At 71.2% G+C, this 57,671-nt stretch carries 50 protein-coding genes (2 of these 50 cut by a window edge); 31 read left to right on the forward strand and 19 right to left on the reverse strand.

The window, feature by feature from the left end; translation table 11 throughout:
* Positions 1-483, reverse strand: partial view of an ABC transporter ATP-binding protein gene (locus tag H9622_RS13715; protein WP_191766986.1) — the 5' portion only. Its footprint begins 300 nt before the window's first position; the window shows 483 of its 783 coding nt (coding positions 1-483); it begins with the start codon at positions 481-483; the stop codon falls past the left edge of the window.
* A gap of 138 nt (positions 484-621) precedes the next feature.
* Between H9622_RS13715 and H9622_RS13720 the strand changes: the two genes are divergently transcribed.
* Positions 622-1,311, forward strand: a complete 690-nt coding sequence (locus H9622_RS13720; protein ID WP_191766987.1) for a hemerythrin domain-containing protein — start codon at positions 622-624, stop codon at positions 1,309-1,311.
* 92 nt (positions 1,312-1,403) lie between these two features.
* Here the strand turns inward: H9622_RS13720 and H9622_RS13725 are convergent, their stop codons facing one another.
* Positions 1,404-2,042: a response regulator gene (locus tag H9622_RS13725; RefSeq protein ID WP_191766988.1), complete on the reverse strand. Its 639-nt coding sequence runs from the start codon at positions 2,040-2,042 to the stop codon at positions 1,404-1,406.
* A 115-nt stretch (positions 2,043-2,157) separates the two neighbouring features.
* Positions 2,158-3,324, reverse strand: coding sequence for a sensor histidine kinase (locus H9622_RS13730; RefSeq protein WP_191766989.1), 1,167 nt, complete (start codon positions 3,322-3,324; stop codon positions 2,158-2,160).
* Positions 3,325-3,605: 281 nt separating this feature from the next.
* Between H9622_RS13730 and H9622_RS13735 the strand changes: the two genes are divergently transcribed.
* The 9 genes from H9622_RS13735 (at position 3,606) to H9622_RS13775 (ending at position 14,001) form a co-directional block, all read left to right on the forward strand.
* Positions 3,606-4,454: a nitrilase-related carbon-nitrogen hydrolase gene (locus H9622_RS13735; RefSeq protein WP_191766990.1), complete on the forward strand. Its 849-nt coding sequence runs from the start codon at positions 3,606-3,608 to the stop codon at positions 4,452-4,454.
* Between the two features lie 123 nt (positions 4,455-4,577).
* A complete protein-coding gene (hydA, locus tag H9622_RS13740; RefSeq protein ID WP_191766991.1) occupies positions 4,578-6,011 on the forward strand; it encodes a dihydropyrimidinase in 1,434 nt (477 codons plus the stop codon).
* A gap of 50 nt (positions 6,012-6,061) precedes the next feature.
* Positions 6,062-7,078, forward strand: coding sequence for a TIGR03842 family LLM class F420-dependent oxidoreductase (locus H9622_RS13745; protein WP_191766992.1), 1,017 nt, complete (start codon positions 6,062-6,064; stop codon positions 7,076-7,078).
* On the forward strand, positions 7,075-8,025 hold the full coding sequence (locus H9622_RS13750; protein ID WP_225222112.1) for an ABC transporter permease: 951 nt from the start codon (positions 7,075-7,077) through the stop codon (positions 8,023-8,025). Before H9622_RS13745 ends, H9622_RS13750 begins: the two co-directional genes overlap by 4 nt.
* Positions 8,025-8,906 (forward strand): ABC transporter ATP-binding protein, encoded by an 882-nt coding sequence (locus H9622_RS13755; protein ID WP_191766993.1) that lies wholly within the window; start codon positions 8,025-8,027, stop codon positions 8,904-8,906. Before H9622_RS13750 ends, H9622_RS13755 begins: the two co-directional genes overlap by 1 nt.
* A complete protein-coding gene (locus H9622_RS13760) occupies positions 8,903-9,715 on the forward strand; it encodes an ABC transporter permease (protein WP_191766994.1) in 813 nt (270 codons plus the stop codon). The genes H9622_RS13755 and H9622_RS13760 overlap by 4 nt, the downstream gene beginning before the upstream one ends.
* Positions 9,716-9,801: 86 nt before the next feature.
* The gene (locus H9622_RS13765; RefSeq protein WP_191766995.1) at positions 9,802-10,956 is read left to right on the forward strand and encodes an ABC transporter substrate-binding protein; all 1,155 of its coding nucleotides are present in this window, start codon (positions 9,802-9,804) and stop codon (positions 10,954-10,956) included.
* Between the two features lie 123 nt (positions 10,957-11,079).
* A complete protein-coding gene (locus H9622_RS13770; protein WP_191766996.1) occupies positions 11,080-12,414 on the forward strand; it encodes an aspartate aminotransferase family protein in 1,335 nt (444 codons plus the stop codon).
* A 54-nt stretch (positions 12,415-12,468) separates the two neighbouring features.
* Positions 12,469-14,001, forward strand: a complete 1,533-nt coding sequence (locus H9622_RS13775) for a CoA-acylating methylmalonate-semialdehyde dehydrogenase (RefSeq protein ID WP_191766997.1) — start codon at positions 12,469-12,471, stop codon at positions 13,999-14,001.
* Between the two features lie 49 nt (positions 14,002-14,050).
* On the opposite strand, the gene H9622_RS13780 is transcribed toward H9622_RS13775, so the two are convergent.
* Entirely contained in the window at positions 14,051-15,016 is a 966-nt protein-coding gene (locus H9622_RS13780; protein WP_225222113.1) for a diacylglycerol/lipid kinase family protein, read from the reverse strand.
* Positions 15,017-15,078: 62 nt separating this feature from the next.
* Positions 15,079-15,564 (reverse strand): Lrp/AsnC family transcriptional regulator, encoded by a 486-nt coding sequence (locus H9622_RS13785; RefSeq protein WP_191766998.1) that lies wholly within the window; start codon positions 15,562-15,564, stop codon positions 15,079-15,081.
* A gap of 118 nt (positions 15,565-15,682) precedes the next feature.
* On the opposite strand from H9622_RS13785, the gene H9622_RS13790 reads away from it, so the two are divergent.
* The 3 genes from H9622_RS13790 (at position 15,683) to H9622_RS13800 (ending at position 19,110) form a co-directional block, all read left to right on the forward strand.
* Positions 15,683-17,098: a DUF6421 family protein gene (locus H9622_RS13790; RefSeq protein ID WP_191766999.1), complete on the forward strand. Its 1,416-nt coding sequence runs from the start codon at positions 15,683-15,685 to the stop codon at positions 17,096-17,098.
* Between the two features lie 80 nt (positions 17,099-17,178).
* On the forward strand, positions 17,179-17,880 hold the full coding sequence (locus H9622_RS13795) for an SDR family NAD(P)-dependent oxidoreductase (RefSeq protein WP_318247126.1): 702 nt from the start codon (positions 17,179-17,181) through the stop codon (positions 17,878-17,880).
* Between the two features lie 159 nt (positions 17,881-18,039).
* Complete coding sequence (locus tag H9622_RS13800; RefSeq protein ID WP_191767000.1) at positions 18,040-19,110, forward strand: threonine aldolase family protein; 1,071 nt, start codon at positions 18,040-18,042, stop codon at positions 19,108-19,110.
* A 74-nt stretch (positions 19,111-19,184) separates the two neighbouring features.
* Here the strand turns inward: H9622_RS13800 and H9622_RS13805 are convergent, their stop codons facing one another.
* The 3 genes from H9622_RS13805 to H9622_RS13815 form a co-directional block, all read right to left on the reverse strand.
* Complete coding sequence (locus H9622_RS13805) at positions 19,185-20,822, reverse strand: DivIVA domain-containing protein (protein WP_225222114.1); 1,638 nt, start codon at positions 20,820-20,822, stop codon at positions 19,185-19,187.
* Between the two features lie 281 nt (positions 20,823-21,103).
* On the reverse strand, positions 21,104-22,972 hold the full coding sequence (locus H9622_RS13810; protein ID WP_191767079.1) for a M3 family metallopeptidase: 1,869 nt from the start codon (positions 22,970-22,972) through the stop codon (positions 21,104-21,106).
* 76 nt (positions 22,973-23,048) lie between these two features.
* Positions 23,049-23,717, reverse strand: a complete 669-nt coding sequence (locus H9622_RS13815) for a DUF4916 domain-containing protein (protein ID WP_191767001.1) — start codon at positions 23,715-23,717, stop codon at positions 23,049-23,051.
* Positions 23,718-23,810: 93 nt separating this feature from the next.
* Here H9622_RS13815 and H9622_RS13820 point away from each other — a divergent pair, with 93 nt between their 5' ends.
* The 13 genes from H9622_RS13820 (at position 23,811) to H9622_RS13880 (ending at position 41,665) form a co-directional block, all read left to right on the forward strand.
* Positions 23,811-24,485: an alpha/beta hydrolase gene (locus H9622_RS13820; RefSeq protein WP_191767002.1), complete on the forward strand. Its 675-nt coding sequence runs from the start codon at positions 23,811-23,813 to the stop codon at positions 24,483-24,485.
* A gap of 289 nt (positions 24,486-24,774) precedes the next feature.
* On the forward strand, positions 24,775-26,526 hold the full coding sequence (locus H9622_RS13825; RefSeq protein WP_191767003.1) for an ABC-F family ATP-binding cassette domain-containing protein: 1,752 nt from the start codon (positions 24,775-24,777) through the stop codon (positions 26,524-26,526).
* Positions 26,527-26,599: 73 nt separating this feature from the next.
* Complete coding sequence (locus tag H9622_RS13830; RefSeq protein ID WP_191767004.1) at positions 26,600-26,782, forward strand: PspC domain-containing protein; 183 nt, start codon at positions 26,600-26,602, stop codon at positions 26,780-26,782.
* Between the two features lie 66 nt (positions 26,783-26,848).
* The gene (locus H9622_RS13835; RefSeq protein WP_191767005.1) at positions 26,849-31,651 is read left to right on the forward strand and encodes an Lhr family ATP-dependent helicase; all 4,803 of its coding nucleotides are present in this window, start codon (positions 26,849-26,851) and stop codon (positions 31,649-31,651) included.
* The gene (locus H9622_RS13840) at positions 31,644-32,447 is read left to right on the forward strand and encodes a DNA-formamidopyrimidine glycosylase family protein (RefSeq protein ID WP_191767006.1); all 804 of its coding nucleotides are present in this window, start codon (positions 31,644-31,646) and stop codon (positions 32,445-32,447) included. The genes H9622_RS13835 and H9622_RS13840 overlap by 8 nt, the downstream gene beginning before the upstream one ends.
* Positions 32,448-32,714: 267 nt before the next feature.
* Positions 32,715-33,887: an ABC transporter ATP-binding protein gene (locus tag H9622_RS13845; protein ID WP_191767007.1), complete on the forward strand. Its 1,173-nt coding sequence runs from the start codon at positions 32,715-32,717 to the stop codon at positions 33,885-33,887.
* A gap of 75 nt (positions 33,888-33,962) precedes the next feature.
* Positions 33,963-35,132 (forward strand): polyamine ABC transporter substrate-binding protein, encoded by a 1,170-nt coding sequence (locus H9622_RS13850; RefSeq protein ID WP_191767008.1) that lies wholly within the window; start codon positions 33,963-33,965, stop codon positions 35,130-35,132.
* On the forward strand, positions 35,125-36,066 hold the full coding sequence (locus tag H9622_RS13855; protein WP_191767009.1) for an ABC transporter permease: 942 nt from the start codon (positions 35,125-35,127) through the stop codon (positions 36,064-36,066). Before H9622_RS13850 ends, H9622_RS13855 begins: the two co-directional genes overlap by 8 nt.
* Complete coding sequence (locus H9622_RS13860) at positions 36,063-36,974, forward strand: ABC transporter permease (protein WP_225222115.1); 912 nt, start codon at positions 36,063-36,065, stop codon at positions 36,972-36,974. Before H9622_RS13855 ends, H9622_RS13860 begins: the two co-directional genes overlap by 4 nt.
* A 5-nt stretch (positions 36,975-36,979) precedes the next feature.
* On the forward strand, positions 36,980-38,635 hold the full coding sequence (locus H9622_RS13865; RefSeq protein WP_191767010.1) for an amidohydrolase: 1,656 nt from the start codon (positions 36,980-36,982) through the stop codon (positions 38,633-38,635).
* 180 nt (positions 38,636-38,815) lie between these two features.
* On the forward strand, positions 38,816-40,252 hold the full coding sequence (locus H9622_RS13870; protein WP_191767011.1) for an NAD(P)/FAD-dependent oxidoreductase: 1,437 nt from the start codon (positions 38,816-38,818) through the stop codon (positions 40,250-40,252).
* Positions 40,249-40,590 carry a cupin domain-containing protein gene (locus tag H9622_RS13875; RefSeq protein WP_191767012.1) on the forward strand — a complete coding sequence of 114 codons (342 nt, stop codon included), beginning with the start codon at positions 40,249-40,251 and terminating at the stop codon, positions 40,588-40,590. The genes H9622_RS13870 and H9622_RS13875 overlap by 4 nt, the downstream gene beginning before the upstream one ends.
* Before the next feature lie 31 nt (positions 40,591-40,621).
* On the forward strand, positions 40,622-41,665 hold the full coding sequence (locus H9622_RS13880; protein ID WP_191767013.1) for a zinc-dependent alcohol dehydrogenase family protein: 1,044 nt from the start codon (positions 40,622-40,624) through the stop codon (positions 41,663-41,665).
* Positions 41,666-41,689: 24 nt separating this feature from the next.
* On the opposite strand, the gene H9622_RS13885 is transcribed toward H9622_RS13880, so the two are convergent.
* Positions 41,690-43,267, reverse strand: coding sequence for a PucR family transcriptional regulator (locus H9622_RS13885; RefSeq protein ID WP_318247128.1), 1,578 nt, complete (start codon positions 43,265-43,267; stop codon positions 41,690-41,692).
* 176 nt (positions 43,268-43,443) lie between these two features.
* Here H9622_RS13885 and H9622_RS13890 point away from each other — a divergent pair, with 176 nt between their 5' ends.
* Positions 43,444-44,850, forward strand: a complete 1,407-nt coding sequence (locus H9622_RS13890) for an aspartate aminotransferase family protein (RefSeq protein WP_191767015.1) — start codon at positions 43,444-43,446, stop codon at positions 44,848-44,850.
* Positions 44,851-44,868: 18 nt separating this feature from the next.
* Here H9622_RS13890 and H9622_RS13895 read toward each other — a convergent pair whose 3' ends face one another.
* Entirely contained in the window at positions 44,869-45,687 is an 819-nt protein-coding gene (locus H9622_RS13895; protein WP_191767016.1) for an MOSC domain-containing protein, read from the reverse strand.
* 437 nt (positions 45,688-46,124) lie between these two features.
* On the opposite strand from H9622_RS13895, the gene H9622_RS13900 reads away from it, so the two are divergent.
* Together H9622_RS13900 and H9622_RS13905 are read left to right on the forward strand one after the other, a co-directional pair.
* Complete coding sequence (locus H9622_RS13900) at positions 46,125-46,532, forward strand: transferase (protein WP_191767017.1); 408 nt, start codon at positions 46,125-46,127, stop codon at positions 46,530-46,532.
* A gap of 122 nt (positions 46,533-46,654) precedes the next feature.
* Positions 46,655-47,260, forward strand: a complete 606-nt coding sequence (locus H9622_RS13905) for a thermonuclease family protein (RefSeq protein WP_191767018.1) — start codon at positions 46,655-46,657, stop codon at positions 47,258-47,260.
* 13 nt (positions 47,261-47,273) lie between these two features.
* On the opposite strand, the gene H9622_RS13910 is transcribed toward H9622_RS13905, so the two are convergent.
* Complete coding sequence (locus H9622_RS13910; RefSeq protein ID WP_191767019.1) at positions 47,274-47,672, reverse strand: DUF1304 domain-containing protein; 399 nt, start codon at positions 47,670-47,672, stop codon at positions 47,274-47,276.
* Between the two features lie 34 nt (positions 47,673-47,706).
* Between H9622_RS13910 and H9622_RS13915 the strand changes: the two genes are divergently transcribed.
* Positions 47,707-48,480, forward strand: a complete 774-nt coding sequence (locus H9622_RS13915) for a LysR substrate-binding domain-containing protein (protein ID WP_191767020.1) — start codon at positions 47,707-47,709, stop codon at positions 48,478-48,480.
* 220 nt (positions 48,481-48,700) lie between these two features.
* Here H9622_RS13915 and H9622_RS13920 read toward each other — a convergent pair whose 3' ends face one another.
* The 4 genes from H9622_RS13920 to H9622_RS13935 are packed head-to-tail and all read right to left on the reverse strand — an operon-like array spanning position 48,701 to position 54,092.
* The gene (locus tag H9622_RS13920) at positions 48,701-51,148 is read right to left on the reverse strand and encodes a CHAT domain-containing protein (protein ID WP_191767021.1); all 2,448 of its coding nucleotides are present in this window, start codon (positions 51,146-51,148) and stop codon (positions 48,701-48,703) included.
* A gap of 37 nt (positions 51,149-51,185) precedes the next feature.
* On the reverse strand, positions 51,186-52,901 hold the full coding sequence (locus tag H9622_RS13925; RefSeq protein ID WP_191767022.1) for a S8 family peptidase: 1,716 nt from the start codon (positions 52,899-52,901) through the stop codon (positions 51,186-51,188).
* Positions 52,902-52,954: 53 nt separating this feature from the next.
* Complete coding sequence (locus tag H9622_RS13930; RefSeq protein WP_191767023.1) at positions 52,955-53,422, reverse strand: hypothetical protein; 468 nt, start codon at positions 53,420-53,422, stop codon at positions 52,955-52,957.
* Positions 53,412-54,092: an RNA polymerase sigma factor gene (locus H9622_RS13935; protein WP_225222116.1), complete on the reverse strand. Its 681-nt coding sequence runs from the start codon at positions 54,090-54,092 to the stop codon at positions 53,412-53,414. Before H9622_RS13935 ends, H9622_RS13930 begins: the two co-directional genes overlap by 11 nt.
* Before the next feature lie 112 nt (positions 54,093-54,204).
* On the opposite strand from H9622_RS13935, the gene H9622_RS13940 reads away from it, so the two are divergent.
* The gene (locus tag H9622_RS13940) at positions 54,205-54,960 is read left to right on the forward strand and encodes a glutamine amidotransferase-related protein (RefSeq protein ID WP_191767024.1); all 756 of its coding nucleotides are present in this window, start codon (positions 54,205-54,207) and stop codon (positions 54,958-54,960) included.
* On the opposite strand, the gene H9622_RS13945 is transcribed toward H9622_RS13940, so the two are convergent.
* The 4 genes from H9622_RS13945 to H9622_RS13960 all read right to left on the reverse strand — a co-directional run.
* Positions 54,961-55,761, reverse strand: coding sequence for a tryptophan-rich sensory protein (locus H9622_RS13945; RefSeq protein ID WP_191767025.1), 801 nt, complete (start codon positions 55,759-55,761; stop codon positions 54,961-54,963).
* Between the two features lie 70 nt (positions 55,762-55,831).
* Positions 55,832-56,332 (reverse strand): glutaminase, encoded by a 501-nt coding sequence (locus tag H9622_RS13950; RefSeq protein WP_191767026.1) that lies wholly within the window; start codon positions 56,330-56,332, stop codon positions 55,832-55,834.
* Positions 56,329-57,531 carry a cation:proton antiporter gene (locus H9622_RS13955; protein WP_191767027.1) on the reverse strand — a complete coding sequence of 401 codons (1,203 nt, stop codon included), beginning with the start codon at positions 57,529-57,531 and terminating at the stop codon, positions 56,329-56,331. The genes H9622_RS13950 and H9622_RS13955 overlap by 4 nt, the downstream gene beginning before the upstream one ends.
* 66 nt (positions 57,532-57,597) lie before the next feature.
* Positions 57,598-57,671 carry the final stretch of a GTP pyrophosphokinase gene (locus H9622_RS13960; RefSeq protein WP_191767028.1) on the reverse strand. The gene runs 658 nt beyond the window's last position, so 74 of the gene's 732 nt are visible here — the last part of the coding sequence; its start codon lies beyond the right edge, outside the window — the gene reads right to left on this strand; its stop codon occupies positions 57,598-57,600.

Consider the following 57,671-nt stretch of genomic DNA (forward strand, 5'->3'; position numbering starts at 1 on the left):
GACGCGCTGCTGCTGGCCGCCCGAGAGCTCGTGCGGACGGTGCCGCAGCCGCGGGGTGAGGCCGAGCGCCTCGATCAGGCCGTCGATGCGGGCCTTCTCGAGAGCCGTCGGGCGGCGTCCGTCGAGGTCGAACGGCAGCAGGATGTTGCCGAGCGCGTCGAGCGTCGGCACGAGGTTGAACGCCTGGAACACGAAGCCGACGCGACGGCGGCGCAGGATCGTGAGCTCGAGGTCGGAGAGGCCGGTGATGTCGGTGTCGCCGATCCAGGCGCGGCCCGAGCTCGGGGCATCCAGGCCCGCCATGATGTGCATGAGCGTCGACTTGCCCGAGCCGGACGGACCCATGATCGCGGTGAACTCGCCGCGCCGGATGCCCACCGACACCTCATCGAGCGCGCGGACGGTGCTCTCGCCGCGGCCGTAGGTCTTCGTGAGCTGCTGGACTCGCGCCGCGAGCCCCAAGTCGGTCGATGTGATCTCCATGCCTTCGACGCTACGAACGGCGGATGCGGCGGCGCGTCGGCCTGGCGAGGCATCCGCATACATCTGCAGGATGATCTCTTCCGCGCGGCGGAGCGCGGGTCTAGGGTCGCGGCAGGCCACCGATGACGAGGAGACCCGATGCCCGCCACGCCCCTGCCCCCGAGCGGCGACCTGCCCCCCGGCCCGAAGACGTGCGACGCCGGCGGCATGATCGAGATCCATCGGCTCTTCCGGCGCACGTTCGGCGAGAGCCCCGGACTGGTGCGCGGCGTCGCTCCGGGCGACACGGCGCACGGGGCGGCCGTCGCGACGCAGCTCGAAGCGCTGTCGATCGCCCTGCACGCGCATCACGAGGGCGAGGACGAGCGCCTGTGGACCGCGCTCGACGAGCGGGCGCCGTCGTGCGCGACACACGTCGCGCGCATGAAGGAGCAGCACGCCGAGATGCTCGTGCACCTCACCGCACTCGACCGGGCGCTGCCTGCCTGGCGCGCCTCAGCGTCGGAGGCGGATGCCGCCCCCGTGCTCGCGGCGCTCGACGGCGTCAACGCCGCCCTCGCGGTGCACCTCCCCGACGAGGAGGCGAACATCGTGCCCGTGATGGAGCGCACGATCACCGAGGAGGAGGTCGAGTGGTTCGCCGAGCACGGGCGCAAGTCCGTGCCGAAGGGGCAGACCTGGCAGCAGCTCGGCGAGATCCTCGCGTCGCAGCCCGACGGCGGCGACGCGTGGCTGCGCACGCACATGCCGGCGCCCGGCCGGCTCGCGTGGCGCCTGATCGGCAGGCGTCGGTACGCCAGGCACCGCGCCGCCCTCGAGGGGCGCTGACGCTGCGGCGCCGGGGTGGGCGGCGCGGGGCGGGACAGCGGTCCTGAGAACGGTACGACGCCCACCGGCTGCGGGCAACCCGGGCGCGGCCGCTACGCCAGGCCGTGCTCGAAGGCGAACACGACCAGCTGCACGCGGTCGCGCAGACCGAGCTTGGTCAGGATGCGGCTGATGTGCGTCTTCACCGTCGCCTCCGACAGGAACTCCCGCGCCGCGATCTCGGCATTCGACAGGCCACGGGCGGCGAGCGCGAAGATCTCGCGCTCGCGCTCGGTGAGCCCGCCGTAGGCGGGCGGGACCGGCCGGGGCGCGGCATCCGCGAAGTGAGCGAACAGGTCGCGCGTGGCGGATGCCGCGATCACGGCCGATCCCGCATGCACGGTGCGGATGGCGGCGAGCAGGAACTCGGGGTCGGCGTCCTTCAGCAGGAACCCGCTGGCACCCTGGCGGATGGCGCGGGCCGCGGCCTCGTCGAGGTCGAACGTCGTGAGCATGACGATGCGCGGCGGCTCGGGATCGGCGAGCAGCTCGGCCGTGGCGGTCAGGCCGTCCATGACCGGCATGCGGATGTCCATCAGCACCACGTCGGGCCGGGTGGAGCGGATCACGTCGAGCGCCTCACGTCCGTCGGACGCCTCGGCGACGACCTCGAGGTCGGGCTGCGAATCGACCAGCATGCGGATGCCGGCGCGGAACAGCGCCTGGTCGTCGACGAGTGCGACGCGGATCATCGGGCCTCCCCCGATCGTGCGCAGAATCGGAGATCATGGGCGCCACGCCCGGCCGCGGCATCCGTCACCGGTGTGTCGTCGACGATCTCCGCCGTTACGTCGCACCGACCCCGGCTCACGCCGCCGCCCCGATCGGCAGCGAGGCGCGCACGACGAATCTCGCACCCTCGGATGCGGCGGTGAGGCTGCCGCCGACGAGCTGAGCACGCTCGCGCATGCCGATCACTCCGTGGCCCGCGGCGGGCGGCGCCGCCGACTCCCCGACGCCGTTGGCGACCTCGAGCTCGACTCGCGCGGGGTGCCAGGCGAGCCGCACGTCCACGGTGCCGCCGTCGCCGTGGCGCAGCGCGTTGGTGAGCGCCTCCTGCAGGATCCGGTACACCGCGAGCTGCACGCCGGCGGGTGGTTCGCCGCTCGGCGCCGGGTCCACGTCGACGCGCAGGTCGACGCCGGCCCCGCGCACCTGGGCATACAGCGCCTCGAGGTCGGCGAGCGTCGGCTGCGGCCCGTCGGCCTGACTGTGGCGCAGCTGCGTCAGGAGCAGCCGCACGTCGGCCAGGGCCGTGCGAGCGGTGGCCGAGATCGTGCCGAGGGTCGCTGTCGCGACGGAGGGATCGGATGCCCCGGCATACCGCGCCCCGTCGGCCTGGGCGATCACCACCGCGAGCGAGTGGGCGACGACGTCGTGCATGTCGCGGGCGATGCGCACGCGCTCCTGCTCCACGATGGCCTCGGCCTCGGCCCGCTCCTGGGCCCGGCGGTTCTCGCGGGCGCGCAGCGATGTGCGCACGAGGGCGCCCGCCGTCCACGACAGCAGCAGCGCGAACCCGGCGGCGACGAGCACCGCCAGCGCGATGGGGATCGTGCTCCAGGACACGCCGCTGCCCGACCCGAAGTACGGTCCGGCCACGACGTACACCGTGATGACGACGGCGCCGAGGAACGACGAGGCGAAGCCCAGCCAGAACACCCGCTGCGAGCCGTACGCTGCGGTCGCATAGAGCACCGCGAAGATCGCGAGGTCGGCCACGCCCGGCGGGCGGCCGAACGACATCTGCGCGATCGCCGCCAGCCACGCGATGCCGAGCGCGATCGCGGGCGAGAGCCGCCGCACGGCGAGCGCGGACGCGAGCAGCAGCGTCATGATCACCGCCGACAGCACGCTGAACGCGACGCCCATCGGGTCGGTGTACTGGATCTCGAGCGGCACGACGATCACCGCGAACAGCCCGGCCACCACCACGTCGACGACGATCTGGTACGGCTTCAGGCTGCGGAACACCGTTTCACGGTACGCGAGAGCGGATGCCGCGGCATCCGTCCCGGGATGTATCCGACGCCCGGCCACCTCGGTCGCGAGACGTACCGGCTCACGACCCCTGCGTTCCTATGGTCTGCCCAGCCGACCATTGCGGCGCGCGGGACGAGGCTTTACTGTCGCGTCACAGGCCGAAACCGACGGGAAACGTCGAGTCGACAGGATCAGGGGGCAAGGCAGCCCCCAGGTCTCGCCCCCGTCGGTCCCAGCCCGAGGGACCTCGAACGAGCACGGACGGAGACAACATGACGACGGTACGAGCGGCTATTTCGCAGACTTCCTGGACAGGTGACAAGGAGTCGATGCTCGACAAGCACGAAGGATTCGCGAGGGATGCCGCGGCCCAGGGCGCGCAGGTCGTGTGCTTCCAGGAGCTGTTCTACGGACCGTACTTCGGCATCACGCAGGACAAGAAGTACTACCGCTTCGCCGAGCAGGCGGACGGGCCGATCGTGCAGCGCTTCGCGTCGATCGCGAAGGAGCTCGGAACGGTCATGGTGCTGCCGATCTACGAAGAGGCCGAGACCGGGGTGTACTACAACACCTCGGTGCTGGTCGACGCCGACGGCACGATCCTCGGCAAGTACCGCAAGCACCACCTGCCGCACCTCGACAGGTTCTGGGAGAAGTTCTACTTCCGTCCGGGCAACCTCGGCTACCCGGTCTTCGACACCGCGGTCGGGCGGATCGGGATGTACATCTGCTACGACCGGCACTTCCCCGAGGGATGGCGCGAGCTCGGCCTCGCCGACGCGCACATGGTCTTCAACCCGAACGCCACCAAGCCCGGCCTCTCGAACCGGCTGTGGGAGGTCGAAGGACCGGCGGCGGCAGTGGCCAACGGCTACTTCGTGCTGCAGCCCAACCGCGTGGGGCGCGAGGACAACGAGTACGGCGACCTCGCCGTCGACTTCTACGGCACGAGCCAGGTGATCGACCCGCGCGGCAACTTCGTCGGCGAGCGCGGCTCGGGCGACAGCGAAGAGCTGCTCGTGCGCGACCTCGACCTGAACATGGTGCAGGAGATGCGCGACGACTGGCAGTTCTACCGCGACCGCCGGCCCGACTCCTACACCCGGATCGCGAAGCCGTGATGCCCGCGATGCCTGCGAGCCCCCTGAGCCCTCTCACCCACTGCTCCCCTGTCACGAAGTGCCGTCGAGGACGACGCTTCGTGACAGGTGAGCTTCGGGCCTCGACGAAGAAAGAGGACTGACATGACCACCACACTCATCACCGGCGGGACGGTCGTCTCGGCCACCGGACGCGGCGAAGCGGACGTGCTCATCGACGGCGAGACGATCGCCGCCGTGCTGGCACCGGGCTCGCAGCTGCTGGGCACCGACCTGGCGGCCTCGGTCGACACCGTCGTCGACGCCACCGGCAAGTACGTGATCCCGGGCGGCATCGACGCGCACACGCACATGGAGCTGCCGTTCGGCGGCACCGCGGCATCCGACACGTTCGAGACGGGCACGCGGGCCGCGGCGTGGGGCGGGACGACGTCGATCATCGATTTCGCCGTTCAGAAGTACGGCGAGCGCGTGCAGGACGGGCTCGCCGCGTGGCACGAGAAGGCCGCCGGCAACTGCGCGATCGACTACGGGTTCCACCAGATCATCGGCGGGGTCGACGACGACTCGCTCGCCGCGATGCGGGGCCTCCTCGACGAGGGCGTCTCGAGCTTCAAGCTCTTCATGGCGTACCCCGGCGTGTTCTACTCCGACGACGCGCAGGTGCTGAAGGCGATGCAGGTGTCGGCCGAGACCGGCCTGCTCACGATGATGCACGCCGAGAACGGCCCCGCCATCGATGTGCTCGCCGCCCAGCTGGCCGAGGCCGGCAAGAAGGCGCCGTACTACCACGGCATCGCCCGGGCCTGGCAGATGGAGGAGGAGGCGACGCACCGTGCGATCATGCTCGCCAACCTCACCGGCGCCCCGCTGTACACGGTGCACGTGAGCGCCAAGCAGGCCGTCGACCAGATCGCGTGGGCGCGGGACCAGGGCTGGAACGTCTTCGGCGAGACCTGCCCGCAGTACCTGTACCTCTCGCTCGAGGAGCAGCTCGGCGGGTTCAGCGAGGAGTGGGGTCAGTTCGAGGGCGCGAAGTGGGTGTGCTCGACGCCGCTGCGCAGCCGCGGCGAGGGCCACCAGCATCACATGTGGCAGGCGCTGCGCACCAACGACATCCAGATGGTCTCGACCGATCACTGCCCGTTCTGCATGAAGGGCCAGAAGGAGCTCGGGCTCGACGACTTCCGCGCGATCCCCAACGGGATCGGGTCGGTCGAGCACCGCATGGACCTCATGTACCAGGGCGTCGTGACCGGCAAGATCACCCTCGAGCGCTGGGTCGAGCTCACGAGCACGACCCCCGCCCGGATGTTCGGCCTGTACGGCCGGAAGGGCGTCGTCCAGCCCGGCGCCGACGGCGATGTCGTGGTGTACGACCCGAACGGGCACACGACGATCTCGGCGGCATCCCACCACATGAACATGGACCACTCCGCGTGGGAGGGATTCGAGATCGACGGCCACGTCGACACCGTGATCTCTCGCGGCAAGGTGATCGTCGACGACGGCGCCTACCTCGGGTCCGCGGGCGACGGCCGGTTCCTCAAGCGCGGCCTCTCGCAGTACCTCATCTGACGAATCTGCGTTTCGTCTCGCTTCGCTCGCCACCGACCGAAAGGCACGACATGGACTTCGGAGTCGTCCTTCAGACCAACCCACCCGCGGCGCGCACCGTGCAGCTCGCACAGCTCGCGGAGGCCCACGGCTTCAGCCACGTGTGGACCTTCGACTCGCACCTGCTGTGGGAGGAGCCGTACGTCATCCACTCGGCGATCCTCAACGCGACCAAGCGCGTGACGGTCGGCCCGTTCGTGACGAACCCGGCGACCCGGGACTGGACGGTGACGGCGTCCGTCTTCGCCACCCTCAACGAGCTGTACGGCAACCGCACGATCTGCGGCATCGGGCGAGGCGACTCGGCGGTGCGCGTGACCAACGGCAAGCCGGTCACGATGTCCGAGCTGCGCGAGTCGATCCACGTGATCCGCGAGCTCGCGAACTCGCGGCCGGTCGAGTACAAGGGCGCGACCCTGCAGTTCCCGTGGAGCCGCGGGTCGGAGCTCGAGGTCTGGGTCGCCGCGTACGGCCCCCTTGCGCTCAAGCTCACGGGCGAAGTGGGCGACGGGTTCATCCTGCAGCTGGCGGACGTCGACATCGCCGCGTGGATGATCAAGACGGTGAGGGATGCCGCGGCCGCCGCCGGCCGCGACCCCGACGCCATCTCGTTCTGCGTCGCGGCGCCGATGTACATCGGAGACGACTGGCAGCACATGCGCGACCAGTGCCGCTGGTTCGGGGGGATGGTCGGCAACCACGTGGCCGACATCGTCGCGAAGTACGGCGAGCACGGCGCCGTGCCCGACGCCCTCACCGACTACATCGCCGGCCGCCAGGGCTACGACTACAACACCCACGGCAAGGCCGACAATGACCACGTCGACTTCGTTCCCGACGAGATCGTCGACCGGTTCTGCATCCTGGGCACCGCCGAGGAGCACATCGCCAAACTCGAGCAGCTGCGCGCTCTCGGCGTGACGCAGTTCGCCGGCTACCTCCAGCACGACAACAAGGAGGAGACGATGCGGGTGTACGGCGAGACCGTCATCCCGGCGCTCTCGGCCCACGTCACGGCGAAGGCATGACGAGCACCGCCGGCATCGAGACCCAGGTCGCCGCGCCGGGCGATCCGGCCCATCCGGCGCGCGCCCCGCGCCCGCGCGGGCGCCGCTCCGGCCTCGCGTGGCTGTGGGGGATCGTCGGCGTCGCGGCGGTCGTGATCGTGTGGGAGCTGTACAAGTGGCTGGCGCCCGAGGACGGCGTGATCGTCGCCGGGCTGCGCATCCTGCCGCGCACCACCGACCTGGCGATGCCCCACGTGTGGGTCATGGTGGGCCGGCTGTTCGAGCCCGTCACCCGGCAGGAGGGGTCCCCTCCGCTGTGGGGCGTCATCGCGCTCGGCGCGCTGACGACCCTGGGCATCGCGGCGGTGGGCTGGCTCGTCGGGATGATCGTGGGCTTCGCGTTCGCCCTGCTGATGCAGCGCTGGCGCCTCGCCGAGTGGGGACTGCTCCCCTGGATCATCCTCAGCCAGACCGTGCCGCTCATCGCGTTCGCGCCGATCGTCAAGAGCTGGGGATCGCGCATCGAGATCGGCGGCTGGGAGTGGCAGGACTGGATGTCGGTCGCCTTGATCGCGTCGTACCTCGCCTTCTTCCCGATCGCCGTCGGGGCCCTGCGCGGCCTGCAGTCCCCCGACCGCATCCACACCGAGCTCATGCACACCTACGCCGCGGGGTACTGGCCCACGCTCGTGAAGCTGCGGCTGCCGGCATCCGTCCCCTACCTGCTCCCTGCGCTGAGACTCGGCGCGGCGAACGCCGTCATCGGCGCGGTCGTCGCCGAGGTCTCGACCGGCCTGCAGGGCGGCATCGGACGCCTGCTGATCCAGTTCGCCGGCCAAGCGTCGGGCGATCCGGCGAAGGCGTGGGGACCGATCTTCGGCGCCGTCGCGCTCGGCCTGGTCGCGGCGGGCTCGGTGGCGCTGCTGGGTGTGTTCCTGAAGGACTACCGACGAGGAGAGGCGGCCTGATGACCGATACGGCGACGACCACGGAGCCCGTGACCCGGGCGGCCGCGGTGAGCGTGCACGGGGCGTCGAAGGTGTTCCCTTCGAAGGCCGGCGACGTCACCGCGCTCGACGGGATCGAGCTCACGGTCGCCGAGGGCGAGTTCGTCTCGCTCATCGGACCGTCGGGATGCGGCAAGTCGACGCTGCTCCGCCTGATCGCCGACCTCGACGCGGCGACGGCCGGGTCGGTCGAGGTGTTCGGCAAGCCGGCGCATCGCGCTCGGCGCGACCAGGACTACGGCATCGCGTTCCAGCAGGCCGGACTCCTGCCGTGGCGGACGGTCGCGGCGAACATCGCCCTGCCGCTCGAGCTGCACGGCGTCGGAGCCGCCGAGCGCAAGGAGCGGGTCGCACGGCTCGCCGAGCTGGTGGGCCTCTCGGACTTCGCCGACCGGCATCCCGATCAGCTCTCCGGCGGCATGCAGCAGCGCGTCGCCATCGCGCGAGCCCTCGCCGAACAGCCGCGACTGCTGCTGATGGACGAGCCGTTCGGCGCGCTCGACGAGATGACCCGCGAGCGCATGCAGGCCGAGCTGTCGCGCATCGCTGCGGAGACGGGCGCCGCCGTGGTGTTCGTGACCCACTCGATCCCGGAGGCGGTGTTCCTGTCGGATCGCGTGGTCGTCATGTCGCCGCGCCCGGGACGGATCACCGACATCATCGAGACGGGATTCGGAGCGGATGATCTCGGTACGCGGCGTTCGCCGCTGCTCGATCCGGCGGCCGCGATTCGCGACGAGTCGCTGCGCGAGACGCCGGCCTTCTTCGCGAAGGTCACGGCGGTGCGCGAGGCCCTGCACGGCACCCCGGCCGCCGCGCCGCGCGGAGCGGAGGAGCGATGACGACCGTGCGGCACGCGCCGCGCGCGCGGTGGAGCCCTGCCGCCGAGCGCCGCCTGCGCGTGATCGCACCCCTCGTCGTCGGCCTGCTCGGACTCGCGCTGTGGCAATTCCTGGTGACGGTCGTCGGCGTCTCGGACTACCTGCTCCCGAGCCCCGCGGCGATCCTGCAGCAGCTCGTCGAGTTCTGGCCGGCCATCCTGCAGGCGACGATCATCACCGGCACGAACGCACTCCTCGGACTCGTGGTCGGCACGCTGCTCGCGATCCTGCTGGCTGCGCTCGCAGCCCGCTGGCGCGCGGTCGACGGGATGTCGGCGCCGATCGTGGCGTCGCTTGCGGTGGTGCCGATCGTCGCGCTCGCGCCGGTGCTCAACTCGATGTTCGGCGCCGACAGCCAGTTCGGCCGGCAGGCCATCGCGGCACTGGCCGCGTTCGTACCGGTGTTCGTCAACACGCTCCGCGGTCTGCGCCAGACCCGGCCCGTCCACCGCGACCTGATGCACGTGTACGCGGCGTCGGGGCCGCAGACGTTCCGACTGGTCACGCTTCCCACCGCCGCGCCGTACCTGATGACCGGCATCCGGATCGCCAGCTCGCTCGCGGTGATCTCCGCGCTCGTCGCGGAGTACTTCGGCGGGCCGCGCGGGGGGCTCGGCACGTTCATCGCGACCTCCGCCGCGACGAGCGCCTATGCGCGCGCCTGGGCGTACGTCGCCGCGGCGATCGCGCTCGGCCTCATCTTCTACCTTGCGACGGCACTGCTGGAGTGGCTCGTGCTCCGCCGCATCCCGACCGGAGGCGCCCGATGATGCGCCTCCTGGAAAGACGTCCTCGCCCTGCGAGGCCGGCAATGCACCACCGCAGCGAATCCCCGTGAGGGGACGAAAGGAACGACATGAGACACAGCACACGTCGCGCGCTCGCAACAGGCGCGTTCGCCCTGTCGGCCGCGCTCCTGCTCGCCGGATGCTCCGGCGGCGGGGACAGCCCTGACCCGAGCAGCGATCCGGACGGCGGCGAGCTGACCCCGGTCAAGCTCCAGCTCCAGTGGCTGCCGCAGGCGCAGTTCGCCGGGTACTTCGCAGCGATCGATCAGGACTACTTCGAAGAGGAGGGGCTGGACGTCGAGATCATCCCGTCCGGCGGCGACATCGTCCCCCAGGACGCCCTGGCCAACGGCGACGTCGACTTCGCGATCGCCTGGGTGCCCAAGGTTCTCGGATCGATCGAGGCAGGAGCCAACCTCACCGACATCGCCCAGATCTTCCAGCGCTCGGGAACGCTGCAGGTGTCGTGGGCGGACTCGGGCATCGAGTCGGTCGCCGACTTCGAGGGCAAGACGATCGGCTCGTGGGGCTTCGGAAACGAGTGGGAGATCTTCGCGGCCATGGCCGCGGAGGGACTCGACTCGACCACGGTGCAGATCATCACGCAGGACTTCAACATGAACGCCTTCCTGCAGGGCGACATCGACGCCGCTCAAGCGATGACCTACAACGAGTACGCGCAGCTTCTCGAGACGGTGAACCCCGACACCGGCGAGCTGTACCAGCCCGAGGACTTCAACGTCATCAGCTACGAGGACACGGTCGGCGCCATGCTCCAGGACGCGATCTGGGCCGACACCGCGCGGCTCGACAGCGACGAGGAGTATGCCGCGACGGCCGTCGCCTTCCTGAAGGCGGTCATCAAGGGCTGGGTGTACGCACGGGACAACCCGGAAGCGGCCGCCCTCCTCACGATGGAGAACGGTTCGGCGTGGGGACTGAGCCACGAGCTGTGGATGATGAACGAGACCAACAAGCTGATCTGGCCGGCCACTGACGGCATCGGCATCATCGACGAGACGGCGTGGCAGCGCACGGTGGACGGCGCCCTGTCGGCCGTCAACGAGACCGGTGCCCATCTCATCACCCAGGAGCCGCCTGCGAGCGCCTGGTCGAACGAGTACATCCAGCAGGCGCTGGATGAGCTCGAGGCCGAGGGCATCGACCTCACCGGCGAGTCCTTCACGCCGATGAACGTCGTCCTCGAGGAAGGCGGCAACTAGCCGCACCCGGACGTTTCGTTCGCTTCGCTCGCTCAACGACCGGGATCGTCGGTTGACCCCCGGTCGTTGAGCGACGAGCGTAGCGAGGAGACGAAAACGCACTCATCCCCCCAGGAGCACACGATGTCCGACGACCTCGACGCCACGGCGAAGCAACTCGACCGCGAGCACGTCTTCCACTCGTGGTCGGCGCAGGCCGGCCTCGACCTGCCCGTCATCGCCGGCGGCTCCGGCACCGTCGTGTGGGACCACGCCGGCAACCGGATGCTCGACTTCTCGAGCCAACTGGTCAACGTGAACATCGGGCACCAGCATCCCGCCGTCGTGGCCGCCATCCAGCAGCAGGCTGCCGAGCTCGCCACGATCGGCCCCGCGACGGCCAACCTCGCACGCGGCCGTGCCGCGCAGCGCATCCTCTCGAAGGCGCCCGAGGGCTTCGCCAAGGTCTTCTTCACCAACGGCGGCGCCGACGCGATCGAGAACGCGATCCGCATGGCGCGCCTGCACTGTGCTGCCCGAGGGGAGAGCGGCCGGGAGACGGTGCTGTCGACCTACCGCTCGTATCACGGCAACACCGGCGCGGCCATCGTCGCGACCGGCGACTGGCGACGGACGCCGAACCAGTACGCCCGCGGGCACGTGCACTTCTTCGGTCCCTACCTGTACCGCAGCGAGTTCTGGGCGACCACGCCCGAAGAGGAGTCGGCGCGCGCGCTGCACCACCTCGAGCGCGTGATCCAGGCCGAAGGACCCTCGACGATCGCGGCGCTGCTGCTCGAGTCGATCCCGGGCACCGCCGGCATCATGCTTCCCCCGCCCGGCTATCTCGCCGGGGTGCGCGCCCTCGCCGACAAGTACGGCATCGTGCTGATCCTCGACGAGGTGATGGCCGGCTTCGGCCGCACCGGCCGCTGGTTCGCCTTCCAGGGCTACGACGTGGTCCCCGACCTCATCACCTTCGCGAAAGGCGTCAACTCCGGGTACGTGCCGGTCGGCGGCGTGATCATCTCCGACGCCATCTCCGCCACCTTCGACGATCGGGTCTTCCCCGGCGGCCTCACCTACTCCGGTCACCCGCTGGCCGCGGCATCCATCGTCGCCGCCATCGACGCGATGGAGAGCGAGGGCATCGTCGAGAACGCCCGGCGGGTCGGCGCCGACGCCATCGGCCCCGGCCTGCGCGAGCTCGAGGCGAAGCACCCGCTCATCGGCGAGGTGCGCGGCGAGGGCGTCTTCTGGGCCATGGAGCTCGTCGCCGACCGCGAGACCCGCGAGCCGGTGGGCGCCGATGTGATCGGAAAGCTCAAGAAGGAACTGACGTCGAGGGGCCTCATGCCCTTCGCCGCCGACAACCGCATCCACGTGGTGCCACCCTGCGTCGTCACCGACGCGGAGGTATCGCAGGCGATGTCGATTTACGATGAAGCCTTGACGAGCGTCGAAGATGACCTCTTCTGACGCGTGCGCGTCCTCTCACGAGGAGGGCTTCCCAATGAAGGGCAGGAACACACCATGACCGACACGACGACCCTGGAGCGGACCGACGAGTCCACGACGACGATCCTCGAGCACTGGGTGCGCGGGGCCGCCTGGGCCGGCGAGTCCGAGCGGACCGGCCAGGTCTACAACCCCGCGTTCGGCACGGTGCAGAAGCAGGTGCGATTCGCATCGAAGGCGGATGTCGGAGCCGCGGTCGACGTGGCCTCCGAGGCGTGGGCGCAGTGGCGCGACGCCTCCATCGCCAAGCGGCAGACCGTCATGTTCGCGTTCCGCGAGCTGCTCAACGCCCGCAAGGGCGAGCTCGCCGAGATCCTCACCGCCGAGCACGGCAAAGTGCTCTCCGACGCGCTCGGCGAGATCGCGCGCGGCATGGAGGTCGTCGAGTTCGCGTGCGGGCTCGGCCACCTGACCAAGGGTGCCTACTCCGAGAACGTCTCGACGGGGATCGACGTCTACACGCTGCGCCAGCCGCTCGGCGTCGTGGGCATCATCAGCCCGTTCAACTTCCCCGCGATGGTTCCGCTGTGGTTCTTCTCGATCGCGCTGGCCGCCGGCAACGCGGTGATCCTGAAGCCGTCCGAGAAGGACCCGACGGCCGCGAACTGGATGGCCGCGCTCCTCAAGGAGGCCGGGCTCCCCGACGGCGTGCTCAACGTCGTCCACGGCGACAAGGAGGCCGTCGACGCGCTCCTCGAGCACCCCGACGTGCGGGCGATCTCGTTCGTCGGCTCCACGCCGATCGCGAAGTACGTCTACGAGACGGCGACGAGCCACGGCAAGCGGGTGCAGGCCCTCGGCGGCGCGAAGAACCACATGCTGGTGCTGCCCGACGCCGACCTCGACCTCGCCGCCGACGCGGCCGTGAACGCGGGCTTCGGCTCGGCCGGCGAGCGCTGCATGGCGATCTCGGTGGTCCTGGCCGTCGACACCATCGCCGACGAGTTCGTGCAGAAGGTGTCGCAGCGCATGGCGACGCTGCGCACCGGCGACGGCATGAAGGGCTGCGACATGGGCCCGCTCATCACCGGCCAGCACCGTGACAAGGTCACGTCGTACATCGATGTCGCCGGAACCGACGGCGCGACGGTCGTCGTCGACGGACGCGACGCCGAGATCGACGGCGACGCCAACGGCTTCTGGCTCGGACCGACGCTCATCGACAAGGTGCCGACCACCTCGACGGTCTACACCGACGAGATCTTCGGGCCGGTGCTCTCGGTCGTGCGCGTCGAGGGCTACGAGGACGGCCTCGAGATCATCAACTCGAGCCTCTACGGCAACGGCACGGCGATCTTCACGAACGACGGCGGTGCGGCCCGGCGCTTCCAGCGCGAGGCGCAGGTCGGCATGATCGGCATCAACGTGCCGATCCCCGTGCCCGTCGCGTACCACTCGTTCGGCGGCTGGAAGGCGTCGCTGTTCGGAGACGCGAAGGCGTACGGCCCCCACGGGTTCGACTTCTTCACGGCCGAGAAGGCAGTCACCTCGCGCTGGCTCGACCCGTCGCACGGCGGTCTGAATCTGGGCTTCCCCCAGCACGACTGAGCAGGACGGAGCGGATGCCGCGGCCCGACGGGTCGCGGCATCCGCTGTTCTATCGGGGCTGCCCGCCCGGGGCGAACACCCGCAGGGCATCGGGCACCGCGACGCAGCGCAGCCGGAAGCCGCCGGGATCGCGCTCCTCGAGCTCGCCGTCGTGGACGAACACCGAGGGATGCCCCGGCTGCGGCGTGACCTTCAGGTCGAGGCTCGGCACGACCAGCCGCTCCATGTCGGCGTCGCGGGGGAACAGGCCCATCGCGCGCAGCACCGCCGCCGTGCGCTTGCCGAAGGCCAGCGACGCCAGGGCGCGCACGCGGGTGCCGCGCGCGTGGTGGATGCGCACGTCGAGCACCGAGGCCTCGATCTCCTGGCGCTGCATCGTGGCGACGCGGTCGGGGTCGTTGCGGCCCACGCTGACGAACACCGACCAGACGCGGGCGCGCCTGCCGTCAAGAACGATCGTGAGCGGCTCGGCGCTGCCCAGCGCAGACCATGTCGCGGCGGCACCGCCCAGCCACTTGCCGAGGCTGCTTCGGCGTTCGCGCTCTTCGATCAGCTCGGGGTAGGCGCCGACCGACACGACGTTGAGCACGGTGACCGGCTCGTCGTCGTCGGCGGTCGCCTCCACGACACCCACCGGCACGGTGGCGCCGGCGACCAGCGCGTCGATCGCGACGCCGACGTCGGTCAGCCCGAGCGCGCGCGCGAAGTGGTTGAACGTGCCGCCGGGCAGGGCGAGGAGCGGGCGATCGTGCCGGCGCGCGAGGTGGGCCATGCGTGACACCGAGCCGTCGCCGCCGTGAACGCCGAGGACGGCGGGCGCGGCATCCGATCCCATCGCCTCCTCGACGACGTCGGCGAGGTCCTCGCCGTCGCCGAGTTCGCGCACTGCTGCGGCGGGCAGGCGCTCGGCGAACGTCTCGGCGGGATCCTCGCGGATCACCGCCGATCCGGACCGGGAGTTCCGCACGATGAGCACGCCCGTGCCATCGCTGTTCGGTGTCGTCGCCGAGTCCATACCGCGAGGCTACCCACGGCCGGTCGCCGGCCCCCGGGGCTTGCGCCGGCGCCCGCGAGAGGTCATGCGGGGAGGATCGGCCGGTTCTCGTAGAACGTCTGCAGCACCACCGTCGTGCGGGTGTTGACCGAGGCGGCGAGGCGGATGTCGCGGATCAGCGACTCCAGATGGCGCGGCGTGCTCACGCGCACGAAGAGGATGTAGCTCGCATCGCCCGCGATGGAGTGGCACGCCTCGATCTCGGTCAGGTGCTCGAGCATCTCCGGCGCGTTGTCGGGCTGCGCCGGATCGAGCGGCGTGATCTCGACGAACGCCGACAGCGGCTTGCCGACCGCCTCCGCGTCGATGAGCGCGCGGTATCCGGTGATCACTCCGCGGGACTCGAGCCGGCGCAGGCGCGTCTGCACGGCCGACACCGACAGCCCCGCGGCGGCCGACAGCTCCGCGAGCGTCGCCCGCGCGTTCAGCGACACCTCGCGCACGATGATCGTGTCGATCGGGTCGTCGACCGCGAGCGCCGGCTCGGGCGGGACGTCGGAGCTGAGCATGGCTCGAGGATACCAACCGGCGCGTCACGGACAGGAATGTTTCCTGTCGCCGGGCTGAAACGCCGGAAGATCTCCCGTACACTCGGAGGAGTCCACCACGACCGATCGGAGGTTCACCATGCCCACCACGACTTCTGCAGCGCAGGCCATCGTCGGCGAACCCGAGGTCGTCGAGGACGCCCGTGGCGTCGAGACGTCGCCCGCCTGGCTCTCGCTGAAGGCCGCCGCGACCGCCCTGCAGCCCCTGCAGATCAAAGACGGTTCGATTCCGGATGCCGCGGCCCACCCGCAGGCGCGCGAGCACGTCGCGACGATCATCGCGTCGATCGCCGAGCTCGCCCCGCTCTTCCCGCACGATGCGGCCTACCTCGAGGCATCCATCCGCGACTTCGAGCGCTGGATGGGCGAGGACTTCGGCGTCCCCGACTTCCTCGACTCGCTCGTGGCATTCCAGCCGCAGCAGCACCGCGTCGACGGCATCCGCCACCTCGTCGTCTTCCCGATGTACACGCAGAACGGATCGTCCGAGCGCCATGTCGAGGCCGTCCTCGTCGAGGTCATCTGGCCCGATTTCATCGCCGAGCTCGAGACCGAGTACACGAACAAGCTGTTCGTGTCGCTGCGGTTCCTCGACTTCACGCCGGGCTACGACACCAACAGCGCCGTGCTCTTCCCCGAGACGGTCGCCATGCGCGAGATCCCGTCGTTCACATGGGGCGCGATCTTCCAGGACCGCGAGGCCGCGCGCTACCGTCGCGTCGTGCGCGCCGCTGCCGAGATCACGAAGCTCGAGCTGCCCGAAGACGCCGCGCGCATGCTCGACGACCAGGAGCTCGCCGAGAAGACGTTCGTGATGTGGGACATCATCCACGACCGCACCCACATGCGCGGCGACCTGCCGTTCGACCCGTTCATGATCAAGCAGCGGATGCCGTACTTCCTGTACTCGCTCGAAGAGCTGCGCTGCGACCTCACGGCCTTCCGCGAGTGCGTCGCGATCCAGGGACGCCTGTCGGCCCGCGACGACCTGTCGACGGCGGAGACGGAGATGCTCGAGCACGCGAAGCTCGTGCAGTACGCGGTGATCTTCGACCGCATCTTCCGGTTCGCGATCACCGGCTCGCGCGTGCGCAACTACGACGGGCTCGGCGGCCAGCTGCTGTTCGCGTGGCTGCACCAGCGCGGCGTGCTGCACTGGACCGACACGGCCCTCGCGTTCGACTGGGAGGACGTGCCCGCCGCGGTCGTCGCCCTGGCCGACGCGATCGACGAACTGTACTGGCGCTCGATCGACCGCCCGAAGACGGCGCACTGGCTCGCCGCCTACGACCTCGTGCGCGGCACGCTCACGCCGAACCCGGCGTCGGCGTGGGCTCGCGGCCTGTCCGACGACATCCTCGCCGGCCCGCCGAAGGGCTACACCGACGCGGTCATGGACGACGAGTTCCCGCTGTCGATGTTCTTCGAGGCGCTCGACAAGAAGATGAAGCCGGTCATCGAGTCGACGGCCGGGATCACCGGCGCCGATGCCTGATTCCGTTCGGTGTCCACCGATACCTGACTTCATTCGGTGTCCACGGATGCCGGTCGCAGAGGGCGCGCAGGGAGACATCCGTGGACACTGAACGAAGGGGTGACGCCGGGGTCGCCGGGCGGCTCGTGCTGATCGCCGGGGCGACCAGCGCTTCCGGTCTCGCGGCGGCCCGCGTCCTGGCTTCGGCCGGGGCGCAGGTCGTCGCGGTCGGCCGGGATGCCGGCCGGCTCGGCGAGCTGGCTGCCGCGGTTCCCGGCGTCCGCACCGAGGTGTGCGACCTGACCGACGAGCACGATGTCACGGCACTCGCGGAGCGCGTGCACGCCGCCGAGGGACCGGTCGACGGGGTGCTGCACCTCGTCGGCGGCTGGCGCGGCGGGGGCGGACTCGCCGGGCAGAGCGACGACGACTACCGGTTCCTCGAGCGGTCGTTCACCGCGCTGCGCCACGTCAGCCGGACGTTCGACGCCGACCTCCGCGGATCCGAGGCGGCCCGCCTGGCTGTCGTCTCGTCGACCGCGGTCGCCCGCCCGCTCGCCGGCGGCGCGAACTACGCCGCGGTCAAGGCCGCGACCGAGGCGTGGACGCGAGCCGTCGCGCAGGGGTTCACGAAGGGCGCTCGGGATGCGGGCGCGCCGCTGGCCGCGGCATCCGTCATCTTCCGCGTCAAGAGCCTCGACGGGCTCGAAGAGGCGCTCGCACAGCGGTTCGCCGACCTCTGGGCGAGCCGGGCCGCCGAGGTCAACGACACCATCGTCGAGCTGACCGACCCTGCCCTCTGACCCGGGCGCGTCGGCTCGGGCCGACCTGCCGCGGCACCCGCGTACGGTTCTCAGGACCGCCGCCGAGCGCTCGTCGCCCCGGGCGCGGAACCACGCGGTGCCCTCACCTCGACCCGACAGCTCATCCTGAGTTACGACACGCAGCTAGATTGGACCTCCGTGAGCACGATCCACGACCCAAACCTCCGCGGCTTCGCATCCGACAACTATTCCGGCATCCATCCCGAGGTGCTCGCGGCCATCGCGGCCGCCAACGACGGGCACCAGGTCGCCTACGGTGAGGATGTCTACACCGAGCGGCTGCAGTCCGTGATGGCCCGCCACTTCGGCGAGGGCGTCGAGGCGTACCCGGTGTTCAACGGCACCGGGGCGAACGTCGTGGGCCTGCAGTCGATGCTCCCCCGCTGGGGCGCCGTGATCTCGGCGACCACGGCGCACATCAACGTCGACGAGGGCGGAGCGCCCGAGCGCGTCGGCGGGATCAAGATCCTCAGCGTTCCGACCGACGACGGCAAGCTCACGCCCGAGCTGATCGACCGCGAGGCGTGGGGCTGGGGCGACGAGCACCGGGCTCAGCCGCTCGTGGTCTCGATCACGCAGTCCACCGAGCTCGGCACCCTGTACTCGGTCGACGAGATCCGCACGATCGCCGACCACGTCCACGGCCACGGCATGCGGCTGCACATGGACGGGTCGCGCATCTCGAACGCGGCGGCTTCGCTGGACGTGCCGTTCCGCGCCTTCACGCGCGACGCGGGCGTCGACGTCCTCAGCTTCGGCGGCACCAAGAACGGGGCGATGCTCGGCGAGGCGATCGTGGTGCTGAACCCCGAGGCATCCCAGGGTCTCACCTACCTCCGCAAGCTCGACATGCAGCTGTCGTCGAAGATGCGGTTCGTCTCGGCACAGCTCGTCGCGCTGCTCGACGGCGACCTGTGGCACCGCAACGCGGCGCATTCCAACGCGATGGCCCAGCGCCTGCGGGCAGGCATCGAGGCGGGGCTCGCCGACGGGTCCATCCGGGGTGTGGCGTTCACGCACCCGACGCAGGCCAATGGCGTGTTCGCCACTCTGCCGGACGGCGTCGCCGACCGGCTGCGCGAATCCTTCCGCTTCTACGACTGGGATGCCGCGAAGAACGAGGTGCGCTGGATGTGCTCGTTCGACACCTCCGAGAACGACATCGACGCCTTCCTGGCCGCAATCGCGCGGGAGACCGCCCGCGCCTGACGCCGGAAACGCCGAAAGGGCAGGATCCGCCGCTGCGGATCCTGCCCTTTCACGTGTGGGGACGGGTGCGGGCGTCAGGCGCCGGCGGGCTGCTCCGCATCCTCAGCGCGCGGCTCGGCCTCGGCGTCGAACTCGGCGCTCTCGGCCTGCTCTGCGTCGGCGCCGGTGTCGGCGTCGGCGTCGGAGCCGGCGCCACCCTCGGAGCCACCCGCGTCGGACGGCTCCGGCTGCTCGTCCTCGGCCGCCTCGGCGACGGGCGCGTCATGCCCGTCGTGCTCCGCGTCGACGTCCTCCGCGTGCACGACGTGCTCGATGGGCGCGGCGTCCTCGAGGGTCTCGGCGACCGCATCGGTCTCGGTCGTCACGCCGGCCTCGGACGTCACGCCGGCCTCGGCGAGGTCGAGCGGCGCGGTCGGACGGATGAGGTCCTTCACCTCGGCCATGAAGCTCGTCAGCTGATGCTGCTGCCAGCGCAGCTGACGCGTGCGGTCTTCGGCGTCGCGCAGCACGCCCTGCGAGTGGCTCGTCACCAGGTCGATGATCTGCTGCGCCTTGGCGCGGGCCTGGTCGAGCTGCTCGCGGGCACGCATCGCGGCGTCCGCCTCGACCTGCTGGGCCTGGGCGCGCACGAGACGCTCGAAGTCGTCCGCCTTCGCCGACACGCGCTGCGCGTGCTCGAGCGACGCGGCGACCTGGTCGTTGGCGTCCTGCGTGATGCGCTCGGCGTGGGCGACGGCCTGGTTGTGCAGCACGAGGAATTCCTGCTGGGCGTCGTCCTGACGGCGGGTGAGGGATGCCTCGAACTCGAGGGCGCGGACGCGCAGCTCGCGCACCGCCTCCTCCGCCTCGGACCGCGCGTGCGCGGTCTCGCGGGCGACCATCGACCGCAGCGTCGCGACGCCCTTCTCGGCCTCGGAGCGGATCGCTGCCGCCTCACGCTCGGCCTGCGAGACCTTCTCGGCCGCGTGGGCGGCCTCGCGCTCGATCCGCGCCTGGTGCGCCGTGAGCTCGGTCTCGATGCGCAGACGCGCCTGCTGAGCCTCGTGCTGGGCCTGCGAGATGATCGCGTCCGCCTCGGCCTTGGCATCCTTGCGGCGGTTGTCGATGTCTTCGTGCGCGGCGGCGAGCAGTCTCTCGCCCTGCACGGTCGCATTGCGCAGCACGACGCTCGCCTGCTCCTCGGCGACGCGGAGGATCTCCTCGAACTGCGGGCGGTTCGGCGACGCCGACTCCTCGGTCGCACTGACGAGCTCCTCGGTGAGCGCCTGCACACGGTGCTCGGTGTTCGAGAGCTTCGCCTGGACCGCCGCGAGCTCGGCCTCGAGGCGGGCGACGGCATCGCGGTCGCGTGCGGCAGCCGCGGCGACCTCGGTCTCGAGACGCTCCAGCGCCTCCTGGCGCTGGGCGGTCGCGGCGGCGAGCTCGCTCTCGAGGCGGTCGGCCTTCTCGCGGCTCTGCGAGACCGCCGCGCTGGCGCGCCGCTGGTTCTGCTTGAGCAGCGTCACCTGCTCGGTGGCCGCGCGCACGCGGGCGTTGAGGCCGGCGACCGCTGCGTCGACCTCTTCCTTGTCGTAGCCGCGGAAGGCGGTCGTGAAGCCCGCGTCGGCGCTCTGCGCGGCGGGGGTGGCGGCGTTCGCCATCAGGCGGTCGAACGGGTGGGTGCTGGTGTCTTCGGCCGCGTCGTTACGGGCGGGCGAGGCGTTGTCGGACATCGAGTGTCTCCGCTTCTAGGGGATCGGGGTCGGCGATCTCATCGGGGGGATGGAGTGGCGCAGACCCGCACACTCGTCCCAGCGGAGGGTGCATCCGACAGTGGCGAGGGGCGGAGACGACGCCCTCGACGACTCCAGTGTTCTGGGCGCAGCGAACTGCGGCTCGGGCAGGTGAAGACTACTCCGCCGACCTGTGTATTCGGCATGCGCGGCGGCGGGTGCTGTGGATGGCGCGAACACGCCTCGCGGACAGCGGATGGGCGACTCGGGATGCCGCGGCCTCAGGCCCCCGCGAGCCACTCCCGGTAGGCGTCGAAGGAGTACTCCCGGCCGAGGAAGGCCTCCACCAGATCCCGGGCGTCCCGCGACCCGCCGGGCTCGAGGATCTCGCGGCGATATCGGTCCGCGGTCTGCTCGTCCATGAGCCCCCGGTCGAAGCCCGAGAGCAGGTCGCGGGCGATCACGAGGCTCCACTGGTACGTGTAGTAGCAGGCTCCGTACCCCGTGAGGTGGCCGAACCCGGCGTACGGGTGGAGTCCTGGCAGCGGCTGCACCGGGCTGGTCTCGGAGTACAGCCGCTCCGTCTCGGCCTGGAGGTCGCTCGGACGATCGACGTGCAGGCGGTAAGAGACGTTCGCATGCCCGAGCTGGCGCCGCACCTCGAGCGCGCGGCCGAACGCGTCGGCGATGCGCATCTTCTCGACGAGCTCGGCCGGGATCGGCTCACCGGCAGCGTTCGCCGTGAACGAGCGGAGAACCTCGGCGTCCCACGCCCACTCCTCGAGCAGCTGGCTCGGCGCCTCGACGAAGTCCCACTCCGTCGCGACGCCGCTGAAGCGCACCCAGCGATGATCGGCGCCGAGGATGTCGTGGACGAGGTGCCCGAACTCGTGGAAGAACGTCACGACGTCGTCGTGCGCGAGAAGTCCCCGCGAGAAGTTGCACAGCAGCACGGCCTCGGGAAGTGAGCGTCCGGAGACCCCCGGTACAAGCGGGAAGCACGCCGCGTGGCTGAACTTGCCGGCGCGCGGGTGCAGGTCGAGGTGGATGCGGCCGATCCGCTCCCCGTCGCGCAGCACGTCGTAGCTCGCCACGTCCTCATGCCAGGTCGGCACCGCGACGGGCCGGTACTCGACGCCGAGCAGGCGCCCGGTGACGTCGAGCACGCCCGCCCGCACCCGGTCGAACGGGAGGTAGGAGCGCACCAGTTGCGCGTCGACGTCGTACTCCTCGCGCTTGAGCGCGCCGAGCAGGTACCAGGAGTCGGCGATCGTGACGACGTCGGCCTCGGGCTCGTCGCGGCGCAGCCGCTCCAGCAGCCGGGCGTGCTCGACGGTCGCAGCCTCGGCGGACGCGGCATCCAGTCTCGAGAGGAAAGCGGGGATCTCAGGACCCGAGCCGATCATCCTCGTCTCGGTCTCGTAGTCGGCCCAATCGGCGAAGCCGAGCAGCTCGGCCCGCTGGGCGCGCACCTCGAGCAGCTCGGCGAGCACACTGTCGTTCTCGGGCCACGCCAGGTCGTTGTACGCGCTCACGAGGGCCACCCGGGTCGCGCGCTCGGCCGCGAACTCGCGCACCGGCAGCAGGTCGGTGTAGTCGGTGGTGAGGGTGACCCGCCCGTCGGCGTCGACGGGGTGCGCGTCGATGAAGTCCTGCGGCAGCCCGGTCAGGGCGTCGGCGGGCACGGTGATCTCGCGGCGGCCGTCGCGCACGTTCCGGGAGAAGACGAGCGACAGTTCGGTGTCGCGGTCGGTGAGCTCGCGCACGCGCGCCCGCCGCTCGTCGTCGAGGTCGACGCCGCCGCGGCGGAAGTCGCGGCGCAGGTGCGACAGCATGCGCGCGGCGTCGTCGTCGAGCCCCGAGGCATCCGCGTCGGCGAAGACGGCCCAGAGGTCGCGGTCGAGCAGCCGGGCGCTGCTGAGCGCCTCCACCGCCTGCACCTGGGCCTCCGCCGCTTCGCGCACGGCGTCGTCGGGGTGGGCCTCGCTCAGCAGGTAGACGGCGTTGAGGGCCTCGGCCAGCGCCAGGTCGGCGTCGTTCCACAGGTCGAGCCGCTCGATCGTCGACAGCCCGGACCCGGCCTTCAGCTGTTCGTCGAGAGCCCCGACTCGGGCGATGCGCTCGGTCGCGCGGTCGGTGGCGAGGGCCATCCAGCCCTCGGCGTCGGTCGGGAAGGACAGGGGCTCGAGGGCGGCGTTGCTCACCCGACGAGCCTACGACGCGACGTCAGCGCAAGGCGCCCACGCTCGCGAGGGCGAGGCGCACGAGGGTGCCGCGTCCGCCCTCCATCTCTGCGGAGAGGGCATCGGATGCCGCTTCCTCTGGCTTCAGCCACGTGACCTCGAGCGCATCCTGCCGCGGCTCGCACGTGCCGGTGACCGGCACGACGAAGGCGAGCGACACGGCGTGCTGGCGTTCGTCGTGGAACGGGCTCATGCCGGGCAGGGGGAAGTACTCGGCCACCGTGAACGGGAGCGGCTGCGGCGGCAGCAGGGGGAAGGCCATGGGGCCGAGGTCGTTCTCGACGTGGCGGAAGAGCGCGTCGCGCACGGTCTCGCCGTAGCGGACCCGGCCCGAGACGAGGGTGCGCGTGATCTCTCCGAGCGGCGTCGCCCGCAGGAGGATGCCCACCTCGGTGACCGCGCCGACGCCGTCGGTGCGCACCGGCAGGGCCTCCACGTACAGCATCGGCAGCCGGCGACGGGCCTCGGCGAGTTCGATGTCGCTGAGCCAGCCGGGGTTGGCCGCGGCATCCGGTGTCGGCGATCCGAACGTGCCGTCCCCCAGGCTGCGGCCGCCGGAGCCGAACGACGCGCCCACGCCGCCGAGTGGATCGCGAGGTGTTCCGTCGTCGTCGCGCTCGTTGGGGTCGGGATCGGGGGTGCGCACCGGCATGCCTCCTGTATACCTCAACGCCCCGCCGGGCGAGAGTGGGCGGGCGCACCGACGAGGAGGCATCGCGACCCCGGTCCCTGGCACGATGGAGGCGTGAGCACCCCTACGCCTCTCGACGCGGACGCCGTGCTGTGGTCGGCCGACCCCGGCGATCGCGACGGGCGGCCGCTGCTCGTCCTGCTGCACGGCTACGGCGCCGACGAGCGCGACCTGTTCGGTCTCGTCCCCTACCTCCCGTCCGAGTTAGCCGTCGCCGCCGTGCGCGCCCCGCTCGCACCGCCCTTCCCTGCACCCGGGTACTCCTGGTACCCGATCGAGGGACTCGAGACCCGTGATCCCGCGCACATCACGGCCGCGGCACGCGGACTCATCGCGTGGACGGATGCCGCGGCTGCGGCTCATCGCACGATCGGCCTGCTCGGCTTCTCTCAGGGCTCGGCGGTGGCCCTGCAGGCGATGCGGCTCGAGCCGGCGCGGTTCGCGTTCGCGGTGAACCTGTCGGGCTACGTCACTCCCGGCGACCTGCCCCGCGACAGCGAGCTCGCCGAGCTGCGGCCGCCGGTGTTCTGGGGGCGTGGCACGAACGACGATGTCATCCCCGACTTCCTCGTCGCGCACACCACCGAGTGGCTCCCCGGCCACGTCGAGCTGAGCGGCCGGGTCTACCCGGGCCTCTCGCACAGCGTGTCGGAGCAGGAGCTCGCCGACGTGCGTGTGTTCCTCGACAAGCAGCTCGCGCAGGACGACGGGGGACCCGGCTCGGCGTAGCGGGCACGAGATTCCCAGGCGCACGGGCGGAGCATCCGCTATCGTTTCCCCTGGCCTTGTCCCCTCTGTGAGGAACTCCCGTGAAGCTGATCGCCGCGACCGCGCTGTAATCGCGCTGCTCCGTCGATCCTTCCGACGGCCCAGCGCTCCGATTCCGCGCTGACCGTCGATCCTGCCGCTCTTCCTCGGCTTCTGCCGGCCTCCCGCCGGCGCGTGCCGGCTCTTCCGCCGGCGTCGAGGCGATGCTGCGGCATCCCGTGCCAGCGCATGACCGCACCACGGAGGCTTCATGTCCACCCATACCCTCACCCCGTCCGTCGTCCTCGACCGCGTCTCGTTCGCGTGGCTCGACGGCATGCTCGCCCTCGCCGACGTATCCGGCGCCTTCGGCGTCGGCCGCACCGGACTCGTCGGCCGCAACGGCTCGGGCAAGTCCACGCTCCTCCGGCTCATCGCCGGCGAGCTCACACCCGCTGCCGGCAGTGTCGCGACGTCCGCGGACGTCGCGTACCTTCCGCAGCGGCTCACCCTCGACGTCGATCGACCCGTCGCCGAACTGCTCGGCGTATCCGTGCCGCTGTCGGCGCTGCGGGCGATCGAGTCCGGCGACGCCGACCCGCGCCACTTCGACGCGGTCGGCTCCGACTGGGACATCGAGGCGCGCGCGCACGCCGCGCTCGCCGAGGCCGGCCTGTCGCCGGGCATGCTCGACCGACGCGTCGGCGAGCTGTCGGGCGGCGAGGCCGTGCTCACGGCGATCGCGGGGATCCGGTTGCGCGGAGCATCCATCGCCCTGCTCGACGAACCCACGAACAACCTCGACCGCGACGCCCGGGCCCGGCTCGGCGCGATGGTGCGGGGGTGGCGCGGGACGCTCATCGTGGTGAGCCACGACGTCTCGCTGCTCGAGCTGATGGACGAGACCGCCGAGCTCTACGACAACCGGCTGTCGGTGTTCGGCGGTCCGTACTCGGAGTGGCGGGCATGGCTCGACAGCGAGCAAGACGCCGCGAAGCAGGCCGAGAGGGCGGCGGCGCAGGCCGTCCGGCGCGAGAAGCGCGAACGCATCGAGACCGAGACGAAGCTCGCCCACCGCAGCGCGATGGGCAAGAAGGCGCAGGCCGAGAAGCGTGTGCCGGGGATCGTCGCGGGCGGCCGCAAGATGTCGGCACAGGTCTCGGCCGGGAAGCTGCGGACCGAGGCCCGCGGCAAGGAGGCGGAGGCCCGCGAGGTGCTCGACGCCGCCGGACGCCGCGTGCGCGACGACGACACGATCCGCATCGACCTGCCCGATCCGGGGGTTCCCGCGGGGCGCCGCATCGCGACGCTGAGCGACGGGCACCGGTCGTGGGTCGTGCAGGGGCAGGAGCGGGTCGCGCTCGTCGGCGCCAACGGCGTCGGCAAGACGACCTTCCTCGAGGCGTTGGTGGGGGACAACGTCAAACGGCCGGGCGAAACCGGGGCCGCGGGGGCTGTTCCGGGGCCGGAGGCGGGGAATCTCCCGACCGTTTCACGCCCCTCTCGCCCGCCCGGCGTCCCAGAGCCAGGAGACGCGACGCAGGGGGACGGCGACACGCCGCCCGAGGCGCCGGTGTTCCCGACGCTGGTACAGGGCGAGCTGCACACCGACCGGGTCGGCTACCTGCCGCAGCGGGTGGACGGGCTCGACGAGCGCGCCTCGGTGCTCGACAACGTGGCGGCGGCTGCCTCCGCGGTGCCGATTCCCGAGCTTCGCAACCGGCTGGCCCGGTTCCTCATCCGAGGGGCAGCGGTCGAACGGCCGGTCTCGACCCTGTCGGGCGGCGAGCGGTTCCGCGTCGCCCTGGCGCGGCTGCTGCTCGCCGACCCGCCGCCGCAGCTGATCGTGCTCGATGAGCCGACGAACAACCTCGACCTCGACACGGTCGGGCAGGTCGTCGACGCCCTCGCCGCCTACCGCGGTGCGGTGCTCATCGTGAGCCACGACGACGCGTTCCTCGAGCGGCTGGGCATCGACCTCAAGCTCGAGCTCGGCCGCGATGGCGAGCTCACCGAGCGGTGACGGCGGCGCTCGGCATCCGGTTCCTTCCGCGGAACCGGATGCCGAGCGCGCCGAACAGGGCCATCATGAGCACATGAACCAACTCGTCCGGCCCCGCGAGGGGCGCATGATCGCCGGAGCGTGCCTCGCCGTCGCCAACCGGTTCGGAGCCAACGTCGTCGCGGTGCGGATCCTCACGGTTCTCGCGACCGTGTTCTTCGGCCTGTCGATCTGGGTGTACCTGCTGCTCTGGGTGCTCATCCCCGCCGAGCGCTGACGTCAGGACGATCGGCGCCGACGTCAAGCCCGCCCCGATGTCGCCGCCAGCAACCAAGATGGAGGGATGAGCGACGTGCTCGAGCGGTTCAGTCCTGCCACGCAGGACTGGTTCCGCGGCGCGTTCTCCCGCCCGACCGATGCCCAGATCGGCGCGTGGGACGCCATCTCCAAGGGCAAGAACGCGCTGGTCGTCGCGCCGACCGGGTCGGGCAAGACGCTGTCGGCCTTCCTGTGGGCGATCGACCGCGTCTTCCGTGAGAAGGACGCGAGTGTGCCGGCGGCGCCCGCGAAGGGTCGGAAGAGGCGAGCGGATGCCGCGGCCCCGCCCACCCGCATCCTGTACATCTCCCCGCTCAAGGCGCTGGGCGTCGACGTCGAGCGCAACCTCCGCTCTCCGCTCGTCGGCATCGGGCAGTCCGGGCGGCGGCTCGGCGTCGCGGTGCCCGACGTGTCGGTCGGCGTGCGCTCCGGCGACACCACGTCGAGCGACCGGCGCAAGCTCGTCACGGCGCCGCCCGACATCCTGATCACGACGCCGGAGTCGCTGTACCTGATGCTCACGAGCGCAGCGGGCGAGACCCTCAAGGGCGTGCACACCGTCATCGTCGACGAGGTGCACGCGGTCGCCGCGACCAAGCGCGGCGCGCACCTCGCCGTGAGCCTCGAACGCCTCGACGCCCTGCTCGACAAGCCGGCCCAGCGCATCGGACTCTCGGCGACGGTGCGCCCGATCGACGAGGTGGCGCGGTTCCTCGGCGGGTCCGCGCCGGTCGAGATCGTCGCACCGAAGTCGTCGAAGGCGTTCGACATGCGGGTGGTCGTGCCGATCGACGACATGCTCAACCCGCCCCCCGCACCCGGCGCGACGGCGCCCGCGGACTGGGCGCCGGCCGCGACCGGCGACGGCACCGGTGACGGCGAAGTCATCGACGAGGACTGGTTCGCCGACGGTTCGAGCGGCCGCGCGCGGGCGTCCGGCGCCGGCGAGACCGAGGTGACAGGCTCGGTGTGGCCGCACGTCGAAGAGGCGATCGTCGACCGCATCCTGCAGCAGCGCTCGACCATCGTCTTCTGCAACTCGCGCCGCCTCGCCGAGCGCCTCACCGGACGCCTCAACGAGATCTACTCCGAGCGGCTCGGGCTCGACCTGCCCGAGGCATCCGTCCCCGCCGCGATGATGGCACAGGCCGGCGCCACGGCCGGGGCCGACCCCGTGCTGGCCAAGGCGCACCACGGCTCGGTGTCCAAGGAGCAGCGGGCGCAGGTCGAGGAGGAGCTCAAGTCCGGGGTGCTGCGCTGCGTCGTGGCGACCAGCAGCCTCGAACTCGGCATCGACATGGGCGCGGTCGACCTCGTGATCCAGGTCGAGGCTCCGCCGAGTGCGGCGTCGGGCCTGCAGCGGATCGGACGCGCCGGCCACCAGGTCGGCGAGGTCAGCCGCGCGGCACTCTTCCCCAAGCACCGCGGCGACGTGCTCCACACCGCGATCGTCACCGAGCGCATGCTCGCCGGTCAGATCGAGGCCATCGCGGTCCCGCAGAACCCGCTCGACATCCTCGCGCAGCAGACTGTCGCGGCGTGTGCTCTCGCGCCGATCGACGTCGAGGGCTGGTACGAGACGCTCAAGCGCTGCGCGCCGTTCCGCTCACTCCCCCGCTCGGCATACGAGGCGACGCTCGACCTCCTCGCGGGGCGGTTCCCGTCCGACGAGTTCGCCGAGCTGCGGCCGCGGCTCATCTGGGACCGCGACCACGGCACCCTGACCGGTCGCCCCGGTTCGCAGCGGATCGCGGTGACGAGCGGCGGCACCATCCCCGATCGCGGGCTGTTCGGCGTGTTCGTGGCCGGTGAGTCGCAGAACGCCCGAGTCGGCGAGCTCGACGAGGAGATGGTGTACGAGTCGCGCGTCAACGACGTGTTCACGCTCGGCACGACCAGCTGGCGCATCGTCGAGATCACCCACGACCGCGTCAACGTCGTGCCCGCGTTCGGGCAGCCCGGCAAGGTGCCCTTCTGGCACGGCGACGGGATCGGCCGGCCTGCAGAGCTGGGCGAGGCGCTCGGCAAGTTCTCGCGCGAGGTCTCGGCGGCGAAGCCCGACAGAGCGCAGGAGCGGCTCAGCGAGGCGGGGCTCGACGACTACGCGCAGGGCAACCTGCTCGCCTATCTGGCCGAGCAGCGCGAGTCCACCGGCACCCTCCCGACCGACAAGCAGCTCACGGTGGAGCGAGGACGCGACGAGGTCGGCGACTGGCGCGTCATCCTGCATTCCCCGTACGGCATGCAGGTGCACGCGCCCTGGGCGCTGGCGGTCAACGCCCGCATCCGCGAGCGTCTGGGGGTCGAGGGCTCGGCGGTCGCCAGCGACGACGGAATCATCGCGAGGATCCCGGATGCCTCGGCCGAGCCGCCCGGAGCGGAGCTGTTCGTCTTCGATCCCGACGAGCTCGAGCAGATCGTCACCGATGAGGTGGGCGGGTCGGCCCTGTTCGCCTCGCGCTTCCGCGAGTGCGCGGCGCGGGCTCTGCTCATGCCGCGACGCAACCCCGGCCGCCGCAGCCCGCTGTGGCAGCAGCGGCAGCGGTCGGCGCAGCTGCTCGAGGTCGCGCGGCGCTATCCGACGTTCCCGATCATCCTCGAGACGCTGCGCGAGGTGCTGCAGGACGTCTACGACGTGCCCGCACTGCTGCGGATCTCACGCAGCATCGGGGATCGCCGCATCCGGCTCATCGAGACCGAGCCGTCACAGCCGTCCCCTTTCGCCCGCGACCTGCTCTTCGGATATGTCGGCGCGTTCATGTACGAGGGCGACTCACCCCTCGCGGAGCGTCGCGCCGCCGCGCTCTCGGTCGATCCGGCCCTGCTGTCCGAGCTGCTCGGCAAGATCGAGATGCGCGAGCTGCTCGACCCGGACGTCATCGCCCAGTTCGAACGGGAGGCGCAGCGGCTCGATCCCGAGCGCCGCGCCCGCGGCCTCGAGGGCGTCGCCGACCTGCTGCGCCTGCTCGGTCCGCTCGACGCCGCCGAGGTGGCCGCCCGCCTCCAGCCCACCCGAACCTCCACCGAGCCGAACGGCGACGGGACGAGCCGCGCCGACACGATCGCGGCGACCGAGGGCGACGCCGCCGCTCTCCTCGACGACCTCGTCACCGCACGTCGCGCGATCCGCGTCACGATCGCCGGAGTCCCTCGGGTGGCCGCCGTCGAAGACGCGGGGCGCCTGCGCGATGCCATCGGAGTGGCGCTGCCCGTCGGCATCCCGACCGCGTTCCTCGAGCCCCTCGCCGATCCGCTCGGCGACCTCGTCGCGCGCTACGCCCGCACCCACGGACCCTTCACGGCGGATGCCGTCGCCCAGCGGCTCGGCGTCGGCATCGCGGTCGCCCGCCACACGCTGCAGCGGCTCGAGTCGCAGGGCCGGCTGGCCAGCGGGTTCTTCCTCCCCGCGTCGACCACAACGACCGGTGACGACACCGAATGGTGCGACGCCGAGGTGCTGCGCCGACTGCGGATGCGCTCGCTCGCCGCCATCCGGGGGAGCGTCGAGCCCGTCCCGCAAGACGCGTATGCCCGCTTCCTGCCGGTGTGGCAGCACGTCACTCGTCCCCTGGAGGGAGTCGACGGGGTCGCGGCGGTGGTCGAGCAGCTCGCCGGTGTGCCGATCCCGGCCAGCGCGTGGGAGGCGCTCATCCTGCCGGCACGCGTCGCCGACTATTCGCCCGCCCTGCTCGACGAGCTCACCGCCACCGGCGAGGTGGTGTGGTCGGGGCACGGCAGTCTTCCGGGCCGCGACGGCTGGGTGTCCCTGCATCCCGCCGATGCGCTCCCGCTGACGCTCACCGTCGCCGACGACGAGATTCCGGACGGGTCGCTCGACGCGCAGCTCCTCGCCGCGCTCGACGCTGGGGGCGGCTACTTCGCCGCACAGCTCCGCCAGCTGACGGGAGCCGAGAACGAGCAGTCCGTGATCGACGCGCTCTGGCGGCTCACGTGGGCGGGCAGGGTCACCAACGACACGTTCGCCCCCGTGCGCACACTCGTCGGCGGCGGATCGCAGGCCCATCGCATCGCACGCAAGACGCCGCGCACCCGGCTCTATCGCGGCGCGGCGGTGCGCACCGTGGCGGCATCCGTCCCCCCTCGGCCGCCGGCGATCGGGGGGCGCTGGTCGCTGCTGCCGACGCCCGAGCCCGACCCCGCACTGCGCGCCACCGCAGCGGCGAGCCTGCTGCTCGACCGCTACGGCGTCGTCACCCGCGGCGCGGTCCAGGCCGAAGGGCTGCCCGGCGGGTTCGCCCAGGCCTACCGCGTGCTGGCCGGGTTCGAAGAGGCCGGGCACTGCCGGCGCGGCTACGTCATCGAGAAGCTCGGCGCCGCGCAGTTCGCCGCCTCGACCACCGTCGACCGCCTGCGCGAGTTCGCCGCGCTGTCCGACCCGCCGCCCCTGCGCGCCGTGACCCTCGCTGCCACCGACCCCGCCAACCCGTACGGCGCGGCGCTCGGGTGGCCGGCGCTCGAGGGCGTCGGCCATCGCCCGGGGCGCAAGGCGGGCGCGCTCGTGGTGCTGGTCGACGGCTCACTCGTGCTGTACCTCGAGCGGGGCGGCAAGTCCGCCCTCGCATTCAGCGGTGACGAGGCGGCCATCGCTGCGGCGACGCGCGACCTCGCCGCGACGGCGCGCGCGCGTCGGCTCGACACCCTCACCATCGAGCAGGTCAACGGCGCGTTCATCCACGGCACCGGGTGGGGCCGCGCCCTCCGCGAGGCCGGCTTCGTCGAGTCCCCGCGTGGGCTGACGCTGCGCCGCCTCACCGCGGGCGACGCCGAGCGCGCCGCGCGGCAGAGCGCCGGAACGCCGAATGCCTGAGGGCGACACCGTCTACCGCACGGCTCGACGGCTGAACGAGGCCCTGGCGGGTGCGACCGTCACCCGATTCGAGCTGCGCGTGCCGCAGGTCGCCGCGGTCGACCTGACCGGCAGCGTCGTGCACGGCGTCGTGTCGCGGGGGAAGCACCTGCTGCACCGGATCGGCGATCAGACCCTGCACACGCATCTCAAGATGGAGGGCGAATGGCATGTCTACCGACGCGGCCAGCGCTGGCGCAATGCCGCGTTCAAGGCGCGGGCGGTCATCGGGGCGACCGCGCCCGACGGCACGGAGTGGGAGACGGTGGGCTTCGACCTCGCCGACATCACCGTCGTGCCGACGTCCGCCGAGGACACGCTGGTCGGCTACCTCGGCCCCGATCCCCTTGCGGCGGACTGGGATGCCGTCGAGGCGGCGCGGCGGCTGGGCGCCGACCGCCGCGCGGTGCACGTCGCGCTGCAGGATCAGCGCAATGTGGCCGGCTTCGGCAACGAGTACGCCAACGAGATCCTCTTCGTGCGCGGCATCCTCCCCACCACTCCTGCGGATCAGACGGATGCGGCCGCGATCGTCGACCTCGGCACGCGGATGATCCGCGCCAACAAGGACCGCAGCGGGCGCACGTTCACGGGCGATGCCCGACCCGGTCGCTCGACCTGGGTGTACCGCCGCGAAGGGCGCGAGTGCCGACGCTGCGGCGCGATCATCCGCGGCGGGTCGCTCGGCGCCGACCCCACCAAGGAGCGCATCGTCTTCTGGTGCCCGGTGTGCCAGACCGGTCCGGCAACCGGCTGACTCGACGCCGGCGGCCTTCTCACGGACGATCTGTCGGCCCCTGAGCACCGGGCGGTCGCCCGCGCGCCGTGAGCGCCCCGAAACCCTGCGGTTTCCTCACCGTTACACAACTCCGGACGATCTGTCAGGCCGGACGGTTGGAGACCCCGGATCGTCCGGTTCGGCCACCGGCACGTTGCGGGGGGTGAACCGCCCGCTATTGAATGACCCACACATCCCATCCGGTCGTGCAGCGTCGCGCGACCCGCAGCAGGAGGACCTCATCAGGTGACCACGGCGACTGACGCGGAGACCGCTCCGGCGACCAACCCGGCCTCGACGGACGGCCGCGGCGCCGTGGTCCTGTCCGGGATCACGAAGCTCTACGGCGACCAGGTCGCCGTCGACGACCTGTCGCTCACGGTCCAGCCCGGAGAGTTCATCTCGCTCCTCGGCCCGTCAGGGTGCGGCAAGACCACCACGCTGCGCATGATCGCCGGATTCGAACACCCTGATGCCGGGGACATCCGGGTGTCGGGCAAGTCGGTGCTGAACGCTCCCCCGTACCGCCGCGACGTCAACACCGTGTTCCAGGCGTACGCCCTGTTTCCGCACCTCAGCGTCGCCGAGAACGTCGCGTACGGCCTCCAGCAGCGTCGCACTCCGAAGGCCGAGATCCGCGACAAGGTGACGCAGGCGCTCGACCTGGTGCAGATGCACCGCTTCGGCGACCGCAAGCCCACTCAGCTCTCCGGCGGCCAGCAGCAGCGCATCGCGCTCGCGCGGGCCCTCGTCAATCAGCCCTCGGTGCTCCTCCTCGACGAGCCCCTCGGCGCGCTCGACCGGCAGCTGCGCGAGGAGATGCAGCTCGAGCTCAAGCTGCTGCAGGCCCGCCTGGGCATCACGTTCATCTTCGTCACGCACGACCAGGGCGAGGCGCTCTCGATGAGCGACCGCATCGCGATCATGCGTGCCGGTCGCATCGAGCAGCTCGCCGACGCCGACACGGTGTACGCACGACCGGCGTCGGCGTATGTCGCGGCGTTCGTCGGGCAGCAGAACTTCTTCCGCGGCCGGATCGAGGAATCGGGCGCGGCGATCGCGTCGCCGCACGCCCTGGTGCGCGCCGCGAAGGCCACGCTCACCGGCACCGGTCAGGGGGAAGCCGCCGTGCGGCCCGAGTACATCCGGATCGCGGCCGACGACCCCACGGAGACCACCGATGCCAACACCGCGCGCGGTGAGCTGATCGGGGTCTCGCACCTCGGCGACACGATGCAGTACCTCGTGCGCCTCGGCGACGAGCAGAGCCTCATCGTGCGACGCCCGACGCCCGACGCCCCCGCCCTGCAGGTCGGCGACCCGGTCCTCTGCACGTGGGCGGCGCATCACGTCCTGCTCTTCCCCGCCGACGACGCCGCCCAGGAGGGCGGCTACGTCGCACCCCCGACCACCGTCTGAAAACCGCCCTTCCCACAACCGCACAGCCGCAGCACCCCGCTCACCCGGCTCCCCGACCCGAACCTGGAGACCACGATGACCGACTCACGCAACCCGATCCGCATCCTCGCGCCGGAGGGCGCGGCGCCGTCGATCATGCGCGAGCTCTCGCGCCGCCGGTTCCTCAGCATCGCGGCCATCGCCGGTTCCGCTGCCGCGCTCGCCGCGTGCGCACCGAGCGGGGGCGGCTCGCCGCAGCCGCAGGCGACCGGCGGCGACCTCGAAGGCAACCTGTCGGTGTACACGTGGGGCGACTACGACTCCCCCGACGTCGTCTCGGGCTTCACGTCCGAACTGGGCCCGAAGGTGACGCTCGACTCGTACAGCTCGAACGAGGAGCTCATCGCGAAGCTCGTCGCCGCGAAGGGCACGTCGGGCTACGACATCGTCGTGCCGACGGGCGTGTTCATCCCGCAGATGATCGAGAACGGCCTGTTGATGAAGTTCAACAAGGACCTGCTGCCGAACATGTCCAACATGGACCCCGCCTACCTCGGCCGCGCGTGGGACCCCAGCAACGACTACTCGGTCTGCAAGGCGTGGGGAACGACAGGCTTCGTCTACGACAAGAACGTCATCACCCGCGAGCTGACCACGTGGGCGGACTTCTTCGACGCCGCGCAGAACGAGGCGAGCGGCAAGACCTCGATGCTGGACGACCCGGCCGGCACGATCGGCTCCTACTTCTGGGCCAACGACACCGACTGGAACACCGAAGACCCCGACGAGCTCGAGGCCGCGCGCCAGTTCCTGGTCTCCGACATCGCCTCGCACATCTCGGCGTTCGACTCGTACCCCAGCACCGCGATCGTGCAGGGCTCGCAGGTGCTCATGCAGTCCTGGAACGGCGAGGCTCGACTCGGCATGCAGGAGTCGGGAGACCTCGACCGCTGGCAGTGGGTTCTGCCCGGTCCCCAGACCGAGCTCTGGATGGACAACTGGGCTATCGCCACGGGCGCCCCGCACCCCGAGGCCGCGCATGCGTTCATCGACTACTCGATGTCGCCCGAGAGCCTCGCCCTCAACCTCGACTACATCGGCTACAACGTCGGCGGCAAGGACATGGACACGAGCGGCATCGAGCTCAGCGAGTTCATCTTCTTCACGCCCGAGCAGCTCGAGACGATGCACGAGCAGGAGCTCAACGACTCGCAGACCACGCGCGTCGAGATCCACAACGAGATGAAGGCCGCCGCGGGTGCGTAGCCGCGCGGCAGGAGCCGCGCTCGCGGTGCCGGCGTGGGCATGGCTCCTGCTCTTCTTCGTCGCTCCGGTGGCGATGGTCGTGTGGTTCAGCTTCGGCTACAAGCCGGGCATCTTCGGCACGCACGCGAACGACATCCTGTCCTTCGACCGCTACGTCGAAGCCGTGTCACCCACGTTCTTCGCCACGTTCCAGAACACGCTGTGGGTGGGGATCCTCGGCACGGTGCTGTGCTTCCTCATCGGCGCGCCGGTGGCGTACTGGATGGCGTTCAAGGTGCGGCCGGATCGCCGCGGCATCCTGATCGCCCTCGTGCTCGTGCCGTTCTGGACGAACTTCCTCGTCCGAACCATCGGCTGGCAGGTCATCCTCGCGCCCGAGGGGTGGCTGTCGACCGTGCTGCAGTCGATGGGCGTCCTCGACGGTCCGCTCGCTCTCATGTACACGCGCACAGCGGTCGTCATCGGCGTGGTCTACAACTACCTGCCGCTCATGATCCTGCCGCTGTTCGTCGCGTTCGACCGGGTGGGCCCCGCCCTGCGGGAAGCGTCGAAGGATCTCGGCGCAGGAAAGTGGACGACGTTCTTCCGCGTCACGCTGCCGCTGTCCCAGCCCGGCATCATCGCCGGCGTGCTGCTGGTGTTCATCCCGTTGATGGGTGACTACATCACGGCGACGGTCCTGGGCGGCGCACAGGGCAACATGGTGGGCCAGCTGGTGGCCAGCCAGTTCCAGACTGCTCAGAACTGGGCGCTCGGGTCAGCCATGGCCGTGCTGCTCATGCTCGTCATCATGCTCACGATCGCCGTCGCGGGGGTCGTGATCTGGCTCGTGGCCCTGCCGTTCCGCACCCGCAATCGGCTGGTGCTGGGGTCGGCGCCCGCGACCGCGCGAGTGAACGACCCGGCCGAAGCCCCCGCGGAGGTGGCGACATGACCCAGACGATGACCGAGACGATGCTCCGGGCCCAGACGCCGGCCGGCGGGCGGGGCAGTGCGCCACGGCGCAAGCGCTCGTGGTCCGACATCGCCTTCAACGTGTGGGGCGTCCTCGTGATGCTCTTCCTGTTCCTGCCGATCATCGTGATCGTCATCTACTCGTTCAACACCGGGCGCCTCCTGGTGTCGTGGGACGGATTCGGCTTCGACGCCTTCCTCACGATCCTCGAGAAGCCAGCGATCCAGAGCGCCGTCCGGGTGTCCCTGATCACCGCGTTCATCGCGGCGACCATCGCCACGGCGCTCGGCACGCTCGCCGGGATCGCGATGGCGCGTCACCCGGGCAAGTGGGTGTGGTGGTTCCTGGGACTGCTGCTGCTCGTCTCGGTGACCCCCGAGATCGTCGACGCCGTCGCCCTCCTCCCCTGGATGGTGCTCCTCGGCCAGGACCTCGGCCTGACGATGTTCAACGACGGCATCGTGCGACTCTCGGTCGGATCCTCGCTCTTCGCGACGGCGGTGGTCTCGTACATCGTGCGCGCGCGTCTGGTCGGCATGGACGCCCACCTCGAAGAGGCGTCGGCCGACCTCTACGCGAAGCCGTTCACGACGTTCCGTCGCGTGACGCTCGCGCTGGCGATGCCCGCGGTCCTCGCCGGCTTCCTGCTCGCGTTCACGCTGAGCCTCGACAACACCATCGTCGCCGCCTTCGTGCAGGTGTCGGGGACGACCCCCTGGCCCGTCTACGTGCTCAGCGCCGTGCGTTCGGGGCTCCGTCCCGAGATCGCCGCGGTGTCGACGATCATGCTGCTGCTCACGCTCATCGCCCTCGCGCTGGTCGCGCTGGTGCTCAAGCGTGCCGGCGACTCCGCGACCCAGATCGCCCGCACGATGACGGGAGGCTGACCGCCGTGCGGTACGCCGATCTCGTCTTCACCGGCGGTCCGGTCTTCACGGCGAACACGGTGCGCTCGCGTGCCCGCACGGTCGCGGTGGCGGACGGCAGGATCATCGCGGTCGGCGGCGACGACGTGCGCGACCTGATCGGCCCCGGGACCGAGCTGGTCGACCTGCAGGGGCGGATGCTGCTGCCGGGGTTCCAGGACGCCCACGTGCACCCCGTGTGGGGCGGCCTCGACATGCTGCGGTGCGACCTCTCCGAGCACGGCACGGCGGCGGAGTACCTCGACGCGATCGGCGCCTACGCGGCCGACCACCCCGACGACGAGTGGATCCTCGGCGGCGGCTGGCAGATGTCGGCCTTCCCCGGCGGAACGCCGACGGCGGCGGCGCTCGACACCGTGGTGGCCGATCGCCCGGCGTTCTTCCCGAACCGCGACGGGCACGGGGCCTGGGTCAACTCGGCGGCGCTCCGCCTGGCCGGGATCGACCGCGACACGCCCGATCCCACCGACGGGCGCATCGAGCGCGACGCCGACGGCACCCCCTCGGGCACCCTGCACGAGGGCGCGATGAGCCTCGTCAACCGCCACCTGCCCGACGAGCCGCTCGAGCGGCTCACCGAGGCGCTCCTGGTGGGCCAGCGCTACCTGCACTCGTTCGGCATCACGGCGTGGCAGGACGCCATCGTCGGGTCGTACGGGGACGCCGGCGACCCGGGACCGGCGTACCTGCGGGCCGCTGCCGACGGCACGCTGACGGCACGCGTGGTGGGCGCCATCTGGTGGGATCGCGCGCAGGGGCTCGAGCAGATCCCCTCGATCCTCGAGCGTCGCGAGCGGTACCGCGGCGGGCGCTTCGCCGCGACATCCGTCAAGGTGATGCAGGACGGGGTCGCCGAGAACTTCACCGCCTCGATGCTCGAGCCGTACTGCGACGGGCACGGGCACTTCACCGACAACTCGGGCCTCTCGTTCGTCGACCCGGCCGTCCTGAACGAGGCGGTCCCGATCCTCGACGCCGAAGGGTTCCAGGTGCACTTCCACGCGATCGGCGATCGTGCCGTGCGGGAGTGCCTCGACGCCGTCGAACACGCGATCGGCCGCAACGGACACGGCGACAACCGTCACCACATCGCGCACATCCAGGTCGTGCACCCCGACGACGTCCCGCGCTTCCGGCAGCTCGGCGTCGCGGCCAACATGCAGTCGCTGTGGGCCGCCCTCGAGCCGCAGATGGTCGACCTGACGCTGCCGTTCCTGGGCGAGCCCCGCAGCGCGTGGCAGTACCCGTTCGGCGACCTCCTGCGCGCGGGCGCCGTGCTCGCCGCCGGCAGCGACTGGTCGGTCTCGTCGCCCGACCCGCTCGCGGCGATCCATGTCGCCGTCAACCGCCTCGCTGCCCCGGGCCACGAGGAGGGCGAGTACGAGGCCTTCCTCCCCGAGCAGGCGATCGACCTCGCCACGTCGCTGACGGCGTACACGGCCGGCTCGGCCTGGGTGAACCACCTCGACGAGACCACCGGGACCGTCGAGCCGGGCAAGTACGCCGACCTCGTCGTGCTGGACCGCGACCCCTTCGATGGTCCGGCCGAGGAGATCGGCACGACGCGGGTGCTGCAGACGTTCGTCGAGGGATCGCGCGTGTACGCCGCGCCCGACGCGTGAGCCGGCCGAGACGGCGGCTCGGGCAGAGGCATCCGCTCTCCCCACCTGCCCGCATCAGGTGATCTGACGGAAACAGGGCGAAATCGACCGATCCGTCCTGTGTTCGCCAGATCACCTGTTCTCGGCAGCCGACAGCCCCCAAGATCGAAGCAGACAACACCGAACAGGGAAGTGATACCCGTGGGCACGACCGTCTTCGAACGACAGCGGCCGGCAGCATCCGTCATCCGTCACAGCCTCTCCGGGACGCGTCAGGGCGTCTTCTGGCTCGATGACCTCCCCGTCACCCCGGCTCGCGTACGCGTGAGCGGGGAGTCGACGGCCGACCTCGTCGTGGTCGGCGCGGGGTACACCGGTCTGTGGACCGCACTGCAGGCCAAGCGCCGCGATCCGTCGAGCCGCGTCGTCGTGGTCGAGGCCCGCACGGTCGGCTGGGCCGCTTCGGGGCGCAACGGCGGGTTCTGCGAGGCGAGCCTCACGCACGGGCGCGACAACGGCCTGAGCCGCTGGCCCGACGAAATCGACCGCCTCGACGAGATGGGGCTCGAGAACCTCGACGGGATGGGCGAGGACATCGCCGCGTACGGCATCGATGCGGACTGGGAGCGCGTCGGCTCGCTCGGCGTCGCTACCGAGCCGCACCAGCTCGAGTGGCTGGACGAATGGGCAGCGGATGCCGCATCCCGCGGCGAAGAGGGAGTGCTGCGTCTCAGCGAGGCCGAGGTGCAGGCGTCCATCGCCTCCCCCACCTATCTCGGGGCGGTCTGGGAGCAGCGCTCGACCGCCATCGTGCATCCGGGCAAGCTCGCCGCCGGGCTCGCGCACGCCGCCGAGGAGGCGGGCGTCGAGATCTTCGAGAACTCGCCCGTCCACGCACTGGACGACGCCGGCGACAAGGTGCGGGTCGTCGCGACCCACGGCCGCATCACCGCCGGGCGCGTGGCGCTGGCGACCAACGTCTTCCCGTCGCTGCTCAAGCGCAACCGCCTTATGACCGTTCCGGTCTACGACTACGCGCTCATGACCGAGCCGCTGTCGTCGGAGCAGCTCGCCGCGATCGGCTGGAACGATCGGCAGGGCATCAGCGACCTGGCGAACCAGTTCCACTACTACCGGCTCAGCCGCGACAACCGCATCCTGTTCGGCGGGTACGACGCGGTCTACCACTACGGGCGGCGCATCCGCACGCAGTACGAAGACCGCCCCTCGTCCTTCGAGAAGCTGGCTGGCCACTTCTTCACGACGTTCCCGCAGCTGGACGGCCTGCGCTTCACCCACAAGTGGGCCGGTGCGATCGACACGTCGACCCAGTTCTGCGCGTTCTACGGCACCGCGCGCCAGGGTCGCGTCGCGTACGCGGCGGGCTTCACGGGCCTCGGTGTGGCAGCGACGCGATTCGCCGCCGACGTCATGCTCGATCTGCTCGCCGGCGAGCGCACCGAGCGCACCGAGCTCGAGATGGTGCGCAGGCGCCCGCTGCCGTTCCCTCCCGAGCCCGCTGCCGCCATGGGCATCAACGCGACCCGCTGGTCGCTCGACCGGGCCGACCACAACCGCGGCAGGCGCAATCTGCTGCTGAAGACCCTCGACGCCCTCGGACTGGGGTTCGACTCATGAGCGAGCTGGACGCCGGAGCCCTCATCTCCGCGGGCGAGGTGGAGGTCCCGCTCGTCCCCGTGCCGCCCGCGCAGGTGGTCGCGGGGTCGCCGTCCACGGGATCGGTCGACCTCGACGAGGACATGGGCATCGGCGTGTGGGAGATGACGCCCGGTGCGATGTCCGACGTCGAGATCGACGAGGTGTTCGTCGTCGTCGCCGGCTCCGCGACGGTGGAGTTCGTCGATCCGGCCCTGCCCTCGATCGAGCTCGAGGCAGGCGCGATCGTCCGGCTAGAAGGGGGGATGCGCACCGTCTGGACGGTGCGCGAGACCCTCCGCAAGGTGTATCTCGCCTAGCCCCGCCTCGCCCGGATGCCACGATGGAGGCATGCGTGCAGTCGTCTACGACGCCTTCGGCGTCGCACCCGAGGTCCGTGACGTACCGAGACCGCCGGCGCCCGATGGCGGCGTCGTCGTCGAGGTGCGCGCGACGGGGCTGTGCCGCAGCGACTGGCACGGCTGGGCCGGCCACGACGACGACATCTCGCTCCCCCACGTGCCCGGGCACGAGCTGGCGGGCATCGTCGCCGACGTGGGCGAGGGCGTCGAGAGGTGGGCCGTCGGCGACCGCGTGACGGTGCCGTTCGTGTGCGGCTGCGGGCGCTGTGAATGGTGCCGGCGGGGCGATGCGCAGGTGTGCCCCGACCAGACGCAGCCGGGCTTCTCACACGACGGGTCCTTCGCCGAGTTCGTCGCGCTGCATGCGGCCGACGCGAATCTCGTGGCGATCCCCGAGTCGGTGAGCTTCGAGGCCGCCGCGGCTCTCGGGTGCCGCTTCGCCACCGCCTACCGCGGGCTCGTGAGCCGTGCACGACTGGTGGCCGGCGAGTGGGTCACCATCGTCGGCGCCGGCGGTGTCGGCCTGAGCGGTGTCATGATCGCGAAGGCGCTCGGCGCTCGCGCGATCGTCGTCGATCGTCATGGGGCGGCGCTGGATGCGGCATCCGCTCTCGGCGCCGATCACGTCGTTCTCGCCGACGGTCGGGACGTCGCGGCCGCCGTCCACGAGCTGACCGACGGAGGAGCGCATGTCTCCGTCGATGCCGTGGGCAGCGAGCAGACGTGCGCGGACGCGATCCACAGCCTCCGCCGACGTGGACGGCACGTGCAGATCGGCCTGCTCCCGCCCGTCGACGGCCACCCTCGCGTGCCGATGTCACGCGTCATTTCGTGGGAGCTCGACCTCCTCGGCAGCCACGGTATGGCCGCGGTCGACTACCCCGGCATGCTGGCGCTCATCGAGTCGGGCGCTCTGCACCCAGAGGCGCTCGTGGAGCGCGTCGTCGGGCTGCCGGAGGCTGCCGCTCTGCTGCCCGCGTTCGACTCCGCGATGCCCGCCGGCATGACGATGATCGACCCGCGTCGGGGGTGAGACGACTCCACGGGTCGAGCGGACTCAGCGGCCCGCCGAACGGCGCACCAGCAAGGCGAGGTGCAGGGCGGTCTGGGTCTCGCCGTCGTCGAGGTCGACGCCGAGCAGCTCCTCGATGAGGGCGATGCGCTGGTAGAACACCGAGCGCGACAGATGGGAAGCGGATGCCGCGGCCGTGCGGTTGCCCGGATGTGCGAGCATCGCCTCGAGCACGTCGAGCAGGTCTCCGGTGCGGGTGAGGTCGTGCACGATCAGGGGCGCCAGCATGCGCTCGCCGTGCTCGAGCACGCGGTGGTCGTCGCGCAGCGCCGTCACGAGCTGCACGAGCGGGCGGTTCTCGGCCCGGCGCAGGTGCGGCCCCTTGCCCGGACGCCGGCGCCGACCGCGGGCGAGGTCCACGGCGTCGTGGAGGGAGGCGAGACCTGCGTCGAGGCCCTCGGCGGCACGGCCGACCGAGAGGGTCAGGCGATCGGTGTCGGCCCCCGCCTCCACGAGCGCGGCGGCGAACGCGAGAGCGGCGGGATCGTCGAACACCGTGTCGGCGGGCAGCGACAGCAGCAGCGTGGTCGCCGGTGCGAGCACGCCGTCGGGCGCCGAGCCGGCGAGCGCGCGCCCACGCAGGGCCCGGGCCGCGGCATCCGCTCGCTCTGCCGTCACCGCGGCACCCGAGACGACGACCCCGTACAGGCGCGCGCCCCGCAGCGGCAGTCCGGCCGCCTCGAGTCGCGCGGCGGCACCGCCGGCGCCGGCGAACCGGCCCGCCAGCAGGCCGTCGACCAGGCGGCGCCGGCCGATACGGCCCCACTCGTCGGACTCGCCGTCGGCGAGACGGCCGACCGCGAGTGCGATGGCGCCCTGCTCCATCACCGCGGTGCGTCCGGCGGGGTGATCGGGTCCGGGAAGTGCGATGAGGGTGCCCCAGCGCACGCCGCGCGCCTCGACGGGCACGACCAGCCAGTCCTCCGGGCCCGGGGGCGCGCCCCGCTCACGGCGCTGCTCGGCCCGGCGGTGGGCCGAGCGCGAGCGCAGCTCCCACTCGGTGAAGAGCTCCTCTTCGAGAGCGAGCGGCACCTCGGCGGCGACCACCTCGTGCCCCCGGTTCTCGAGCACCACCGGGGCGCCGAGGGTCTGGGCGAGCTGGTGCACGATGAAGTCGGCGGGCGACCCGCGCAGCACGAGCGCGGTGAAGCGCTCGCGCACCTCGTCGCGCGAGCGCAGGGCGTCGCTCTGGCCCGTGATGATGCGGCCGTGCACGGCCTCGGTGATCGTGATGAACTTCAGCTCGCGGTGCAGCACGATCAGCGCGAGGTTGCGCTCGCGGGCCGCTTCGACAACGACGGCGGGCACGTAGCGGTAGTGCGTGCCGAGTTCGAGGATGAGCCCGGAGAGCCCCGCGTCGGCGAGCCCGCCGATGAACCGGCGGAGGTCGGCGGGATCTTCCGGCCACGACGATCCCGTCGACAGCAGGAGCTCACCGCCGTCGAGCAGCGGGGCGACGCCGGCGCTGTCCGACACGTGCAGCCAGCGCACACGGGCATCGAGCGCATCGTCGCCGACGAGCACCTCGGGGACACCCTGAGCGACGGCATCCAGCGCGATCACCTCGCGTACGGTCGGGAGGGTTTCAAGCGCGGATCCTGCGACCAGACGATCCGTACGGATCGGTTGATCTTCGCGACGGTCGGGCACCGTTGCACCAACTTCTGCTCTGACAAACTGGGCCGACCCAGCCTAATCCATCTCCGGTCGATCTGTCCGGAGACGACCCGGGAGCCGCCATGACCGACACGCTCTCGCGCGCCGCGACCTACACCGACCGCAACGGCGCCGCCCATCCCCTGCCCGATCGTGAAGCCGACGCCCGCGTCCGCGCCGACGATCGTGGGCATGTCTTCCACTCCTGGAGCGCACAGGCGGTGATCGATCCGCTTCCGATCGCCGCCGGCGACGGCTCGACGTTCTGGGACTACCAGGGCAACGCCTTCCTCGACTTCAGCTCGCAGCTGGTGAACCTCAACCTCGGGCACCAGCATCCCGACCTCGTCGACGCCATCCAGCGGCAGGCCGGGCGGCTCGCCACCATCCAGCCGTCGATGGCGAACGACGTCCGAGGCGAGCTCGCGCGCCGAATCGCCGAAGTCGCGCCCGACGGCATGGACAGGGTGTTCTTCACCAACGGCGGCGCCGACGCCAACGAGAACGCCGTGCGCATGGCGCGCCTCGTCACCGGCCGTCGCAAGGTGCTGTCGATGTACCGCAGCTACCACGGCAACACGTCCACGGCGATCGCACTCACGGGCGACCCGCGACGGTGGCCGAACGAGCCCGCCGACGGCTCGGTCGCCAAGTTCTTCGGCCCGTATCCGTACCGCTCGGCATTCCATTCCGCGACGCCCGAGGAAGAGACTCAGCGCGCGCTCGAGCACCTCGAGCAGACCATCGTGCTCGAGGGCGCGTCGACGATCGCGGCGATCGTCATCGAGACGATCGTGGGCACCAACGGCGTGCTCGTGCCGCCGCCGGGCTACCTCGCCGGCGTCCGCGACCTGTGCGACCGGTTCGGCATCGTGTACATCGCCGACGAGGTGATGGTCGGGTTCGGCCGCGTCGGCGAGTGGTTCGCCTTCCAGGCGTTCGATGTGGTGCCCGACCTCATCACGTTCGCGAAGGGCGTGAACTCGGGGTATGTGCCGCTCGGCGGGGTGGTGATCTCGGACCGCATCGCCGCGCACTTCGACACGATGGCGTTCCCGGGCGGGCTCACCTACTCCGGGCACCCACTCGCCTGTGCGGCGGGCGTCGCGACGTTCGAGGTCTTCGAGCGCGACGGCATCCTCGCGCGCGTCCGCGATCTCGGAGCGCGCGTCGTCGAGCCGCGACTGCGCGAACTGGCCGTCCGGCATCCCTCGGTCGGAGACGTCCGCGGAATGGGCCTCTTCTGGGCCATCGAGCTCGTGCGCGACCGCGAGAGCCGCGAGCCCCTGGTGCCGTTCAATGCGAGTGGGGCGGATGCTGCGCCCGTCGCCGCCGTCGCGGCAGCATGCAAGCGCGACGGCGTCTGGCCGTTCACGCACTTCAACCGCGTGCACGTCGCACCGCCCCTCGTCATCTCGGAGGACGAGCTCCTGCGCGGGCTGGACGTGATCGACCGCGCCCTCTCGCACGCGGACGAGCACACGCGCTGACGCGCCGCGTCGCCACGCTCAGCCGGCGACGACGGTGTCGCCCACGCGGATCACCGCCGGCGACGCGGATGAAGCCAGGTCGGGCACGAGCCACACCCCGAACCACGTCTTGCCGTCCCAGCGGCGGTGCTTCGCGAGCGTGCGGATCGGCTCCTTGCCGCGCACGAGCGTGTCGGGGTCGATGGTGGTCATCACGCAGCGATCGCACACGCCGTTCACGCGGAACCGCACGTCGCCCAGCTGCACGAAGGGCCAGGAGTCCTCGGCGAAGGGCGACGCCGGATCGCCGTCGACGACGACGTTCGGACGGAACCGCACGATGTCGAGCTCCGGCGTCCCGTCGTCGGTCCACCGGTTCAGCTGCGCCGTCGACGACTCGCTGGCGAGGAGCAGCGGCCCGACGTCGGCGAGGGACACGCGGTCATCGGGGTGCCCGCCGTGCGCGGGGTTCACCGGCCGCACTCGGGGGTCGGGCTGCCATACCAGCTGCACCGGGCGGCCGAGGCGCTCGCTCAACCAGGCGTCGGCCGCGGCATCCGCCGGCAATGCCGAACCCTGACGCGAGTGGCCGACCCGGATCGGGGCGGCGCTCACGGGCTCGGGGATGCGCAGCTCGCTCCCGTGACGCCCGTCCGACAGCACCAGCGCACCGTCGTCGAGGGTCGCGGACAGGCCGAGCATCTCGTTCGCCTCGCGCGCGGTGACCGGCTCGCCGTCGGGGTCGACGACCGCCCAGCGGCGATCGCCCTCCAGGCCCCACGGCAGCACGCCGGCGACGTCGACGTCGAGGCCGGCGAACGACTTGACGGGATAGAGGCGGATGCGGGTCACCTGCATCGAAGAACGCTATCGCGCGATCGGGGCGGTTCGTTCCGCTCCGTCGACCCGACGGCGGGACGGGGCGCGGGAGCCGGGGGCATTCAGCCAGCTGAGCACGGTGAGCATGACCAGTTCTGCCCGCGACGCCTGACTCAGGACGGTCCAGGTGCGCGCGTCGTGCGGATCGGCGATCATGGCTCCTTCTCGTTCCCGGACCGCGTCTCGGTCTCATCAGGGAAGAGGCGCTCGGGCATCCTCACGTACATCCCTCGCCATCACCCTCACAGGCGCGGAAAAAGCAAGAGGGGGCGCATACCGCGCGATTGGTATGGAATCCGAAGCGGGCCGCGTGACGAACTACTGGTGCATCCGTGGGAACGGATGCACGGGAATGAATAGACGAGGTTCGTCGTTATTTCTGTACTCAGCACGATTCGGTGCTGCAGGAGGGGACTGTGGGCAAGAACTACATCGACATCGAGAACGACCGGGGCGAGACGCTGCGCTACCGCAAGCACGTCAACGGTCGCGGCCTGATCGCGCACGGCGCCAAGGTGCACCCGAGCGCCATCGTCGAAGCGGGGGCGTATGTCGAGCCGGGGGTTCAGATCGCCGCGGGCGCACACGTCGGCCGCGGCGCGTGGGTCGAGTCGGACGCCGTGATCGGTCCCGACGCCGACATCGCACCCCACGCCCACATCGGACCCCGCGCCGCGATCGGCGCCGGAGCGAAGATCGGCGTGCGCACGCATGTCGGCAGCGAGGCCCGTGTGGCCGTCGGATCGCTCATCGGCGACGACGAGACCATCGCCGACGGCGAGCGCGTGGCGACCGATCAGCGCGGTCTCCGCCTCGCCGCGTGACGCCCGCCGAGTCGCCGGCCCGGGCGGCGTGACGGCCACGCCCGCTCGTCAGCACCGGCAACTCGCAGGGTGACCGCGCTCCGAGGCGTCCGGAGGTCTGAGGGCGCGCTATCGTGACGCGCATGAAGGGCTTCGTCACGGCGGTCGCCGTCGTGCTCGGATCGGTCCTCGTCCTCGCGATCGGCGTCGCCCTCGCGGTGTGGGTGCTCCTGAGCGTCGGCGCCTTCGACGCGCCCGCCGAGCCCGCGACCTCTTCAGGCACCGAAGCCCCGGTCGCCGACGGCATCCCGTCCCGCCCCGCCGAGGCCTTTCCGCTGACGGTGCGGTACGTCTTCGACGGCGACACGATCGAAGCGCAGGCGACGCAGCCCAACACCATCGTCACCACCACGGAGCCGGTGCGCATCCGGCTGATCGGCGTCGACACCCCCGAGGGCACGCCCACGCCGGAGTGCTGGGCGGATGAGGCCCGCGCCCACCTGCGCGAACTCCTTCCCGAGGGCACGACGGTCTGGGCGGCACCCGACACCGAGACGTCGGACCGCTACGGCCGCTACCTCTTCAACCTCTGGTCGGACGACGGCCGATTCATCAATCACGAACTCGTCGCCGCCGGAGATGCCGAGGCGATCCGCGTCGGCTCCAACGACGCGTTCTACGACCTTCTCACCGACGCGCAGACGCAGGCGCAGGCATCCGGAGCCGGCAGATGGGCCGCGTGCGGCTGAGCCTCCGGGCGGCTCAGGCGAACAGGAACAGCACGAAGCCGATGAGGGGCAGCGTGCCCTGCGTGAGCGCGGCGCGCAGGTACTTCATGCCTGTCGTGAGCAGGACGAGGGATGCCGCGACCATCGACCCGAGACTGAACAGCACCAGTGCGAGCCCGGCCGCCCGCAGCGCCGAGTCGTCCGCCCCCGACAGGAACAGAACGAGCCCGATGGCGGTGCCGACGGCGAGGAACAGGTTGTAGAACCCCTGGTTGTAGGCCATGGGCTTGGTGATCTCGGCGGCGGCCTGGTCGGCGACGCCGAACCGCTTCCAGATCTTCGGCTGCGTCCACTGCACGCTCTCCATCACGAAGATGTACACGTGGAGCAGGGCTGCCAGCGCGGCGAAGACCGTGGCGATGATCGCGATCATGACCGAACGATAGCGCCCGGCTACGCTGAAGCCCATGGCACGCAGCGGAAAGTCGCACGCGCGACCGGGCAAGTCGGGGCGGGATGCCTCGCCCCGCCGCAGCGGCAAGGGCGGCAAGCCCGCGGCTTCGAGCGGCAAGGGCGGCGCTTCCGGCGGCAAGGGCGGGCGTCCTCCGCGCCGACAGCCGGCCGCCGCGGCGACGCCCGAGGTCTCCGCCGCGCCCTTCCGGCTGGGCGCGATCCCCGGCGCCACCCCCGGGAAGTGGATCTCGGCCTGGCGTGACCGTGTGCCGGGTGTCGAGCTCGAGCTCGTGCCGCTCGAGGTGTCCGACCAGCGACGCGCGCTCGTCGACGGCGAGGTCGACGCCGCTCTCGTGCGCCTGCCGATCGATCGTGACGACCTGCACGCCATCGCCCTGTACGAAGAGATCCCGGTCGTCGTGATGGCGGCGGACTCGCACCTGACCGCGGCCGATGAACTCGACCTCGAGGACCTCGCCGGCGAGGTGGTGATCGCGGCACGCGACGATGTGCTCGGCATCCGGGTTCCCGACGCCGTCGAGCCCGCCTTCGCTCCGCCGGCCGACACGGCCGAGGCGATCGCAACCGTCGCCGCGGGCGTCGGGGTCGTCGTCGTCCCGATGTCACTCGCGCGGCTGCACCACCGCAAGGACGTCGAGCACCGACCGCTGCGCGACGGACCGACGTCGACTGTCGCGCTGTGCTGGGTCGCCGATCGCACGACTCCGGCCGTCGAGACGTTCGTCGGCATCGTGCGCGGACGCACCGCCCACTCTTCGCGCGGCTGAGCGGGAACGGGGTCGGGGGATGTCGCCGACCTGGGTCTCTGCGACATCCCCCGCCGGTCCTGCTCAATGACCGCACGTCCCCAGACGCTCTCCCCAAGAGGGCGGTCATCCGCTCCCAGCGGCGGCACCCCCAGATGCCGTCGTGCATGAGCAGTTCCACTGAGTCAGAGCGCTCCCGCGGCGCCTTGATACATCGGCGCCGAAGTTTTCTCCGGAATTCTCAGAAGCCCGCGCCGTGCACCTGGAACGGCGCCACGATTCCGGTGCTGTCGGCCGCGCGGGCGAGTGCCTCGGCCGGCGGCACCCCGGCCACGAGCTCGGTGTGCATCGCGCCGAGCAGCTCGCAGGCCGCATCGTCGGCGACGATGACCGGGGCCGCGATCACGCAGCGCGTTCCGGCATGCAGCCAGATGCGAGTCATGCCGATGGCTTCCTCGCCCCAGCGCAACGACGAGCGCCCGACCTCGCAGGCGGAGAGCACGACGGTGTCGGGGACCTCGGGCATGCGGTCGATGTCGTAGCCGAACAGGGTGCCGTCGACCAGCTCGAGTCCCGAGAACAGCGGGTTGTCGACCGTGTGACGTCCATGTGCGGCGACATGGAGCAGGTCGACGTTCGCCGCCAGGTCGGTGACGTGATCGACGGATGCCTCGTCCCCGCCCAGGACGGTGGCCCCCGGCCACGCCGTGGCTGCGGTCGCGACCTCCTCCTCGCCACGGGCGACGCGCGGTCCGACGGCGAAGCCTGCGCGTCGGCGCGCGCCGGTGTCGCCCCGCGTGCGCATCCACCGGGATGCCGATGACGCCATCGTGAACGCGTGCCCGCGCATCGCGGGAAGCATCGCCCACGGGATGCCGCCGAGGATGCCGGGGATGGTGATCACGAGCCTGCGGCGGCCGGCACGCGCGACCGCATCCGCCAGAAGGATCCTCGACAGCTCGTCCAGGCGCGAGTCGAGGGATCGCCGCACGACCGCGGCCATCGGCCCGCTGCGCACCGAGGCCGCCATGTCGAGATCGGCGCGGAGCCCGCCGAGAAGGAGGTCGGGATCCCACTGCCGGATCGGCACGACGTGATCGCCGTCGGCGGTCACCACGAGGGCGACGAGGGCGGTCCTGGCGTAGAGATACGCGATGTGGGCGGTGTCGGCCGGAAGGGCGCTGCGCAGCTCGTCGAGCGTGGCCGGACGATCCACGTGGATCGCACCCGTGGCCGACCACTGCCGCTCCCGCGCGCGCTCCCGCAGCGCCGCAGCACGGGGCCGGGAGAGCCAGTCCTCGCCGGGGTCGTCCGCGCGGATCATCCGCAGTTCGGCGAGCTCCTCGGCGAGGCGGGGGTCCGGCGGCGGTCGCAGGGGCGTGACCTGCTGGCTCAGGTGCCTCGCGCGCTCCGACCACTCGAACAGGACATCGGGCCGCCCCGACTCGATGGCCGACCCGAGCCCGGCGAACATCAGGCCGGTCGCGTGCATGCGGAACGAGGTCTGCAGATCGAGACTGCCGAAGGACTGCTGCCACTCGGTCAGCATGTCGAGGCCGTTCGCCGCGTGCCGGCGCACGAGAGCGGGCCTGCCCGCCGCGCGGGCACGTGCGGCCCGGGCCTGGTGGGCGAGCAGCCGCACCTCCATCGACGCGGAGACCGACGTCCGAACGGGGCGCGTCGACGGCTGACCCTGCTCGGCGAGAGCGAGATCGTGGGCCAGGCGGAGCGCCGCCGCCTCGTTCAGGAAGCGGTGGCGCTGGAGCGCGGCGACGACGTCGGCGACCTCGCCCGCCGACGGACGCTCGACGGAAGGCGGCAGCTCCGGTGCGAGCAGCGCGCGCAGCCTGATGCCCTCGGCGCGCACGCGCCACGCCTCATTCCCGAAGGCCTCGAAGCCGGCGGACGCGGCGGCGGCTGCGGTGCCGGCGCGCTCGGGTGCGTGGTTGAGGAGCGACCGCGCCAGGTTGAACTCGGCCATCGCGCGGTCCAGCGGCATCCCCAGCTCGCCGAACGTCGCCGCGACGCGCTCGAGGATCGCCTCCGCCTCGGAGGTCTGGCCCGCATCCCGGAGCACCTCGGCGCGATCCAGATCGCCGACCGCGGCGCCGACCGCGGTGTCGCCGGCGAGCGGCGCCGCGGCGACCATGGCCTGCAGTGCGCCGACCAGGTCGCCCGAGAGCATCGCGACGTAGCCGAGGTTGTGCCGCGCCTGCGCCTCGGCGACCGGCATGCCGGCCGCGGCATATGCCGCCGCCGCGCAGCGCAGGTCGTCTTCAGCGGCGTCCAGGCGGCGGTGCTGCATCCGCACCAGGCTGCGGTTGACCCGCGTGTTCGCCTCGGCGACCGGGTCGTCGGCGAGCGCCTCGATCGCGCGCGTGAGCCAGCGCTCCGCGTCGGCGAGGCGGCCGGCCTCCTCGGCCAGTGCGCCGAGCTGGCCGGCGAGGATCGCGACGGTGTGGTCGCTGAGACCGGGCTCGGCGATCGCGTCGCCGCAGATGCGTTCGGCGTCGGCGACGTGCCCGGTACGCGCGAGCACGTAGGCCCGCGTGCCGGCGATGCGAGCCCGGAGGTTCGCATCGCCGGCATCGCTCTCGGCCCGGTCGAGCACCTGAGCGGCCTCGTCGTAGCGACCGCGGTTGACGAGGTCCACGGCCTCACGGTGCAGCGCGTCGGCCGAACGGGTCATCCCCCTATCTTGGCGGGAACAGCGTCCGTCGTGGCGGCTACAGCTTCGGTGTGAACTCCAGCTTCTTCGCCTCCTCGCGCAGAAGCTTCTTGATCTCGTCCTCGCTGGGAGCACTCGCCGTCGCCGTGGTCGCCGTGCTCGCGGTCGCCTTCGGTCCCATCAGGACCGGCGCGATCGCCTGGGCGAGCTTGCCCGCAATGTACGGCGCGGCGAACGACGTGCCGCTCCAGATCGCGAACCCGCCGCGCCAGTCGTCGGGGTCGAGGCTCTGCCGCGGCAGCGGCTGGGCGACGCCCGGCAGGTCATAGAGATCATCGCGTGTGCCCGCCTGGATGCCACCGAGGAATCCGGGTGACGTGCTGAAGACGGACACACCGGGCGCGTAGGTCTTGACCCAATCACCGACGTTGCTGAAGAGCGCGATCGTCTGGCTGTTCGGATTCAGTGCGCCGACCGACACGTGGGGCGCTGCTTTCGCGAGCGCGGCGGCTTCGTCCCGCTTGGCCGGGAACTGCCAGAGTGCCGCCGGGAACGCCGGGCGTTCGGTGGAGTCGTTGCCGGCCGAGCACACGACCGCGCAGCCCAGCATGCGCGCTTCCTCCAGCAGCTCGCCCAGCGTGGCGTCGAACAGCTCGTCGTCGGGGGTCTCGTGGTAGTAACCCAGCGAGATGTTCATCACATCGACCTTCTGGCCGGCGCGCATCGCGTCGACCAGCCGCCGCACCGCCTCGAGGAACTCCCCTTCGAGCACAGTGCCCTGACTGTTCGCCACGCGCACGGCGATGATGTCCGCGTCGGGGCAGACCTGGCGCACGATGCCCGCAACGAACGTGCCGTGACCTGCCGCCTCGTCGAGGAACCCGTCGAGCGGGCCCGACTGATCGGGGTAGACCTCGGGGTCCGTGTTCGGGTCGTGGTCGCCGATGGGTCCCTTCGGCGACATCGGATCACGGGTCACGATCGGGTCTTCGAGCCACGGGTGGTCGCCGCAACCGGTGTCGAAGACAGCGACGACGGGCCGGCGCCCGGAGAACCTATCGTCGTCCGTCCGCACGGGCTTCGGTCCGACGTAGGTGATGATCTCGCGGCCGCCGCTTCCCGGCTCGGCGTACGCGTCGGGGCCGGGAGCGTTGGTGCGGCCGTACGGGTTCGTCCGACCGTAGGGGTTGGTGCGACCGTACGGGTTGGTCCGGCCGTAGGGGTTGGTGCGGCCATTCGCCCCCAGCGCGAGCACGTGGTCGAGGCCGACCCCGCGGGAGAGCTTCCTGCTCTCCCGCTCGGTGCGCGATGCGTCGTCGGCCCGGGGGAACTTCTGCCGTGCCGCCTTCAGCAGCCGCCACGCGTCGACGGGCGGCACGGGCTGGTCGTCGACGTCGACCTTCGGATCCTGCGAGATGTCGGCGCGATACAGCGGTGGAGTGCGGCGTTCACTGCGGTCCGCACGTGCCTCCTCCTCGGCGGCGGCGAGATCGAGTTCGCTCTCCTCCCCTCCTTCTGCGGGACGGGTGAGCGGACGGATTCTCACCGACCAGCCGAACGCGCGGGCAGACTCGCTCAGATCGGTCTGGATGCGCTGCAACTCCTCGCCGGCGCTCACGAGGAGATGGGTGGGTGCGTACTCGGTCGGATAGGCGGGAACGCCGGGTTCGGGCTCGACGGCCGGGTCGAGCACGACACCGAGAGGCTTCGTCGCCTCGTATCGTGAGCGCCACGTCTCGTTCGGCGGGCGGCGGGGCGGCTTCTCGTCAGCCATGGATCTCCTTGATCATCGGGCGGAGCGCGGCCCCAGCCGCGGCATCCGCATCCTCATATTTCGAACTGCGGTGTTTCGAAGTCGCGAAGCTCGCCGGTGGAGTCCTTCACCACCATGCGCAGCCGCGCTACGCCAGGGGTCACGTCGTCGAAGGCGAAGCGGCCGTGCTCACCCGGCTCGGCCGACCACTCCCGGTCGCCCTGCACCAGCCGGATGGCCAGGGCGGTGGCATCCACCCAGCCATCGACTCGGCGTCCGCCGTCTTCGGTGGCGCTCGCGTGCAGGAGCACACTGGTCGTTCCGTCGCTGAACTGCAGCGTCGCCGTATCGGCCTCGCCGCGCACGGCGGCCAGGGATCCCTCGACCAGGGTCAACAGCGCGTACTCGCGGGTGAGGTCCTCGACGGCCACTGCCGCGACCATCCGGTCCACGAGGGTGGCCGGCACGGGATCGACCCCCTCCCACATCGCCCGCATTCGTGCGAAAAGCGCCGCATCCGCGGCGAAGTCCTCATTGTCCATCGTCCTGTCCTTCCCATCCTGAGCCCTCGAGCTCTGCCCGGAGCTTGGCGAGACAGCGCTGGCGGGTCGGTCCGATGGACCCGATGGGCATCGCCAGGTCCTGCGCGATGCGGGCATAGTCGGGACGGTCCTCGAACGCGACGATCCGCAGCAGACGCTGGCATCGTTCATTGAGCGTCGAGACGGCATCCCACAGCCGACGTGTGGCGTCGTCTGCGGTGGCCGTCTGCTCGGCGGATTCGTGGACAGGCAGGTGGGGTTCGAGCGCTTCGGCTTCCGTCGGGTCCGCCCGACGCTGCTGCTTGCCGACGCGCCACGCCTCGCGGCGTGCACACATGGTGAGCCACCCCGACACGGCCTGCGCGTCGTGGATGGTCTCGTGACGTCGCACCAGCGTCAGCCACGTCGTCTGCACGACGTCCTGAGCAAGTGCGTGGTCGAGCCCGTACGCGCGCACGACATGCCACAGGGGCGGTGTCATGAGCCTCACGAGCTCGTCCATCGCGCGGCTGTCGCCTTCGCGCCAGCGCACGAACAGGTCCGCCGCGCGTTGCCATCGCGCCGGCTCGACAGAGTCGATCGTCTCCGCCGACTCTCCGTGCGACGTTCCCGGGTCGCGCGGGTCCTCCGGCGGCGGCGAGGCCCCAGCCTCGGCGTCCGCGTGCGTCATGACGCCAATTCTGTCCACACTACGAGGAGAGCGATAGATCCCCCCTGATACAGCGTGTCGCGGGATTCCGGGGCGTCGCGTGACGGAGGGGCCGCCGCCTAGACTTCTGCGCATGACGACCGCGCCGCTGCTCTATGTCTGCGTGCGGCCGCAGCAGGGCGCGGCGGCCGCCGAGTACGAGTCGTTCCGCACCGCGATGAGGCTCGACGACGCGGCGGTCCACCGGATCGATCTCGTGCGCGAGCCGCTCCCCGACGACGTCTTCGACCGGTACAGCGGCTTCCTCGTCGGCGGCAGCCCGTTCAACGTCGCCGATCCCGAGTCGACGAAGACCGACGTGCAACGGCGTCTCGAGGGCGACCTCGAGCGGATCGCACGGCGGGTGGCCGACGGCTCGGCCGGTCACGAAGGACCGGCGGCGCTCTTCACCTGCTACGGGATCGGCGTGGTCACGCGCATGCTCGGGGGCGAGGTGAGCCGCGCGTTCCCCGAAGACACCGGCCCGGTCACTATCGAGCTCACCGACGCCGGCCGCGGCGACCCGCTGTTCGGCGGACTAGCCTCACGCTTCACCGCGCTGACCGCGCACAAGGAGGGCACCGCCGCGCTCCCGCCGGACGCGACGCAGCTCGCGGTGAACGCCGCGTGCCCGGTGCAGGCCTACGTCGTGGGCGACCGCCTGTACGCGACGCAGTTCCACCCGGAGCCCACCACGAAGGCCTTCACGGAGCGCATGGCGGTCTATCGCGACGACGGCTACTTCGAGGCGGAGCACTACGACGCCGTCGCGGGGCGCGTGCTCGCGGCATCCGTCACCGAACCGGTCCGGCTGCTGCGCGCCTTCGCCCAGCGATTCGGCCCGGCCTGATCAGACCTCGGCGTTGCGCACGTCGGCGACGCGATGCACGAGCGCGCCGGCCAACGGCACGAGCAGCACGACCGCGGCCACGACGATCGCGGCGACGCCGATCGGGGTGCTCTCGGGCTCTCCGGCGAGGCGTCCGACGCCGATCCACGTGAGTCCCCACGACATCGCCAGGCCGGGGGCGATGCGCCAGCCGCTCGCCCACGCCAGGCCGATGCCGATGACGGCGACCACCACGAGGACGGCGATGCCCCACAGAGCGGAGTTCTCTCCTGCCTCGGCGGGGACGATCGTGGTGAGCCACGCCGAGGTGTTGGCGACCGTGGCGAGGGTGACCCACCCGAGGTGCAGGCCCGTCACGCCATCGATGAGCAGGGCATCGAGCACGCCGCGCCCGGGATTGAGGATCGTGGCGCGGAAGGTCACGCACAAGAGGGCCAGCAGCAGCACGATCGAGAGAACAGTGAGCGGCAGGGTCAGGAACTGCGCCGTCACGAGCCAGAGCCCGTTGAGCACCATCGTGCCGGCGATGAGCCAGCCCACCGCCCGCTGCCGCGAGCGCTCACGCTGCCGCGGGAACGCCTGCCACACCGTGTAGGCGAACAGCCCGACGTAGATCACGGACCAGATCGAGAACGCCGTGCTGGCGGGTGCCAGGTACGAGCCCTCGGCCGAGAGCGCGCCTCCCTGCAGGTCTTCGACGGACCTGCCGCCGAAGAGGCCCGAGCCGACCGTCGCGGCGACGATCATGAAGCTGAAGGCGCTGATGACGACGATCTGGCGAGTGAGGTCCTTGGCGGCCATGCCCTCACGCTACGGAAGCCGGCCGACCCTTCCACCCCTGTTGACAGGGGACGGGCAGTCCCCTACGAGGTCAGGCGCCGGCGGGCGGGTCGAGCAGCAGGCCGATCCGCTCGTCGAGGTAGCGATCGAGGGGCATGAAGCCGCCGGAGGCGCTCCACCGGATGCTCGGGACGCCGTCCACGAGGGCGAGCGGGTCGGTCGACGCGCCCGAGCCGGCCCGGGTGCCGTCGAGGGCGGCGGGATCCAGCATCCGCCACCCGATGTGCACGGTCTCGCCCTCCTCGAACCCGCCGCGATGTGCGGCCGAGGCGAGTTCGCCCCGGCGCCGCTGCGATTCGGCGGTGTACCCGCGGATGGCTTCGCTGCGGGCGCGGATGATCTCGCCCGTGGCGAGCACGGTGTCGTCGGTCAGCAGCAGCGCCCCGAGGTGCCACGCCGTGCCCGCGCGCACGATCCGAGGGGCGCGGGCGATCCCCAGCACGCGGCGCGGCGAGACGAGCTCCCCGAGGGCCTCCCGCGGCGCCGGGGCGAGGCGCTCGCGAGCGGCGTCGAGGATGGCGGCGACACTCATGCCATGTCGTCCTCGACCGGCACGGTCGATCCGCTGCGCCGCTCGCCGCGGATGCTCATCGCAACAAGGGGGAAGAGCAGCACGGAGAGCATGCCCGCGCCCACGAGCAGCGCGGCCGCCGCCGACGAGAGGATGCCCTCGTCGAGGCCGATGGCCGTCACGGCGACGATGATCGGAAGCGCCGTGGCACCGAGCAGTGCGACCGACAGCCGATCGCGGCGGGTCGACCCCTCGGGTGCGGCGAGCATCGAGGGGAGGCCGCGCACGAGGAACAGCACGACGAGCACGACCGGCAGCAGCAGGAGGAGGATGGGCTGCGCGATGAGGGCTTCGAGGTCGAATGTGACGCCGGTGTAGATGAAGAACACCGGCACCAGGAAGCCGAACGCGAGCGCCTCGACCTTGCTCTCGACGGCAGCACGGTCGGGCTCGGCGGCGTCGCGCATGAGCAGGCGCCAGACGATGCCCGCGGCGAAGGCACCCAGCAGGATGTCGAGGTCGAGCACCACGCTGATCGCGATGAGCCCCGCCAGGATGACCAGCACGACGCGGATCGCGAACTGCCCCGAGGTGTGCAGCGTCGAGTTGACGAAGCGGTGCATCGCGCCGCGCGGCACGTGAAGCGCGAGCCAGATCGCGAAGCCGGCCAGCAGGACGAACAGCAGCAGCACGACCGTCGACACACCGGGCGCCCGGCCGCCGAGGAACACCGAGATCGCGATGAGCGGCCCGAACTCGCCTACCGCCCCGATCGCGCCGATCGCCTTTCCGAACGGCGTCTTGAGCTCTCCGGCGTCGCGCAGGATCGGCAGGATCGTGCCCAGCGCCGTCGAGCACAGTGCGATGCCGATGATCACGGCCTCCTCGCCGGGCACGAAGATCCAGGCCAGCCCCACGCCGATGAGCAGGCTCAGCAGCCATCCGAGAGATGCCCGCCGGCCGGTCCGGCCTCGGAACGCCGCGAACTCGATCTCGGAGCCGGCGACGAAGAACAGCATCGCCAGCCCGAACTCCGAGAGGACGTCGATGAAGGCATCCGGCTGCGCCCACCCCAAGACGCTGGGACCGACGAGGATGCCGAGCACCAACTCGAACACGACGATCGGCACGCGAACCCATCGCGCCAGTCCGCGGGCTGCGAGCGGGGCGAGGACGCCGAGGATCGGGATGATCAGCAGCGTCGGCTCGAGATCGTCCACGGACTCACCCTAGCGACGGGCGGGGCCGGTCGTGACGCCCACCGGCGCCGGCCGGAAACCGGAGGCTCAGGCCTCGATCACGCGCACCGGCCGGGGACGCATTGGCGTCGCCGGGTGCACCGCGCCGCGGATCTCGCGAT

The sequence above is a fragment of the Microbacterium gallinarum genome (assembly GCF_014837165.1).
GTDB lineage: Bacteria > Actinomycetota > Actinomycetes > Actinomycetales > Microbacteriaceae > Microbacterium > Microbacterium gallinarum.

What these genes read in the sequence shown, in the direction of transcription:
- H9622_RS13720 (WP_191766987.1), top strand. Translation starts at nt 622, where the DNA reads ATGCCCGCCACGCCCCTGCCCCCGAGCGGCGACCTGCCCCCCGGCCCG.
- H9622_RS13725 (WP_191766988.1), bottom strand. Translation starts at nt 2,042, where the DNA reads ATGATCCGCGTCGCACTCGTCGACGACCAGGCGCTGTTCCGCGCCGGC.
- H9622_RS13735 (WP_191766990.1), top strand. Translation starts at nt 3,606, where the DNA reads ATGACGACGGTACGAGCGGCTATTTCGCAGACTTCCTGGACAGGTGAC.
- hydA (WP_191766991.1), top strand. Translation starts at nt 4,578, where the DNA reads ATGACCACCACACTCATCACCGGCGGGACGGTCGTCTCGGCCACCGGA.
- H9622_RS13745 (WP_191766992.1), top strand. Translation starts at nt 6,062, where the DNA reads ATGGACTTCGGAGTCGTCCTTCAGACCAACCCACCCGCGGCGCGCACC.
- H9622_RS13750 (WP_225222112.1), top strand. Translation starts at nt 7,075, where the DNA reads ATGACGAGCACCGCCGGCATCGAGACCCAGGTCGCCGCGCCGGGCGAT.
- H9622_RS13755 (WP_191766993.1), top strand. Translation starts at nt 8,025, where the DNA reads ATGACCGATACGGCGACGACCACGGAGCCCGTGACCCGGGCGGCCGCG.
- H9622_RS13760 (WP_191766994.1), top strand. Translation starts at nt 8,903, where the DNA reads ATGACGACCGTGCGGCACGCGCCGCGCGCGCGGTGGAGCCCTGCCGCC.
- H9622_RS13765 (WP_191766995.1), top strand. Translation starts at nt 9,802, where the DNA reads ATGAGACACAGCACACGTCGCGCGCTCGCAACAGGCGCGTTCGCCCTG.
- H9622_RS13770 (WP_191766996.1), top strand. Translation starts at nt 11,080, where the DNA reads ATGTCCGACGACCTCGACGCCACGGCGAAGCAACTCGACCGCGAGCAC.
- H9622_RS13775 (WP_191766997.1), top strand. Translation starts at nt 12,469, where the DNA reads ATGACCGACACGACGACCCTGGAGCGGACCGACGAGTCCACGACGACG.
- H9622_RS13780 (WP_225222113.1), bottom strand. Translation starts at nt 15,016, where the DNA reads ATGGACTCGGCGACGACACCGAACAGCGATGGCACGGGCGTGCTCATC.
- H9622_RS13785 (WP_191766998.1), bottom strand. Translation starts at nt 15,564, where the DNA reads ATGCTCAGCTCCGACGTCCCGCCCGAGCCGGCGCTCGCGGTCGACGAC.
- H9622_RS13790 (WP_191766999.1), top strand. Translation starts at nt 15,683, where the DNA reads ATGCCCACCACGACTTCTGCAGCGCAGGCCATCGTCGGCGAACCCGAG.
- H9622_RS13805 (WP_225222114.1), bottom strand. Translation starts at nt 20,822, where the DNA reads ATGTCCGACAACGCCTCGCCCGCCCGTAACGACGCGGCCGAAGACACC.
- H9622_RS13810 (WP_191767079.1), bottom strand. Translation starts at nt 22,972, where the DNA reads ATGGCCCTCGCCACCGACCGCGCGACCGAGCGCATCGCCCGAGTCGGG.
- H9622_RS13815 (WP_191767001.1), bottom strand. Translation starts at nt 23,717, where the DNA reads ATGCCGGTGCGCACCCCCGATCCCGACCCCAACGAGCGCGACGACGAC.
- H9622_RS13825 (WP_191767003.1), top strand. Translation starts at nt 24,775, where the DNA reads ATGTCCACCCATACCCTCACCCCGTCCGTCGTCCTCGACCGCGTCTCG.
- H9622_RS13830 (WP_191767004.1), top strand. Translation starts at nt 26,600, where the DNA reads ATGAACCAACTCGTCCGGCCCCGCGAGGGGCGCATGATCGCCGGAGCG.
- H9622_RS13835 (WP_191767005.1), top strand. Translation starts at nt 26,849, where the DNA reads ATGAGCGACGTGCTCGAGCGGTTCAGTCCTGCCACGCAGGACTGGTTC.
- H9622_RS13840 (WP_191767006.1), top strand. Translation starts at nt 31,644, where the DNA reads ATGCCTGAGGGCGACACCGTCTACCGCACGGCTCGACGGCTGAACGAG.
- H9622_RS13850 (WP_191767008.1), top strand. Translation starts at nt 33,963, where the DNA reads ATGACCGACTCACGCAACCCGATCCGCATCCTCGCGCCGGAGGGCGCG.
- H9622_RS13860 (WP_225222115.1), top strand. Translation starts at nt 36,063, where the DNA reads ATGACCCAGACGATGACCGAGACGATGCTCCGGGCCCAGACGCCGGCC.
- H9622_RS13875 (WP_191767012.1), top strand. Translation starts at nt 40,249, where the DNA reads ATGAGCGAGCTGGACGCCGGAGCCCTCATCTCCGCGGGCGAGGTGGAG.
- H9622_RS13880 (WP_191767013.1), top strand. Translation starts at nt 40,622, where the DNA reads ATGCGTGCAGTCGTCTACGACGCCTTCGGCGTCGCACCCGAGGTCCGT.
- H9622_RS13890 (WP_191767015.1), top strand. Translation starts at nt 43,444, where the DNA reads ATGACCGACACGCTCTCGCGCGCCGCGACCTACACCGACCGCAACGGC.
- H9622_RS13895 (WP_191767016.1), bottom strand. Translation starts at nt 45,687, where the DNA reads ATGCAGGTGACCCGCATCCGCCTCTATCCCGTCAAGTCGTTCGCCGGC.
- H9622_RS13905 (WP_191767018.1), top strand. Translation starts at nt 46,655, where the DNA reads ATGAAGGGCTTCGTCACGGCGGTCGCCGTCGTGCTCGGATCGGTCCTC.
- H9622_RS13910 (WP_191767019.1), bottom strand. Translation starts at nt 47,672, where the DNA reads ATGATCGCGATCATCGCCACGGTCTTCGCCGCGCTGGCAGCCCTGCTC.
- H9622_RS13915 (WP_191767020.1), top strand. Translation starts at nt 47,707, where the DNA reads ATGGCACGCAGCGGAAAGTCGCACGCGCGACCGGGCAAGTCGGGGCGG.
- H9622_RS13920 (WP_191767021.1), bottom strand. Translation starts at nt 51,148, where the DNA reads ATGACCCGTTCGGCCGACGCGCTGCACCGTGAGGCCGTGGACCTCGTC.
- H9622_RS13925 (WP_191767022.1), bottom strand. Translation starts at nt 52,901, where the DNA reads ATGGCTGACGAGAAGCCGCCCCGCCGCCCGCCGAACGAGACGTGGCGC.
- H9622_RS13930 (WP_191767023.1), bottom strand. Translation starts at nt 53,422, where the DNA reads ATGGACAATGAGGACTTCGCCGCGGATGCGGCGCTTTTCGCACGAATG.
- H9622_RS13935 (WP_225222116.1), bottom strand. Translation starts at nt 54,092, where the DNA reads ATGACGCACGCGGACGCCGAGGCTGGGGCCTCGCCGCCGCCGGAGGAC.
- H9622_RS13940 (WP_191767024.1), top strand. Translation starts at nt 54,205, where the DNA reads ATGACGACCGCGCCGCTGCTCTATGTCTGCGTGCGGCCGCAGCAGGGC.
- H9622_RS13945 (WP_191767025.1), bottom strand. Translation starts at nt 55,761, where the DNA reads ATGGCCGCCAAGGACCTCACTCGCCAGATCGTCGTCATCAGCGCCTTC.
- H9622_RS13950 (WP_191767026.1), bottom strand. Translation starts at nt 56,332, where the DNA reads ATGAGTGTCGCCGCCATCCTCGACGCCGCTCGCGAGCGCCTCGCCCCG.